The organism is Roseococcus pinisoli, assembly GCF_018413645.1.
GTDB lineage: Bacteria > Pseudomonadota > Alphaproteobacteria > Acetobacterales > Acetobacteraceae > Roseococcus > Roseococcus pinisoli.
The window spans coordinates 1-55,906 of record NZ_JAHCDA010000001.1 but is presented as its reverse complement, the minus strand read 5'-3'; the positions used below and the strand labels follow the sequence as shown (position 1 = coordinate 55,906).

Annotated in this window: 50 protein-coding genes and 1 tRNA gene (1 of these 51 cut by a window edge); 27 read left to right on the top strand and 24 right to left on the bottom strand. The window is 70.1% G+C overall.

Translation table 11 applies throughout. The features are described from left to right. Positions 1 to 1,245, bottom strand: partial view of an AmpG family muropeptide MFS transporter gene (locus KHU32_RS00255; protein WP_213668056.1) — the 5' portion only. It extends 36 nt beyond the left edge of the window; 1,245 of the gene's 1,281 nt are visible here — the first part of the coding sequence; the start codon lies at positions 1,243 to 1,245; the stop codon falls past the left edge of the window. Between the two features lie 48 nt (positions 1,246 to 1,293). Here KHU32_RS00255 and KHU32_RS00250 point away from each other — a divergent pair, with 48 nt between their 5' ends. From KHU32_RS00250 to KHU32_RS00230, 5 genes are all read left to right on the top strand, one after another. Beyond that, positions 1,294 to 1,929, top strand: a complete 636-nt coding sequence (locus tag KHU32_RS00250; protein ID WP_213668055.1) for a histidine phosphatase family protein — start codon at positions 1,294 to 1,296, stop codon at positions 1,927 to 1,929. A gap of 106 nt (positions 1,930 to 2,035) precedes the next feature. Continuing rightward, the gene (locus tag KHU32_RS00245) at positions 2,036 to 2,851 is read left to right on the top strand and encodes a lipid-binding SYLF domain-containing protein (RefSeq protein WP_213668054.1); all 816 of its coding nucleotides are present in this window, start codon (positions 2,036 to 2,038) and stop codon (positions 2,849 to 2,851) included. 37 nt (positions 2,852 to 2,888) lie between these two features. Beyond that, entirely contained in the window at positions 2,889 to 3,389 is a 501-nt protein-coding gene (locus KHU32_RS00240; RefSeq protein WP_213669594.1) for a YcgN family cysteine cluster protein, read from the top strand. Further along, entirely contained in the window at positions 3,386 to 4,327 is a 942-nt protein-coding gene (locus KHU32_RS00235; RefSeq protein WP_213668053.1) for a dihydrodipicolinate synthase family protein, read from the top strand. Before KHU32_RS00240 ends, KHU32_RS00235 begins: the two co-directional genes overlap by 4 nt. Positions 4,328 to 4,332: 5 nt before the next feature. Continuing rightward, positions 4,333 to 4,647: a cupin domain-containing protein gene (locus tag KHU32_RS00230; protein WP_213668052.1), complete on the top strand. Its 315-nt coding sequence runs from the start codon at positions 4,333 to 4,335 to the stop codon at positions 4,645 to 4,647. Between the two features lie 60 nt (positions 4,648 to 4,707). On the opposite strand, the gene KHU32_RS00225 is transcribed toward KHU32_RS00230, so the two are convergent. From KHU32_RS00225 to KHU32_RS00210, 4 genes are all read right to left on the bottom strand, one after another. Continuing rightward, a complete protein-coding gene (locus tag KHU32_RS00225) occupies positions 4,708 to 6,795 on the bottom strand; it encodes a M48 family metallopeptidase (RefSeq protein ID WP_213668051.1) in 2,088 nt (695 codons plus the stop codon). 194 nt (positions 6,796 to 6,989) lie between these two features. Further along, positions 6,990 to 7,271 (bottom strand): hypothetical protein, encoded by a 282-nt coding sequence (locus KHU32_RS00220; protein ID WP_213668050.1) that lies wholly within the window; start codon positions 7,269 to 7,271, stop codon positions 6,990 to 6,992. 64 nt (positions 7,272 to 7,335) lie between these two features. Then, positions 7,336 to 9,579, bottom strand: a complete 2,244-nt coding sequence (locus tag KHU32_RS00215; RefSeq protein WP_249680444.1) for a YjbH domain-containing protein — start codon at positions 9,577 to 9,579, stop codon at positions 7,336 to 7,338. A gap of 20 nt (positions 9,580 to 9,599) precedes the next feature. Continuing rightward, complete coding sequence (locus KHU32_RS00210; protein WP_249680442.1) at positions 9,600 to 12,353, bottom strand: SLBB domain-containing protein; 2,754 nt, start codon at positions 12,351 to 12,353, stop codon at positions 9,600 to 9,602. Positions 12,354 to 12,567: 214 nt separating this feature from the next. On the opposite strand from KHU32_RS00210, the gene KHU32_RS00205 reads away from it, so the two are divergent. From KHU32_RS00205 to KHU32_RS00190, 4 genes are read left to right on the top strand one after another with little or no spacing between them, the layout of a single operon-like run. Continuing rightward, complete coding sequence (locus KHU32_RS00205; protein WP_249680441.1) at positions 12,568 to 14,103, top strand: heparinase II/III domain-containing protein; 1,536 nt, start codon at positions 12,568 to 12,570, stop codon at positions 14,101 to 14,103. Further along, positions 14,100 to 14,951 carry a hypothetical protein gene (locus KHU32_RS00200; RefSeq protein WP_213668048.1) on the top strand — a complete coding sequence of 284 codons (852 nt, stop codon included), beginning with the start codon at positions 14,100 to 14,102 and terminating at the stop codon, positions 14,949 to 14,951. The genes KHU32_RS00205 and KHU32_RS00200 overlap by 4 nt, the downstream gene beginning before the upstream one ends. Continuing rightward, complete coding sequence (locus KHU32_RS00195) at positions 14,945 to 16,153, top strand: O-antigen ligase family protein (RefSeq protein WP_213668047.1); 1,209 nt, start codon at positions 14,945 to 14,947, stop codon at positions 16,151 to 16,153. The genes KHU32_RS00200 and KHU32_RS00195 overlap by 7 nt, the downstream gene beginning before the upstream one ends. Beyond that, positions 16,146 to 16,733 carry a sugar transferase gene (locus KHU32_RS00190; RefSeq protein WP_213668046.1) on the top strand — a complete coding sequence of 196 codons (588 nt, stop codon included), beginning with the start codon at positions 16,146 to 16,148 and terminating at the stop codon, positions 16,731 to 16,733. The genes KHU32_RS00195 and KHU32_RS00190 overlap by 8 nt, the downstream gene beginning before the upstream one ends. 24 nt (positions 16,734 to 16,757) lie before the next feature. Here the strand turns inward: KHU32_RS00190 and KHU32_RS00185 are convergent, their stop codons facing one another. From KHU32_RS00185 to KHU32_RS00160, 6 genes are read right to left on the bottom strand one after another with little or no spacing between them, the layout of a single operon-like run. Next, entirely contained in the window at positions 16,758 to 17,159 is a 402-nt protein-coding gene (locus KHU32_RS00185) for a RidA family protein (RefSeq protein WP_213668045.1), read from the bottom strand. A 54-nt stretch (positions 17,160 to 17,213) separates the two neighbouring features. After that, a complete protein-coding gene (dnaQ, locus tag KHU32_RS00180; RefSeq protein WP_213668044.1) occupies positions 17,214 to 17,891 on the bottom strand; it encodes a DNA polymerase III subunit epsilon in 678 nt (225 codons plus the stop codon). Continuing rightward, the gene (gene coaE, locus KHU32_RS00175; protein WP_213668043.1) at positions 17,884 to 18,477 is read right to left on the bottom strand and encodes a dephospho-CoA kinase; all 594 of its coding nucleotides are present in this window, start codon (positions 18,475 to 18,477) and stop codon (positions 17,884 to 17,886) included. Before coaE ends, dnaQ begins: the two co-directional genes overlap by 8 nt. Further along, entirely contained in the window at positions 18,474 to 19,298 is an 825-nt protein-coding gene (locus tag KHU32_RS00170) for a shikimate dehydrogenase (protein WP_213668042.1), read from the bottom strand. Before KHU32_RS00170 ends, coaE begins: the two co-directional genes overlap by 4 nt. After that, the gene (locus KHU32_RS00165; protein ID WP_213668041.1) at positions 19,295 to 19,723 is read right to left on the bottom strand and encodes a PaaI family thioesterase; all 429 of its coding nucleotides are present in this window, start codon (positions 19,721 to 19,723) and stop codon (positions 19,295 to 19,297) included. The genes KHU32_RS00170 and KHU32_RS00165 overlap by 4 nt, the downstream gene beginning before the upstream one ends. 1 nt (position 19,724) lies before the next feature. Next, positions 19,725 to 20,474, bottom strand: a complete 750-nt coding sequence (locus tag KHU32_RS00160) for a class I SAM-dependent methyltransferase (RefSeq protein ID WP_213668040.1) — start codon at positions 20,472 to 20,474, stop codon at positions 19,725 to 19,727. 76 nt (positions 20,475 to 20,550) lie between these two features. Between KHU32_RS00160 and mutM the strand changes: the two genes are divergently transcribed. From mutM to KHU32_RS00115, 9 genes are all read left to right on the top strand, one after another. Further along, positions 20,551 to 21,447, top strand: a complete 897-nt coding sequence (gene mutM, locus KHU32_RS00155; protein ID WP_213669591.1) for a bifunctional DNA-formamidopyrimidine glycosylase/DNA-(apurinic or apyrimidinic site) lyase — start codon at positions 20,551 to 20,553, stop codon at positions 21,445 to 21,447. A 43-nt stretch (positions 21,448 to 21,490) separates the two neighbouring features. Beyond that, the gene (locus KHU32_RS00150; RefSeq protein WP_213668039.1) at positions 21,491 to 22,264 is read left to right on the top strand and encodes an enoyl-CoA hydratase; all 774 of its coding nucleotides are present in this window, start codon (positions 21,491 to 21,493) and stop codon (positions 22,262 to 22,264) included. A gap of 121 nt (positions 22,265 to 22,385) precedes the next feature. Further along, entirely contained in the window at positions 22,386 to 22,652 is a 267-nt protein-coding gene (gene rpsT, locus KHU32_RS00145; RefSeq protein ID WP_213668038.1) for a 30S ribosomal protein S20, read from the top strand. 324 nt (positions 22,653 to 22,976) lie between these two features. Then, on the top strand, positions 22,977 to 24,425 hold the full coding sequence (dnaA, locus tag KHU32_RS00140) for a chromosomal replication initiator protein DnaA (protein ID WP_213668037.1): 1,449 nt from the start codon (positions 22,977 to 22,979) through the stop codon (positions 24,423 to 24,425). 191 nt (positions 24,426 to 24,616) lie between these two features. Further along, positions 24,617 to 25,744, top strand: a complete 1,128-nt coding sequence (gene dnaN, locus KHU32_RS00135) for a DNA polymerase III subunit beta (RefSeq protein ID WP_213668036.1) — start codon at positions 24,617 to 24,619, stop codon at positions 25,742 to 25,744. A 94-nt stretch (positions 25,745 to 25,838) separates the two neighbouring features. Beyond that, a complete protein-coding gene (gene recF, locus KHU32_RS00130) occupies positions 25,839 to 26,975 on the top strand; it encodes a DNA replication/repair protein RecF (protein ID WP_213668035.1) in 1,137 nt (378 codons plus the stop codon). A gap of 54 nt (positions 26,976 to 27,029) precedes the next feature. Then, positions 27,030 to 29,477: a DNA topoisomerase (ATP-hydrolyzing) subunit B gene (gyrB, locus tag KHU32_RS00125; RefSeq protein WP_213668034.1), complete on the top strand. Its 2,448-nt coding sequence runs from the start codon at positions 27,030 to 27,032 to the stop codon at positions 29,475 to 29,477. 181 nt (positions 29,478 to 29,658) lie between these two features. Further along, complete coding sequence (locus tag KHU32_RS00120; protein WP_213668033.1) at positions 29,659 to 31,245, top strand: ABC transporter substrate-binding protein; 1,587 nt, start codon at positions 29,659 to 29,661, stop codon at positions 31,243 to 31,245. Between the two features lie 173 nt (positions 31,246 to 31,418). After that, positions 31,419 to 32,459 carry an amino acid ABC transporter substrate-binding protein gene (locus KHU32_RS00115; RefSeq protein WP_249680439.1) on the top strand — a complete coding sequence of 347 codons (1,041 nt, stop codon included), beginning with the start codon at positions 31,419 to 31,421 and terminating at the stop codon, positions 32,457 to 32,459. 61 nt (positions 32,460 to 32,520) lie between these two features. Here the strand turns inward: KHU32_RS00115 and KHU32_RS00110 are convergent, their stop codons facing one another. Next, on the bottom strand, positions 32,521 to 34,683 hold the full coding sequence (locus tag KHU32_RS00110; protein ID WP_213668032.1) for a TonB-dependent siderophore receptor: 2,163 nt from the start codon (positions 34,681 to 34,683) through the stop codon (positions 32,521 to 32,523). A 113-nt stretch (positions 34,684 to 34,796) separates the two neighbouring features. On the opposite strand from KHU32_RS00110, the gene KHU32_RS00105 reads away from it, so the two are divergent. Further along, positions 34,797 to 35,612, top strand: a complete 816-nt coding sequence (locus KHU32_RS00105; protein WP_213668031.1) for a helix-turn-helix domain-containing protein — start codon at positions 34,797 to 34,799, stop codon at positions 35,610 to 35,612. Between the two features lie 15 nt (positions 35,613 to 35,627). On the opposite strand, the gene eda is transcribed toward KHU32_RS00105, so the two are convergent. Beyond that, complete coding sequence (eda, locus tag KHU32_RS00100) at positions 35,628 to 36,299, bottom strand: bifunctional 4-hydroxy-2-oxoglutarate aldolase/2-dehydro-3-deoxy-phosphogluconate aldolase (RefSeq protein ID WP_213668030.1); 672 nt, start codon at positions 36,297 to 36,299, stop codon at positions 35,628 to 35,630. A 300-nt stretch (positions 36,300 to 36,599) separates the two neighbouring features. Here eda and KHU32_RS00095 point away from each other — a divergent pair, with 300 nt between their 5' ends. From KHU32_RS00095 to KHU32_RS00085, 3 genes are all read left to right on the top strand, one after another. Further along, a complete protein-coding gene (locus KHU32_RS00095) occupies positions 36,600 to 37,487 on the top strand; it encodes a class I SAM-dependent methyltransferase (protein ID WP_213668029.1) in 888 nt (295 codons plus the stop codon). 58 nt (positions 37,488 to 37,545) lie between these two features. Next, complete coding sequence (locus tag KHU32_RS00090) at positions 37,546 to 38,874, top strand: SAM-dependent methyltransferase (RefSeq protein ID WP_213668028.1); 1,329 nt, start codon at positions 37,546 to 37,548, stop codon at positions 38,872 to 38,874. A gap of 33 nt (positions 38,875 to 38,907) precedes the next feature. Then, positions 38,908 to 38,984: transfer RNA gene (locus tag KHU32_RS00085), tRNA-Pro, on the top strand. Positions 38,985 to 39,168: 184 nt separating this feature from the next. Here the strand turns inward: KHU32_RS00085 and KHU32_RS00080 are convergent. From KHU32_RS00080 to KHU32_RS00070, 3 genes are all read right to left on the bottom strand, one after another. Then, positions 39,169 to 39,744: a hypothetical protein gene (locus KHU32_RS00080; RefSeq protein ID WP_213668027.1), complete on the bottom strand. Its 576-nt coding sequence runs from the start codon at positions 39,742 to 39,744 to the stop codon at positions 39,169 to 39,171. Between the two features lie 44 nt (positions 39,745 to 39,788). Further along, a complete protein-coding gene (locus tag KHU32_RS00075) occupies positions 39,789 to 40,142 on the bottom strand; it encodes a hypothetical protein (protein ID WP_213668026.1) in 354 nt (117 codons plus the stop codon). Between the two features lie 229 nt (positions 40,143 to 40,371). Then, positions 40,372 to 40,605, bottom strand: coding sequence for a hypothetical protein (locus tag KHU32_RS00070; RefSeq protein ID WP_213668025.1), 234 nt, complete (start codon positions 40,603 to 40,605; stop codon positions 40,372 to 40,374). A 212-nt stretch (positions 40,606 to 40,817) separates the two neighbouring features. Between KHU32_RS00070 and KHU32_RS00065 the strand changes: the two genes are divergently transcribed. Beyond that, a complete protein-coding gene (locus KHU32_RS00065) occupies positions 40,818 to 41,660 on the top strand; it encodes an FkbM family methyltransferase (RefSeq protein ID WP_213668024.1) in 843 nt (280 codons plus the stop codon). A 4-nt stretch (positions 41,661 to 41,664) separates the two neighbouring features. On the opposite strand, the gene KHU32_RS00060 is transcribed toward KHU32_RS00065, so the two are convergent. Further along, positions 41,665 to 43,248 carry an ABC transporter substrate-binding protein gene (locus tag KHU32_RS00060; protein WP_213668023.1) on the bottom strand — a complete coding sequence of 528 codons (1,584 nt, stop codon included), beginning with the start codon at positions 43,246 to 43,248 and terminating at the stop codon, positions 41,665 to 41,667. Between the two features lie 175 nt (positions 43,249 to 43,423). Here KHU32_RS00060 and KHU32_RS00055 point away from each other — a divergent pair, with 175 nt between their 5' ends. Further along, complete coding sequence (locus tag KHU32_RS00055; RefSeq protein WP_213668022.1) at positions 43,424 to 43,795, top strand: cupin domain-containing protein; 372 nt, start codon at positions 43,424 to 43,426, stop codon at positions 43,793 to 43,795. Positions 43,796 to 43,845: 50 nt separating this feature from the next. On the opposite strand, the gene KHU32_RS00050 is transcribed toward KHU32_RS00055, so the two are convergent. The 6 genes from KHU32_RS00050 to KHU32_RS00025 form a co-directional block, all read right to left on the bottom strand. Then, a complete protein-coding gene (locus tag KHU32_RS00050) occupies positions 43,846 to 44,832 on the bottom strand; it encodes a branched-chain amino acid ABC transporter permease (RefSeq protein ID WP_213668021.1) in 987 nt (328 codons plus the stop codon). A 3-nt stretch (positions 44,833 to 44,835) separates the two neighbouring features. Beyond that, entirely contained in the window at positions 44,836 to 45,720 is an 885-nt protein-coding gene (locus KHU32_RS00045) for a branched-chain amino acid ABC transporter permease (protein WP_213668020.1), read from the bottom strand. A 225-nt stretch (positions 45,721 to 45,945) separates the two neighbouring features. Further along, a complete protein-coding gene (locus tag KHU32_RS00040; RefSeq protein WP_213668019.1) occupies positions 45,946 to 47,184 on the bottom strand; it encodes an ABC transporter substrate-binding protein in 1,239 nt (412 codons plus the stop codon). Positions 47,185 to 47,323: 139 nt separating this feature from the next. Then, positions 47,324 to 48,553 carry an ABC transporter substrate-binding protein gene (locus KHU32_RS00035; RefSeq protein ID WP_213668018.1) on the bottom strand — a complete coding sequence of 410 codons (1,230 nt, stop codon included), beginning with the start codon at positions 48,551 to 48,553 and terminating at the stop codon, positions 47,324 to 47,326. Between the two features lie 35 nt (positions 48,554 to 48,588). After that, entirely contained in the window at positions 48,589 to 49,293 is a 705-nt protein-coding gene (locus KHU32_RS00030) for an ABC transporter ATP-binding protein (RefSeq protein WP_213668017.1), read from the bottom strand. Further along, entirely contained in the window at positions 49,286 to 50,071 is a 786-nt protein-coding gene (locus KHU32_RS00025; protein WP_213668016.1) for an ABC transporter ATP-binding protein, read from the bottom strand. Before KHU32_RS00025 ends, KHU32_RS00030 begins: the two co-directional genes overlap by 8 nt. Before the next feature lie 267 nt (positions 50,072 to 50,338). Between KHU32_RS00025 and KHU32_RS00020 the strand changes: the two genes are divergently transcribed. Together KHU32_RS00020 and KHU32_RS00015 are read left to right on the top strand one after the other, a co-directional pair. Continuing rightward, positions 50,339 to 51,229 carry a UPF0280 family protein gene (locus tag KHU32_RS00020; RefSeq protein WP_213668015.1) on the top strand — a complete coding sequence of 297 codons (891 nt, stop codon included), beginning with the start codon at positions 50,339 to 50,341 and terminating at the stop codon, positions 51,227 to 51,229. Between the two features lie 293 nt (positions 51,230 to 51,522). Further along, complete coding sequence (locus KHU32_RS00015) at positions 51,523 to 52,083, top strand: hypothetical protein (RefSeq protein WP_213668014.1); 561 nt, start codon at positions 51,523 to 51,525, stop codon at positions 52,081 to 52,083. A gap of 30 nt (positions 52,084 to 52,113) precedes the next feature. On the opposite strand, the gene KHU32_RS00010 is transcribed toward KHU32_RS00015, so the two are convergent. Then, positions 52,114 to 52,875, bottom strand: a complete 762-nt coding sequence (locus KHU32_RS00010) for an MOSC domain-containing protein (RefSeq protein WP_213668013.1) — start codon at positions 52,873 to 52,875, stop codon at positions 52,114 to 52,116. Positions 52,876 to 52,991: 116 nt separating this feature from the next. On the opposite strand from KHU32_RS00010, the gene clpB reads away from it, so the two are divergent. Beyond that, positions 52,992 to 55,580: an ATP-dependent chaperone ClpB gene (gene clpB / locus KHU32_RS00005; protein WP_213668012.1), complete on the top strand. Its 2,589-nt coding sequence runs from the start codon at positions 52,992 to 52,994 to the stop codon at positions 55,578 to 55,580. The last annotated feature ends 326 nt before the right edge of the window (positions 55,581 to 55,906 follow it).

Here is a 55,906-nt window from a genome sequence, read left to right as displayed (position 1 = left end):
CTTCCGCGGCGGGGGCGGAAGCCGCTTCAGCAGCCAGAGCATGATGCACAGCGCCGGCAGCGCGGCCAACGTCGTCAGCAGGAAGAAGTTGCGCCAACCCATCGCCTCGGCCAGCTGGCCGGACCAGCCGCCCAGGAAGCGCAGCGGGACCGCGGCGAGCGAGGAGAGCAGCGCATATTGCGTGGCGCTGAAGGCCCGGTTGGTGAGCGCGGTGAGGTAGGTGACGAAGGCCGCGTCCGCGAGGCCGTCGGTGAAGTTCTCCACGCCCACCTGGGCGTAGAGCATCGCCATGTCCCGCCCGGTCGAATACAGCGCCAGGTACATGAGGTTGGACAGCATCTGCAGCAGCCCGGTGATGACCAGCGCCCGCCCGGTGCCGATGCGCGAGACGAACCAGCCGCCCGCCAGAACGCCGAAGAGCGTCATCACCAGCCCGAAGACGCTGCCCACCGCCGCGACCTCGCCCCGGGTGAAGCCAAGCTCGCGGTAGAAGGGGGCGGTCATGATGCCGGCCAGTGCCTCGCCCAGCTTGAACAACCCGACGAAGAGCAGGATGGCCAGCCAGTAGCGGCGCTTCATGAAGTCCGAGAAGGGGTCGATCACCGCCGTGCGGATGCGGCGGCTCCAGCCCATCGGCTCGGACGGGGCGGCGGCCGGCTCGGGCGCGCAGAGCGTCGCGATGAAGCCGATGCCGACCAGCGCCGCGCAATAGGCGAAGGCGCCGGACCAGCCGATCACGCTCACCAGCGCCAGGCCGCCGCCGCTCGCCGCCAGCAGCGCGAAGCGATAGCCCCAGACGTAGCAGGCGAAGCCGTAGCCCTGGGATTCCTCCTCCAGGATCTCGATGCGATAGGCATCGACCACGATGTCCTGGCTGGCCGAGAGGAAGGCGACGGCCACCGCCACCGCCGCCGTCACCGCGGCGGACTGGGTCGGGTCCGTCAGGCCGAGGGCGAGGATCGAGAGGATCAGCAGCGGCTGGATGCTGGCGAGCCATCCCCGCCGGCGCCCGAGCCGCGCCAGGATCGGCGGCCGCGCATGGTCGATCACCGGCGCCCAGAGGAATTTCAGCGAGTAGGACAGGCCGATCAGCGCCGTGAAGCCGATCGCGGCCAGGGAGATCCCCGTCTCGGAGAACCACTGCCGCAGCACGAAGCCCGTGAGCGGCAGCGGCACGCCGGCCGAGAAGCCCAGCGCCAGCATGACGATGAATCGGCGGTCCTGAAGCAGTTTCGCGATCTGCATGGCCGAATGGCTATCAGCCCCCGCGCCGCGCGGCTACACGCTTGGGGCATGGAACCCGCCCGCTTCTTCCTGATCCGCCATGCGCTCGTGGAGGCGACCGCGCGCGCCACGCTCTACGGCAATATGGACGTGCCGCTCTGCGACCTTTCCCTGAAGGGGGAGGCCGCGCTCTACCGCTGGCTCGCCGCCCGCCTGCCGCGCCCCGCCCATTGGGTGGCGAGCTCGCTGGTGCGCACGCAGGCGACGGCGGCCGCCATCTTCGCCGCGGGCTATCCGGACCGGGAGCTCGCCATCGAGCCCGACCTCGCGGAGCAGTCGCTGGGCGAATGGCAGGGCATCAGCCACGAGGCGCTGGTCGAGCGGCTGCGCCACCCCGCGCATCCCTTCTGGCCGCACGGCGCAGAGGAGCGCCCGCCCGGCGGCGAGAGCTTCGAGGACATGCGCGCCCGCGTCCGCCCCGTCATGGAGCGGCTGGCCCGGGACCATGCCGGCCAGGACGTGGTGATCGTGGCCCATGGCGGCAGCATCCGCGCGGCGCTGGCCCACGCACTAGGCATCACCGCGCACCAGGCGCTGACCTTCTCCATCAAGAACCTCTCCCTCACGCGCATCGAGAAGCATGGCGCCGACTGGCGCGTGGTCGCGGTGAACGAGGAGCCCTGGATCCTCCCCGACGTGGATTGAGGGCCTCGGCGGGAGCTCCCGCCGAGGCCCTCACGGCTTTTCCCTTCCGGTGCGGCGCATCCTCGGTTAGAATCCCGCGATTGCTTGGGGTTATCGGGGGAAGCTCATGCGCATTATCATCCTGGCCGCGCTGGCGGCCCTATCTGCCTGCGCGGGTGCGCCCACGGGGAACGCGCCGCAGGCGTTGGTCGATCGCTCCGCCCTCACGGTCCAGGAGATCCTGACCGAAGAGAATGACCGCCTGAACGCCACCGCCATCCTGCGCCGGGCGAAGGGCGCGCTCGTCTGCCCGCGCACCTTCAGCGCGGCCTTCTTCGCCGGCGGTGAGGGCGGCGACTGCGTGCTGGTCGGCCGCGACGCCGCGGGTTCCTGGTCCTCGCCGGCCTTCTTCGCGGTGGGCTCGGGCAGCTTCGGCCTGCAGGCCGGCATCCGCGACAGCCAGACCCTGCTGTTCCTGATGAACGAGCGCGCCATGGCCGCCGTGATCCGCAGCCAGTTCCGCTTCGGCGCCGATGCCTCGCTCGCCGTCGCGCATATCGGCGGCTCCGTGGAGGCGGCGACGACCGCCAATCTGGGCGCCGATATCCTGGCCTTCTCCCGCTCGCGCGGCCTCTTCGCCGGCCTCTCGCTGGAGGGGACCGTGATGGACCCGCGCCCCGACTGGAACGCCGCCTATTACGGGCGCCCGGTGGAGCCGCAGGACATCGTGATCAACATGACGGTGCACAATCCGGGCGCCGACCCGCTGCGGGCCGCCCTCATGCGCTTCGGCGGCACGCCGGCCGCCGCCGCCGCGCCGGCCCCGGCCGCCGTCGGGGAGCCACCGCCGGTGGCCTCGCCGTACCGCCCCTCCGCGCGCAGCAACGGTGGCGTCGGCCGCTCGACGCTTCCCCCGCCCCCGCCGTCGCCCACGTATCGCTGAGATTTCCCCGGCACGCGAGTTGCGCTATGACGACCGCGTGCCGGATGACCCGCCATTCTGGAAGACCAAAACCCTCGACGCGATGACCGCCGCCGAGTGGGAGAGTCTTTGCGACGGCTGCGGGCGGTGCTGCCTCCATAAGCTCCGCGAGGACGAGACGGACCGGCTGCACCACACCGAGGTCGCCTGCCGGCTGCTCGATTCCGGGACCGCCCGCTGCACCGATTACGCCAACCGCAAGCGCCGCGTGCCCGACTGCATCCGCCTGACGGCCAAGCGGCTGCGCGACATCGACTGGCTGCCGCCCACCTGCGCCTATCGCCTCCTCGCCGAGGGACGGGACCTGCCTTTCTGGCACCCCCTGATCTCCGGCGATCCCGACAGCGTCGTCCGTGCCGGCGTCTCCGTGCGCGGCCGCGTGGTCAATGAGCGCGAGGCGGGCGCCACCGAGGATCACATCGTCACCTGGCCAGGAAGTTGGCCCCGCCGGGCGGGCACGCGCCCCGCCGTCGGATCACTGCAAGGAAGCAAGCCATGAAGAATGCCCTGTTCGGCGGCGTGAACGCTGCCGTCCTCACCGCCATGACGCCGGACCTCGCGCCCGACCTCGACCGCATGGCGAAGCATGCGAAGTGGCTGCTGGCCAATGGCTGCAACGGCCTCGGCGTCCTCGGCACCACCGGCGAGGCGAACAGCTTCGGCCTGCACGAGCGCAAGCAGATCCTCGAGGGCCTCATCGCCCGCGGCGTGCCGGCCAGCGTGATGATGCCGGGCACGGGCTGCGCCAGCCTGGCCGACACCGTCGAGCTCACGATCCATGCGAAGGAGAAGGGCTGCCGCGGCGTGCTCCTCCTGCCGCCCTTCTACTACAAGGCCCCGTCCGATGACGGCCTCTTCGCCTACTTCTCCGAAGTGGCGAAGCGCGTCGGCCCCGGCATCGCGCTGTACCTGTACAACTTCCCGCAGCAGTCGGCCGTGCCCTTCAGCCTCGACCTGATCGGCCGCCTGCTCGCCGCCTTCCCGGGCGTGTTCCGCGGCGTGAAGGACAGCTCGGGCGACTACGCGAACATGAAGGCGATGATCGACGCCTTCGCCTCGCAGGGCTTCGAGGTCTACACGGGCTCGGACGAGTACCTGCAGAAGATCCTGGCCGAGGGCGGCGCGGGCTGCATCACGGCGGCGAGCAACGCCAACAGCCATTGGGGCGCCATCGTCTACGCGAAGCGCACCGGCCCCGAGGCCGATGCCGCCCAGGCGATGCTGGCCGCGACCCGCAAGGCCGCGACCTCCTTCCCGCTGATCCCGAACCTGCGCGAAGTGATCGCGCGCAGCACGGGTGACGACGGCTACCGCAACATCCGCCCGCCGCACCTGCCGCTCTCCAAGGAGCAGGCCGACAAGTGCTGGGCCGCCTGGGAAGCGACCGGCGCGATCCCGCTGCCCGGCCTCGCCCCTGCGGCGCAGGCGGCGGAGTAACCGGCATGTCGGACTCCCTGCGCTGCCGCGCCCCCGCCGTTCCGGTCCAGCTGATCGATGACGACAAGGTGCGCGTCATCCGCTGGGAGTTCGAGCCCGGCGCGGAGACCGGCTTTCATCGCCACGGCTGGCTCTATGTCGTGGTGCCGATGATGGATGGCACGCTGCTGATCGAATACCCGGACGGCACGACCAGCACGTCCGAGCTGAAGGCCGGCGTGGCCTATCACCGCATCGCGGGCGCCGAGCATAATGTGATCAATTCGGGGACCGCCCCGCTTCACTTCGTCGAGACGGAAGTGAAGGCCTTCCCGGGCTGACCGGGCCGGGGGCGCTGCCCCCGGACCTTGTTCCCTTCCGCCGCCCGGCGGCGGAAGGGCTCAGCCCTGCGGGCCGCCGCCGAAATAGGGGCTGATCTTCCGGGTTTCGTCCGTTTCGTCGACGCCCCACGGGGAGCCGCCCTTCGGCGGCACCGACGCCAGCAGGCGGCGCGCCTCATAGGCCTGCCGGTACCGGCCGATGAGCTCCGCAAAACCCACCGCCTTCAGGTCGCGCGGCGGCACGGCCGTGAGCGTCACGCTGTAATGGCCCGCATCCACCTTCACGCGCCGCGCGCGGGGCAGCCGGGCGGGCAGGGCGGCGTCGCGCCGCAGCAGCAGGCGGGCCACCACGCCGCCGCGGCCCAGCGTCATCTCGACATGCAGCACATGCTCCCAGGCGATCGGACGATCGAGGCCGACGATGGAGATGTCGTCGGGGCGGAGGGTCAGGAAGGGCTTCCTGCCCCGCAGCAGATACGGCACGCCCGCCCCGGCGAAGACGAGCCCCAGGATAAGGGCGCTGCCCGCGATCCACCGGACCTCCGTCGCCGTGGTCCCCGGCACGCCGAGGACCAGCAGCGTCAGGGCGATGGCGATCAGGATGCCGCCGAAGACGAAAAGGAAAATGGCGCCCGGGCGGGTGTTCTCGCGCAGCACGACCGGCTCGTGGCTCACCTCCGCCACGGCGGCCTCGAGCGCCTGGCGGTGTGCCGAGGCATCGTCGCGCGCGACCCGGAGGTAATCCGCCGTCGCGGCCCGGCAGATCGCCTCCGGCGCCGCGAAATAGGCGCCGAGGCGCGAGAGCGCATCCCGTGGCGGCGGCGCGGCGGCGGCGGCGAGCAGGCCGGGCTCCGCCTTCTGGCCGAGTGCCTCGATGCGCTGGCGCGTCGGGGGATGGGTGTCGGTGGGGTGGGGCTGCGCTTCCTCCAGATGCGGCGAGGGGTCGTCCAGGCCGTGCTCGAAACTGTCGCGGACGATGGCGGCCACGAGGTCCGGCGGCGCGGCGTCGGGACGCCCGAAGGCCTCGCCCAGCGCGGCGTCGATGCGCGGTGCCGCCGCCGAGCTCCGCACGAGGGCGCTCGCGGCGGCGGCGTTGGAGACGACCTGCGCGCCGGCGGCATCGGCCGCGAATTCCCGCAGGCGGCTCCAGTGCCGGACGGCCAGGTGGAAGCGGTCCATCGCGAAGGCGCCGAGGCGCAGGGAGGGGCGCATCAGGGGCGAGATGCGCCCGTCCGCGCCGAGGCCGGCCAATGCCACCGCTTCCAGGGAGCGGCCGACGCCCGCATAGATGGGCAGGAAGCGCAGGCTGTACTCCGTGTCGCCGCCGGCGAAATGCGCCAGCTCATGGCCGATGATGGCGCTGACCTCGTCCTGGCGCAGCAGCGCCAGGTAGGGAAGCGGCAGATAAAGGGTGCGCCCGCCCAGGCTGCCGCCGCCCGGCTGCAGCAACTTCGGGCCGGAGCTCACGAAGAAGCCGGCATCCAGGCCGATCACGACATTGTCCGGCTTCAGCGCGCCCAGCCGCTTCGCCAGATCGTCCACGATGTGCCACAGGCCCGGCGCTTCCTCCGGCGAGATCGGCCGGCCGAGGATATCGAGCGGATCCGGCGTGAAGAGACCCATCGTCCGGCGAAGCTGGAGCACTGCACTGGCGGCGCCCCAGAGGCTGAGGCCGACCATCACCACCACGAGGCCCAGCACCTTGGCGCCGCCGGAGGAGAGGGCCTCACCCGCCAGGAGGGCGGAGGATTCGAAGAGCAGGACCGCGACGAAGCCGACCGCGACCAGCACCACCTGCGCGCCCATGGTCGGCGGCAGGATGTGCCGGACGAAGGAGAAGCCGCGCACCAGCGTGTCGCGCGACCGGCGGCCCAGCCAGCCAAGCAGCGCGGTGGTCACGAGCACGAAGGCCGAAAGCCCGGCCGTGAGGCTGGCGCAGAGGATGACGACCGGCGGCAGCACGGCGCGCCAGCGCATCAGCGAGGCGGTCGATTCCACATCCTCGAGCTCCTTGCGCGCCTGGGCAATCGCGATCGGACCCACATAGTTGTGGCCGTTGCGACGGAACTGCGTGCCGCTGTCGAACCTGCCATCGCCGGAGGGCGGCCGCGCTTCCAGGGTGAAGACGGCCTTGGTCGCCCCCACCACCAGCATCTCCCAATGCGCCAGGTCGTCCTGGCTGCGCCGCTGCTCCCACAGCCCCAGCCCGAGGACGGCGAGCGGCAGCAGGACGGTCAGCGCGATGAGCCCGAGCGCGGCGCGCAGGGGACGAGGTTCAGTGGAAATGATGCATCTCCATCCGGAGGTCGTGGACTGAAGGAAGGCGGGCGCTGCGCGCGGGCCTATTCCACACGAGGGTCGTAGGCCTGGAGGCGGGCGCGGATGGCGGGGTCGCGGGCATGGCGGCGTTTGAGGCGAGCCAGCTCGGCATCCGTGCCACGGCAATTCGCGACCAGCGCCCGCCTGATGTCCGCCGCCCGGGCCGGGTCGACGGAATCCTCGCCGCGAAAATGATCGCATCGGTCGCGGCGCGCGAGGAAATCGGCGACGTCCCGCGGCAACTCACCGCCCGTCGCCGACCCGGCCATCAGGAAAGCAAGCAGGAGAGGCGGCAGGATTCGCATGACGCAGAATGGTCCTGGTCGGGTGGGGGCGGTCAATCCGTCCCAGGCCGCAAAGGCATCGGTTCTACCTTGCAAACCACTCGTAGCCGCGCCGCAGGGCGTCGTCGCGCCCGTCGCGCGACACCTCCCACAACGGATTGTCGACCGCGAGCCGCTGGCCGCCGTCGCGCTGCACCGGCCGGAAGCTGGCGGAGGCGCGGTTGCGCGTGCCGATGCCGAAGAAGTCGAAGGGGATGCGGATATAGATGCCCTTGTCGAAGCTTCCCTCGCCGAAGTCGCGGCTGCGGACATTGGTGAAGCTCGCGAAGCCGCCGACCTCGATCCCGCTGTCGAAGCGCCGGCCGACCTCGATCGTCCCGCCCCAGTCGCCGGCCAGGTAACGCCCCGCGCGCAGCACCGTGTAGAGGTTCCAGACCGGCAGGTCGGCATAGAGCGAGGCATGCCCCGTCGCGACCGAATAGCCCAGCGCGCCGAAGCGCTGCTTGTAGTCGCGCTGGGCCACGTAGTTCACATCGAGCCCGATCGCCCAGGAGCGGTTGTACGGCCGCCACAGCAACTCGGCCGAGGCGCCGCCGAACATGGGCTCGAGCAGGCCGGCCGTGACGCGGGCGAAGAGGTCGGGCACCGGGTTCCAGATCCGCTCCAGATACAGCGCCGGGATTGTGGGCTGGGTTGTCCGGGCATAGCGGGCGAAGTCGCTGCGGACATGCGGCAGCCGGCTGTCGCTCGGCAGGCCGCCGTCGAGATTGCCGGCGATCCTCTGCCCGACGCTGCCCGCCAGGGCGGTGTTCCAGCCGAACTCCAGCCGCCCGCCGGCGGCGACGCCCGCCTGCCAGCGCAGCGAGGTCTGCGCATCGCCGACCTGGAGGTTCAGCGTCGGCGCGATACCCCAGGAGAGGCGGGGCGGCACGGTCCGGATCGCCGTGCCGCTCGCCTCCGGAAAGGCGGGCAGGAGCTGCGTCGCCTGCAGGATCTCCTCCGCGCTGCCGTGATGGCGGGCCTGGTTCTCGAAGGCCTCGCGCAGCGTGACGAGCCGCGCCACCACCACGCCGTCGCGCTTCCAGGTGAGGTGCAAGCGCTCCACTTCCGGGGGCAGAAGGGGCTGGGCCGCGCGCACCACGCGCCCGGTCACCTGGGCGAGCGTGCGGTAGCGCCCGCCGGAGACGGTGACATGCGCCTCGGCGCCGCGCAGGTCGAAGGCGATGGGCAGGAAGCCCGCCGCGCGCAGCGCGGGGAACAGGTGTCGGGCGAGGGCGGCGTTGCGGCCGGCCCGGCCCTCCCGATCGTCGGTGCCGGGGCGCAGCGTGCCTTCGTAGCCGAAGGCGGCCTGCATCACGCGTTCGCGCAGGGTGGGGCGCGGCGAGGGCGGGGGATCCAGGGTCTCCGCCACGGGATTGGGCCGCGGGTACATCGGCGGCGGCGGCTGGCGCGGCAGCTCCGGCGGCGCGTCGGGATGCAGCCGCAGCGAGGCGCGGAGCAGCAGGTCCGTCCCGTGCACGAAGGAGAGGCCGACATCGACATGCCGGTTGGGCTGCCAGTTCAGGCCGAGATTCACCCGGCTCGCGGCCTCGCCGCGCAGGCCCGCGATCCGGGCCGGGTAGCCGCCGCGCTCGTCGCGGAGACGGTCGGCCGAATACTCGATCTTGGCGCGCAGCCCCTCGATCTCGCCGAGCGGCGTGGGAATGGGCGGGACGGACCATTCGAGCCCGGCGAAGATGCCGGCGCTTCGCCCGCGGAACAGGCTGTTCAGCGCGACGGTGCCGCCCTGGCCGACCTCGCGCGGGCGGGAGCGGAAGTAGGAATTGCCGTAGCTCAGCGGATTGCGGAGATCGTTGCCGGTGGCCAGCCGCCCCCAGCCGAGGCCGAGCGTCGCATCCACCGACCAGAAGCGCTTTGAGGCGACGAGGTATTCGCCCTGGTAGAGGCCCGTGCCGATGACGTCCTGCAGGCCCACGGCCAGCGCCGGGCGCCAGGCATTCTCCTCCCAGAGACGCAGCTTCAGGTCGAAGGCGCGGTCGGTGGTGGTGCCCCGGCCGGTGGTGCCGTTGAGCCGGTCGGTGATGCGGAAGGTGGTCTCCAGGAAGGGGAGGGCCTGGAAGTTCACGAACCAGAAGTTGCGCTGCCGCCGCAGGGCGAGGCCGGCCTCGATCGTGCCGTCCGGCCGGAAGCGGGCATTGGGCATCTCGATCAGCCCGACGCGGCCGAAATTGGAGCCGGTGGCCGGAACCTCGTCGAAGGCCCAGGCCGGCGCGGCGGCCAGCGCCGACGCCAGGAAGAAGGGCATCGCCAGGCGGTCGAGGGGCGGCATCGCGGGCGCGGAAGGCCTCTTCAGTTCCCGCTCCCGCGGGCGATGACGGCCAGCGCCGCGGCCGAGATCGCGACCTGGCTGGCCAGCTGCGTCATGTCGCGCAGGAAGCCCCAGCGCTCGAAGGGCGAGGGATCGTTCGGCACGATCACGAGGCTGCCCGGCGGCACGGGTGGCCCGCCCTGCTGCCAGGCGCCGAGCCCCGCCGGCGCGGAGGTCCCGTTGGGCAGGACGATGAAGGCTCGCCCCTGGTCGGCGAAGCGCTGCGCCCCGCCCGAGGCCTGGACGTAGTGCCCGGCGCGCCAGCCCGTCGTGAATTGCAGGCTGCCGGGGTTCTGGACGGATCCCACCACCGTCACCTCGTTCGGGCGCTTGGGCATGAGGATGAGGTCGCCCGGCTCCAGCAGGACATCGAGCTCCGGGCGCCCGGCCAGGATCACGGGATTGGCCTCCACCACCATGCGTCCGGCGGCGCGGGCCTCGCGCAGCGCGGCCGCCATCTCGCGCCCGGCCGCGACGGCGCCCGAGATATCCGTGCCGCCTCGCGTGCCGACCACCGCCTGCCCGGCCGCGACCTGCATCAGCCCCTGCTCCATCTCGCGCGCGGTGCGCTGGAAGCCCTCCTGCTGGCGGTTGCGCACGCTCTCCCGCGTGAAGACGGCCCCATAGGGATAGGCCTGGGGCGTGAGGCCGCCGGCACGGGCGATGATCTCCGACAGGCGCTCGCCGCGGCGGATGTCGTAGCTGCCCGGCCGCTGGAACTCGCCGAGCAACGAGACGGCGCCCGTATCGCGGTCGCGGAAGCCGCGCGGGATACGGATGCCGTCGCGCGGCGAGAGGCGCACGGCGGCGAAGTTGCGGCTGCGCAGGTCAAGCAGGCTGCGGCTGAGGGGGATGGCGGCCGCCTGCTCCGTAGGCTCGCGCGAAAGCTCGACGGAGGAGAGGTCGGCCGTGTCGGTGACGCCGCCGGCGACCGCCAGCACGGCGTCGAGCCCGGTATCGTCGATGATCGGGTAGAGGCCGGGCAGCCGCGCCTCGCCGATCAGCATCACGGCATGGTCGAGCAGGAAGGCAAGCAGCGTCGGATAGTCGAGGAAGACCTGCGGGCAGGGCGTGGCGCCGAGATCGGCGAAGCCGGCGATGCGCGCATGGCCGAAGCGCTGCGGCGAGGAGCGCGCGGCGGTCGCGAGCTGCGTCAGGGCCGGGCAGTCGAGCCCCGCCGAGGGACCGGCGCCGCTCGCGGCGGGCGGGCCCGCAAAGCCCTGGGGCGGCGCGATCGGTGCTGCGCCGCGCGGCTGCGGTAGCGCGACGGGGAGCGCGGCCTGCAACGCGGCGCCCTCCGTCTCGCCCCGCAGGGCGCGCTGCACGGTCGGTCCGGAAAGCCAGTGGATATCGGCGAGGGCCAGGACGATGACGTCGTCCCCCTCGGCGAGCGGCAGGTTGGCGCGGCCCTGGAGCATGGCCGCGAGGTCGAAGGGCTGGAAGCTGCGTCCCCGGCTGCGCGCCTCGACCCGCAGCACCACGCCCATCCGGGGATAGGGATCGGGGCGGACCAGGCGCGAATCCGCCAGCAGCCCGCGCAGCGTGGAGCCGCGGCCGCCGGCCGCGCGGGTCGTCGGCTGCACCACATGCCCGGAGAGGCGGAGCTGCTGGGACTGCACGTCGGAGCCCGGCTGGACCAGAAGCGCGTCGCCCCGGCGCAGCGGCGTGGTGAGCGAGATCTCGCGGAAGGCGCGGCGGCCTTCGGCATCGGTGCTTTCCAGCAGGTAGCGGTTGCCGCTGGGTCGCAGCGCATCGCCGGCCAGGCGCAGCAGGGTGCCGAGCGGCGCCGGCGCGCCCCCGGCCGGGAGCTCGTAGATCGCGGGGCGGGACACCTCGCCCCCCAGCGCGACGACGCCGCCGATCGGTGGCACCAGGATGCGCTCACCTTCGCGTAGGGTGAGATCGGGGGCCGTGCCCTCGCCCGCGATGACGGGATAGAGGTCCACGCTGCGGCGGCCGTTCGGGCCCTCGACGCGGACGGCGCGCAAGGTTCCCGACTTGCGCACGCCGCTCGCAGCCACCAGCGCGTCCAGCACATTGGCCAGCGGCGAGAGGGTGACGACGCCAGGGCGCGTCACCTCGCCTCCCACGAAGACGGTGACCTGCCGCATCTGGCCCAGCGAGACAAAGACCTCGGAGCCGGCGAGCTCCCGTTGGGCCCGCTGCTCCAGCTCCGCGCGCAGGTCGCGCAGGGTACGGCCGGCGGCGGCGATGGGCGGAAGGTCGGGCAGGAGGAGCAGGCCCTCCCGCGTCACGCGCAGGGTGAGGTTCTGCCGCGCGCGGCCGCGGAGCGCGATCACCAGCTCGTCGTCGCGGCCGATCATGTAGTCCTCGGGCACGCTGCCGAAGGCATTGCCGACCGGGCCGCTGCCGGGGCCGGAGCGGAAGGTCTCGTACCCGAACTGGCGGAGGGGCTGTGTCAGGCGATTGGCGAAGAAGCGCTCGACCGGCGAGAGCGGCTCCTCGATCGACGGCGCGGGCAGGGCAGGGGCCTGCAATGGCAAAGGCGCCTGGGCGGCAGGGGGTAATGGCCAGCTCGTGCCGGGCGATCCACCGAGCGGCCGGCCAGCGCCGGCATCCAGGAGCCGCTGCAGGATCTCCTGCTGGGCGCTGGGCGGGAGGGTCGGAATGGCGCCGCCGCCCGGGAGGATCGAAGGCAGGGTCGGGGGAGCCAGCAGGGTGGTGGAGGGAGGCTGGGCCAGGGCGGAGGTTGGAAGGCCAAGCAATGGGGCCAAAAGGCAGGCAACATGAAAATAAATCGAGGGAATATTATTATATCTCACTAATATTCTCCCTCGTTATTTTATTTATGTGAACTTAACGGGCGAATAGTTTCAATATGGATCGATGATTACTCGCGTGCATTCGTGCAAAGCGAAGTCCTGGCTGGATGTGGCGCGGCGGCTGGGGGCCAGGGCCGTCGTGCTATCGCTGATCGGGCGCGGACCCTTGGCCCGCCTCCGGACGGGCCTTCGGCTGCGGGACCGGCCGCTCCCCCCGACGCTTCCTGTGCCGCGGATCGCGGCGCCGCCGGCCGAGGGCTTCGATCCTCACCTGCCCGCGGCGCGCCTCCGGCCGATGGGCGGGCCCGACATCCGCCCGGTCTGGGAAGCCAACCGCTGGGCAGAGTTGCCGCGGCTCGCCTTGGCCGAGGAGGGCGCGCGCCTCCCGGAATTCCTCGCCGACTGGTTCGCGGCAAATCCGCCCTATCGTGGCCCGAACTGGGCCTGCGGCCAGGAGGCGGCGTTGCGCGCGCTGCACCTCGCCTTGGCCGCGGCCTTGGGCGGCGGCAGGCCGGACGTGGCGGTCATGCGGCTGCTGGCCCGGCGCATCGCGGCCAACCCCGCCTATGCGCTGGCGCAGGACAACAACCATCCCGTCTCCGAGGCCGCGGGACTGCTGGTCTGCGGCCTGGCGCTGGGTGAGACGCGAATGACGCGGCGGGGCGCGCGGCGGCTGGACACGGCGATCGCCCGGCTCGTGGCGCCCGACGGCAGCTTCGCCCAGCCGAGTCCCGCCTATCACCGCCTGTTGCTGGACGTCGTCGCCACCGCCGAATGGCTGCGCCGGCGCTGGTCCGGCCCCTCTGCCGCGCCGCTTACCTTGGCACTGATGGCGGCGGCGACGCGCTGGCTGCATCGCCTGGCCTGCGCCGAGACCGGCGCCTTGCCGCGCCTCGGCCATCAGGACGGCTCGTGCTTCGCCGACCTCTCGGGCGCCGGGCCCGACGACGCCCGCGCCAGCCTGGAAAGGGCGGCGCGGCTCTTTTGCGGGGCTTCGGCCGGCTGGCCTGCCGATCCCGGCTGCGCGGCGATGGGTCTTGGGGGGCCGGTTGAACTTCTGGTGGAAGCCGGGGACTGGACCAGCCTCGGCTTCCTCGGCCGCCGTTATGGCCGGGCCCGCGCCATTCTCCGCACGGGGCCGCTGCGCTTCCGGCCCGCCCATGCCGACCTGCTCCATCTCGACCTCTGGGACGGTCCGGAGAACCTGCTGCGCGACGGCGGCACCGGCGCCTACAACCCCGCCGACCCAGCCTGGCTCCTCTATTTTCAGGGCGCAAAGGCGCACAACACCATCGGCTTCGACGGCGAGGACCAGATGCCGCGCCTGGGCCCCTTCCTGTTCGCGCATTGGCCGGAGACCGGTGTCCTGCCCAACGGCGGCTGGGTCCGGGACCGGCGCGGCCGCTTCCATGCGCGCGAATTGCAGGCCACACCGAGGGGCTTCCGCGTCGAGGACCGCATCGCTGGCCCCTTTTCCGAGGCCGTGCTGCGCTGGCGCCTCGCACCCGGCGCCTGGCGGCTGAAGGCCGAAGGCGTGGAGGGGCGGATGCGCCTCGCGGTCGAGGCCGACGCTCCCTTCCGCCTCAACCTCGTCGAAGGGATGGAAAGCCTCGCCTATGGCCAGGCGAGCCCTCTGCCCGTGCTTGAGGTCGCGGTCGGCGCGGAGGCCCGCCGCCTCGTCACGCGGCTGGATCTGCGATGAGCCTCGGGGAGCTTCTCCGGGGCCTCCGGCGACAGGCCGGCCGTCTCGGCCTCGCGATCCTGCTGCTCTATGCCGTCGCGGCGGCCTTGGTCTGGAACTGGCCGCGCAGCTACGTCGCCTCGGCCATCGTGGCACCCGCCGAGACCACGGGGATCGCGACCTCGGCGCTGCTCACCCCGGCGCCCTTCCTGCAGCCCTCGCTGCTCGACCAGCGGCCGGGCGGGAATTTCGCCGTCTATCTCGCCGCGCTCCGTGCCCCCGAGGCGGCGGCCGCGCTGGTGCGGGAGACGCGCCTTGCTGCCGAGCTCGAGGCCCGCCGCGCTGCGGCCCCGCTCGGCCCCTTACGCCGCCTCTTCGGCCTGCGCATGGCGGCCGATGCCGACGACGTGCTGGCTTTTCTGGAGCGGAACTTCGCCGCCACGCCCTCGCTGAGCTCGGTCACCTGGACGCTGGCGCTGGTCCATCGCGACCGCGCCACGGCGCTGGAGGTCCTGGAGCGCCTGCACGCCCTTGCCGAAAGCCGCGTGCGGCAGACGCTGGCCGAGCTCGCCGAGCGGCGCATCCTGGCGCTGGAGGCGCGGCTGCGTGCCGAGCCCGACGTCTTCCTGCGCAACACCCTCTACGAGCTGCTGGCGCAGCAGCAGCGCGCGGCGCTCGTCGTCGCGGCGGACGAGGCGGCGGCGGCGCGGCTCGTCTCCGTTCCCGTGGTGGAACTGCGCCCCTCCGTGCCGAACCGGCCGCTGCTGCTGATCCTGCTGGCCTGCGCCATCCCTGCGGCCGTGGTGCTTCTGGCCGCCTGCCGGCTGCTGCTCGCCGCGGCGCCGCCGCGCGACGAGGGCGCATGCTGAGGGCGCCACCGGCCGCCTTGGGTGCGCTGGCCGGCATCTCGGCCATGGCGATGCACTTCGCCGGCGCGCTGAAATCCACGCCGATACTGGCCGCGCTGCCCTTCGACGTGACGCTGCTCGCTGCCCTCGGCGTCTTCGCGCCGCTGCCCGTTCTGCTCGTCGGCCGGGATTGGTGGCTGGCGCCCGGGCTGGGCCTGCCGCTGGCAGCCTGCGGGCTGGTCTGGAGCTGGTGGGCATTGGCGGCGCTGGGGAGCCCCTGGAGCCTGGGCGTGGCGGATCGCCTGCCGGAAATCGTGCTCGCCGGGCCGCTGATGCTGGCGGCGGGTCTGGTCATCGGCGCCGACCCGGCCGCGCGACGCGTCCTTCCGACGGCCGTCCTTTGGCTGGGAATCTTCGTCGCCGGCTCGGTGGCCTGGGGTCTTGCGACCGATGCGGTGGTGCTGGGCGGCCGCGTCGGCGCGGACTCGACGCGGGTGCGGGTGCAGTACCAGGTCGCCGGCCTCGCGATCGCCTGCGCGGCAGGCATCGCGGCGCTGCGGGCGACGGCGGGGGCGGGATGGCGGCGCCTCGCCTGGGCCGGCGCGCTCGCCTCGCTGTCGGTGGCGGTACTGCTGCCGGGCGGTCGCGCCGCCTTCCTGGCGCTGGGCCTGACGGTCGCCGTGGCGCCGGCCGTGCGCTGGTTCCTGCAGGGACGCGCTGGGGCGGGGCTGGCCTGGATGCTGGCCGTGCCGCTTTGCGCCGCGGCCGGGCTCGGCCTGCTGCTGCTCGATCCGGAGCGCGCGGGCGCCCTGGCGACGCTGGAGCGCCTGATGGGCGATGCCGGCGGGCTGGATTCCGCGCGGGAAATCCTCTGGTCCGAGGCCTGGCGCTGGAGTGGCCTCGCGGGCCTCGGGCCGGGCGGCTTTCCGGTGGCGGCGGGTGTCGGGCAGGTCCGGGGCCTGCATCCGCACAACCATGCGATCGAGGCCCTGGTCGAGGGTGGCGCGGTGGGGCTGGTGCTCTGGCTGGCGGCCTTCGGCGGCGCGGCGCTCCTCATGCTGGCACGGCTGCCGCGGGTGGGTCCCGAGCGTGCGGCGGTCATCCTGGCGCTGACGCTGCCGATGGCGCTGACGGCCATGGTCTCGACGGATCTGGGCAACCGCATGGTGTGGTTCGCGCTCGGCCTCGGGCTCTCGCTGGGGGTGGAGGCGCGGCGTGTATAGGCGCTGGGGCAAGCGGTGCTTCGACGTGGCCGGTGCAGTCGGGCTGCTGATGCTGGCGTCACCGGCCTTGGTGCTGGTCGCGCTGCTGGTGCGCGTGCGGCTGGGCCCGCCGGTGCTGTTCCGGCAGGCCCGCGCCGGAAGGGAGGGCGAGGTCTTCCTGATCCACAAGTTCCGAACGATGCGCGCGGGCCCTGGCGAGGATGCGGAGCGCCTCACGCCTCTCGGCCGACGTCTGCGGGCGACGGCGCTGGACGAGCTGCCGCAGCTCTGGAACGTGCTGCGGGGCGAGATGAGCCTCGTCGGCCCCCGCCCGCTGCTGCCGGAATACGCGGCGCATTACACGCCGCGCCAAGCGCGCCGGCTCGCGGTCCGGCCGGGACTTTGCGGGCTGGCGCAGTCCAGGGGGCGCAACCTCGTGCCGTGGGGGGAACGGCTGGAATGGGATGCGCGCTATGTGGAGCGCATCACCCTGGCCGGCGACCTCCGCATCCTCCTGCGCTGCGCGCGCCTGCTGCTGAGGGGCAGGGGGGCGAGCATGCCGGGCCACGCCACCATGGCCCGCTTCGACGATGGCGGTTAGAGCGAGGAGGCTCGCGCAAAACCTCTAATCGACGACGGCGATGGCCTCGATCTCCACCAGCCATTCCGGCATGGCCAGCGCCGAGACGCCGACCAGCGTGCTGGCCGGCGGCGTCCGGCCGGCGAAGAACTTCGCCCGCGCCTGTCCGATGACGACCCGGTGCTCCGGCTTGTAGTCCACGACATAGGTGGTGATCTTCACGACATCGGCGAAGCTCGCACCACCGGCGGCCAGCGCCTTGCCGAGGTTTTCCATCACCCGCGTCGTCTGGGCCGCGAGGTCGTTGCCGCCGACCAGCGCGCCGTTCTCGTCGATGGCGACCTGGCCGGCCGTGTAGATCGTCCGCGTGCCCGAGGCGACGGCGGCATGCGAGTAGGACGGGCTCTTCATCAGCCCGGGGGCGGGCGGATATTCGGTGGCGCTCATGGCTCGTTCTCCCTGTTCTTCGTCGGGATCATCACACCGGGAGCGCGACGCCGTCTACGGCTCCAGCTTCTTCCAGAGCGGATCCTTGACCTTCGCCAGGAAGGCGTCGAAGCGCGCAAGCTGCTCGTCCGTCACGCGCATGGGGCGCGGCGTGCGCGGCGCGCTCTCCTCGCGCAGGATGGCCTGCACCACGGGCGCCGAGCCCAGCACCAGCCCCGGCTGCCGCCCGCCGCGCAGCTCCAGATAGACCTCGGCCAGCAGCTTCACGTCGAGCAGCGCGTTGTGCGTCGTCCGCTGGGAGAGGTCGACGCCGAAGCGGCGGCACAGGGCGTCGAGGCTGTTCTGCGCGCCGGGATAGGCCGTCCGCGCCAGCGCCAGCGTGTCCACCATCCGCTTGATGTCGAGCTTCGGATGGCCGCAGCGCAAGAACTCCGCGTCGAGCTGCTTGAAGTCGAAGGGCGCGTTGTGCGCGACGATGGGAGAGTCGCCCAGGAACTCCAGCAGCCCCGGCGCGATGGCGGCGAAGAGCGGCTTGCCCTCCAGGTCCGCGCGGGTGAAGCCGTGCACGCGCGCGGCCTCGGGCGGCACGTCGCGCTCGGGATCGATGAGCGTGTGGAAGACCTTGCCCGTGGGCATGAGGTTCACGATCTCGATCGCCGCGACTTCCAGGACGCGATGGCCCTCGCTCGGCTCGAAGCCCGTGGTCTCGGTATCGAGGACGATCTCACGCATCGCGCAGCCTCCGGACGAGCCGGCGCACGGCGGCCTCGGCATAACGGCGGGAGAGGCCGGTGCGAATGATCACGTCCGCCCGGCGCCGCTTCTCGGCATCCGGCATCTGCCGGGCGAGGATGGCGGTGAGGCGCTCCGCGGTCATGCCCCGGCGGGCCAGCACGCGCTTGCGCTGCACGGCAGCGGGCGCGGAGACGACGACGATCAGGTCGAACTCCGAGAGGTCCCGCCGCGTCTCGAAGAGCAGGGGGATGTCGAGCACGACCAGCCGCGTGCCGCGGCCGCGCTCGCGCCCCAGGAAGCGCTTCTGCTCGTCGCGCACCAGGGGATGCATGATGGCCTCGAGGCGCTTCAGCGCGGCCGGGTCGCCCAGCACCGCCTGGCGCAGCCTCTCGCGGATCACGATGCCTTCGCCCGTGGTGCCGGGGAAGGCGCGCTCGATGGGACGAACGGCGCGGCCGCCGCGGGACTGCAGGGCATGCACCGCCGCATCCGCGTCGAAGATCGGCACGCCGAGGCGCCGGAAGGCGCCCGCGGCGGTGGACTTGCCCATGCCGATGCTGCCGGTGAGGCCCCAGATCTTCATCCGGGTGGAATATCGGCCGCCACGATCCGCCGCAGGGCCTCGTCGACCTCCGGCATCACGCCGAACCAGGCCTCGAAGCCCGGGCGCGCCTGGTGCAGCAGCATGCCGAGACCATCCGAGCCGCGCAGGCCGCGCGCACGGGCGGCGGCGAGCAGCCGCGTCTCCAGCGGCACGTAGACGGCATCCGCCACCACGGCATGGGCCGGCAGCGGCGCGAGGTCGATCTGCAGCGGCGGCTGGCCCGCCATGCCGAGGCTGGTGGTGTTCACGAGCAGGGCCGCGCCCTCCAGCGGCGCGGTGTCCCGCACCTCGATGGGGCCGCCGAGCGCCCTGGCCAACGCCTCGGCCCGCTCGGGCGTGCGGTTGACCAGGATGAGGCGCGGGCAGCCGGCATCCAGCAGCGCCGCCACGATGGCGCGCGCGGCGCCGCCCGCGCCCAGCACCACGGCGGGGCCGGAAGCGGGATCGTAGCCGCCCAGCGAGGCCAGGAAGCCGAAGCCGTCCGTGCAGTCGCCCTCGATGCGGCCGTCCCGGAAAATCAGCGTGTTCACCGCGCCGGCCCGCAGCGCGCGGGGCGAGACCTCGTCGCAGACGCCGAAGGCCGCCTCCTTGTGCGGGATGGTGACGTTGACGCCGCGGAAGCCGCTTTTCGCCAGGCCGCGGATGGCGGCCGGGAAATCGTCGGGATGGATGGGCAGCGGCACATAGGCCGCGTCCAGCCCGTGCCGTGCGATCCAGGTGCCGTGCAGGAGCGGCGAGCGGGAATGGCTGACGGGCCAGCCGGTCACGCCCGCGAGCATGGCCTTGCCGGAGAGCGTCATTGCGTCAGCGAGGGGACCAGGGTGGCCTGCATGGCGGCGCAGAGCGTCTCGGCGCCGTCCTCCATGCGCATCCAGACCTCGGCGCGCGCCACGGTCAGCGTGCGGCCGGGCTTCAGCACCTCGGCCCGCGCGATGGCGAGGACGCCGCGCGCGGGGCGGAGGAAATTCACCTTGAGCTCGGCGGTCAGGACTTCCTGCCCGGGCGGCAGCAGGCTGAGCGCGGCATAGCCGCAGGCATTGTCGGCCAGCGTGGTCAGCACGCCGGCATGCAGGTAGCCGTGCTGCTGCGTGAGCGTCTTGCGGAAGGGCGCCTCGATGACGCAGCGGCCCGGCTCGACCTCGGTGATCCGCGCCTCGATGACGCGCATGAGGCCCTGGAGGGCGAAGCTCGCCTCGATCCGCTGCTGCAGCCCGGGGGACGCCATCTCAGAATCTCCAGCCGGTATGGATGGCGACGATGCCGCCTGAGAGGTTGCGGTGCGACACGCGCTCCATGCCGGCGGCGCGCATCATGCCGGCCAGCGTCGCCTGGTCGGGGAACATGCGGATGCTCTCGGCGAGGTAGCGGTAGCTCTCGGCGTCCTGCGCGACGCGGCCGCCGATGGCCGGCAGCGCCTTGAAGGACCAGGCCTCGTAGAGCGGCGCCAGCGCCGCGATCTCGAGACGGGAGAATTCGAGGCAGTGGAAGCGCCCGCCCGGCTTCAGCACGCGCCGCACCTCGCGCAGCACGGCGTCCTTGTCGGTGCAGTTGCGCAGGCCGAAGGCCATGCTCACCTTTTCGACCGAGGCATCGGGCAGGGGGATGTGCTCGGCGTCGGTGCAGAGGAAGGACAGGCCGCGCGCCAGCCCGCGATCCAGGGCGCGGGACTGGCCCACATGCAGCATCTCGGCATTGATGTCCGAGCAGATGACACGGCCGGCGCCGCGCTCCAGGGCCAGGAACGAGATGTCGCCGGTGCCGCCGGCGAGGTCGAGCAGCGTGTCGGAAGGCCGGGGCGAGATGACGTTGAGGAAGATGCGCTTCCAGACCCGGTGCAGGCCGAGCGACATCAGGTCGTTCATCAGGTCGTAACGGGGCGCCACGCTGTCGAAGACTTCGCGGACCATGCTCGCCTTCTGCTCGGCGGCCACGGTTCGGAAGCCGAAATCGGCGGTACGGTCGGCGCTTTCCTTCATCCGCCGAACTATAGCCCGGCGCCCGGGAATCTGCCATGCGGGCGGGCGAAGGAATTCAGCGAGGAAGGAGCGCGCCATCCCCGAGCTTCCGGAAGTCGAGACGGTCATGCGCGGCCTGGCCAAGGTGCTGGACGGCGAGGTGATCCGCCATGCCGAGATCCGGCGCGAGGGGCTGCGCTGGCCCTTCCCGGCCGGGCTGGTGCGCGCGCTGACCGGCACGCGGGTGGACGGGTTCCGCCGCCGCGGCAAGTACATGCTCATGCGGCTGGCCGACCGGCCGAGCGTGCTCCTCCACCTGGGTATGTCCGGCCGGATGGTGGCGCGGCACCGCGATGCGCCCTTCGTCCCGCGTCTCGGCCCCCAGGGCGCTGCCAGCGATGCGCGCGGCCACAACCAGCCGCCCGAGCTGCACGAGCATCTGGTGATGGAGACCGAGGGCGGCTGGCGCGTGGGCTTCGTCGATCCCCGGCGCTTCGGCGCGGTCGACCTGGTGGCGCGCGACGCCGAGGATTCGCACCGGCTTCTCGCGGGTCTTGGGCCCGAGCCGCTGGAGGAAGGGTTCTCCGTCGCGGTGCTGGAACGCGCGCTGGTGGGGCGCCGCATGCCGATCAAGGCGGCGCTGCTGGACCAGAAGGTCGTGGCGGGGCTCGGCAATATCTATGTCTGCGAGGTGCTGTTCCGCGCCGGCATCTCGCCCCTGCGGCTGGCCGGGACGCTGCCGGGCGCGCGGGCCGCGCGGCTGGTGCCGGCCATCAAGACCGTGCTCTCGGAGGCGATCGAGGCCGGCGGGTCGAGCCTGCGCGACTATGTCCGCGCCGATGGCGAGATCGGCGGCTTCCAGGACCGCTTCGACGTCTACGACCGCGAGGGCGAGCGCTGCCGGGCCTGCTCGGGCCCGAAGGGCTGCCCCGGGATCCTGCGTCTTGTGCAGTCGGGCCGATCCACCTTCTATTGCCCGAGAACGCAGCGGTAGCGGCGTCCGATCCGCCGCCGCGCCAGATTTTCGGGAAAATGCCATGTCCTACGAGATGATCCTCACCGAGACGCAGGGCCGGGCCGCCATCATCCGGCTCAACCGGCCGCAGGCGCTCAACGCCCTCTGCGACGAGCTGATGGCCGAGCTGCACCAGGCGCTGACCGGCTTCGACGCCGACCCGGCCATCGCCGGCATCATCATCACCGGCAGCGAGAAGGCCTTCGCGGCCGGCGCCGACATCAAGCAGATGCAGGCGCGCTCCTACCCTGGCGTCTATTTCGAGGACTTCATCGCGAACTGGGAATCCGTCACGCGCATCCGCAAGCCGGTCATCGCCGCGGTCGCGGGCTTCGCGCTGGGCGGCGGCTGCGAGCTCGCGATGATGTGCGACATGATCATCGCGGCCGAGAACGCGAAGTTCGGCCAGCCGGAGATCAACCTCGGCATCATCCCGGGCGCCGGCGGCACGCAGCGCCTGACGCGGGCGATCGGCAAGGCCAAGGCGATGGACCTCATCCTGACCGCGCGCTTCATGGATGCGGCCGAGGCCGAGCGCAGCGGCCTTGTCGCGCGCGTGGTGGCGCCGGACCAGCTGCTGGCGGAGGCCCTGAAGGTCGTGGAGAAGATCGGCAGCCTTTCGGCGCCCTCGGTCGCCATCGCCAAGGAGGCGGTGAATGTCGCCTTCGAGACGACGCTGACGGAAGGCGTACGTTTCGAGCGGCGGGTCTTCTATTCGCTCTTCGCGACGGAGGACCAGAAGGAGGGGATGTCGGCCTTCGCCGAGAAGCGGAAGCCGGCCTTCACCAACCGCTAACCGGCCGAATGACTCGCATTCCCCATCTGCCGACTTGACGATGATGGGGTGTGCGGCCTAGACCCTTGCCTCCTGTGGCGGGCCATCCGCCCGTTCCTATAGAGATCGCATACAAGAAGCCATGGCCAACAACGCGTCGGCGCGTAAGCGCATCCGTCAGACCGAGAAGCGCACCGAGCGGAACCGCATGCGGCGTTCGCGCGTGCGCACCTTCCTCCGCAAGGTCGAACTGGCCATCGCGGGTGGCGACAAGAGCCAGGCCGCCGAGGCCTTCAAGGGCGCGCAGCCCGAGATGCAGCGCGCCGTCACCAAGGGCGTGCTCCACCGCAACACGGTGGCTCGCAAGCTGTCGCGCCTCTCCGCGCGCATCAAGGCGCTGAGCGCCTAAGTAAAAAACACCTACCGGTAAAATGGCGCGCGGCCCGGCCGGGAGTACTCATGTACTCTCGCCGTCGCCGCGCGTTTTATATTTGTGGGTGCTGATCGCGGCTTGTCGGTCACATGGAGTCGGAGTTTTCGGATTGGGGCATCAGGCCGCTTTATTTCAGAGTGTTGCTCCCGCTACACTCGCCTGACGGCCGGCCCATACCGGGTTTTCGAACCGACAAGCTGCTGATTTCTCTCAAAGACATAGAGTTGGGGCGCCTCTGCCCTCCCAAGTGGCACACCAGGGCGTCTTCGTGTCGAAGGCGTTGAGAGACTGAGGACAGGGATGGATCAGGATTCCGGCGAAACTCTTCCGCCAAATGCCGGAAAAACCGCCGCCAGCTGGGCTCGTGCGCGCGCCCGCCTCCGCCAGGAGGTTGGCGACGTGGAGTACCGGAACTGGTTGCGCCAGATGAGTCTGGCCGGCGTCGAGGGCGAGACGGTTCTCGTCAATCTGCCGACCCGCTTCCTCCGCGACTGGGTGCGTGACCATTACGGCGACCGCCTGCGGGTGGCCTGCCAGGCCGAGATGCCGGGCATGCGCCAGGTGACGCTGCGTGTGCAGGCCGCGGCCGCCAAGGCGGCGGTCGAGGATGAGGTCGAGGAGCCGCCGGCCCTGGCCGAGAGCGTGACCGTGGCGCCGCAGGTGGCGGTCACTGGCACGGCCGTGCCGGTCACGCCCGCCCAGGAAGGCCTGCTGCGCAACGACTGGCTCGTGCCGCTCGATCAGCGCTTCACCTTCGACACCTTCGTGGTGGGCAAGCCGAACGAATTCGCCCATGCCTGCGCCCGCCGTGTGGCCGAAAGCCCCGCGCAGGCCGGCTTCAACCCGCTCTTCCTCTATGGCGGGGTCGGGCTGGGCAAGACGCATCTGATGCATTCCATCGCCTGGGCCCTGCGCGAGCGCTCCCCGGATTTCTCCGTCGCCTATATGTCGGCCGAGAAGTTCATGTACCGCTTCATCGCGGCGCTGCGCTCGCACAACACGATGGAATTCAAGACGCAGCTCCGCTCCGTCCAGGTGCTGATGGTCGATGACCTGCAGTTCCTGATCGGCAAGGACAACACGCAGGAAGAATTCTTCCATACCTTCAATGCCCTGATCGACGCGGGGAAGCAGATCATCCTCTCGGCCGACAAGGCGCCGACCGATCTCTCGGGCATCGAGGACCGGCTGCGGACGCGCCTTTCGGCGGGCATCGTGGCCGACCTGCATGCCACGACCTACGAGCTGCGCCTCTCGATCCTTCAGGCCAAGGCCAATTCGGCGGGTGTGGACGTGCCGTCCCGCGTACAGGAGCTGCTGGCCCGTAAGATCGCGTCGAACGTGCGCGATCTCGAGGGCGCGCTGAACCGGCTGGTGGCCCATGCCAAGCTCTTCGGCCGGCCCATCACGCTGGACACGGTGCCGGAGGTCCTCTCCGACATCCTGCGCGCGCACGACAAGCGCCTCTCGATCGACGACATCCAGCGCAAGGTGGCTGAGCACTACAACATCCGCCTGACGGAGATGGCCTCGGCCCGGCGCTCGCGCGCGGTGGCGCGGCCGCGGCAGGTGGCGATGTACCTGGCCAAGCAGCTCACCTCGCGCTCGCTGCCCGAGATCGGCCGCCGCTTCGGCAACCGCGACCACACCACGGTCCTGCACGCGGTGAACAAGATCACCGAGCTGATGGGCGAGGATCCCGCCTTCGCCGAGGACGTGACGCTGCTCCGGAAGATGCTGGAGATGTGAGGCGAGGGGAGGCCCGCCGGCGGGCCTCCCTCCCTCTCTCCGGCGCCGGGAGCGCGGCCGGAACCCCACAGGGCGTCGCGATGGGCGCCAAGTTCCGCCTGTCCTTTGCCGGGGCCGGGCGGGATGCTAGAGCTTCGGCGGTATTGCGCGGCGAATCGTGGCAGCGCCTTCGGATAGCAAGGGACCGGGAGATGAAGTTCAGCGTCGAGCGCGCCATTCTGCTCAAGGCTCTCGGGCACACGCAGTCCGTGGTCGAGCGCCGGAACACCATCCCCATTCTCGCGAATATCCTGCTGGACGCGAAGGACGGCGTGCTGCGCCTGACCGCGACCGACATGGAGATCGCCATCGTCGAGGAGGTCCCGGGCGTCCAGGTGGCGCGGCCGGGCCGCACCACGGCGCCGGCCAACACGCTCTACGAGATCGTGCGCAAGCTGCCGGAAGGCGCGATGGTCGAGCTCGACCACAAGGGCGGCGACGCCCCGCTGGCGCTCCGCGCCGGCCGCTTCAGCACCAGCCTGCCCGTTTTGCCGGTCGAGGATTTCCCCTCGATGACCGAGGGCTCCATGCCGCACCAGTTCAAGCTGGAAGCGCCCAAGCTGCGCGGCATGATCTCGCGCACGCGCTTCGCCATCAGCACGGAGGAGACGCGCTACTACCTCAACGGCATCTACCTCCACACGGCCGAGGTCGATGGCCGCAAGGTGCTGCGCGCCGCCGCGACGGACGGCCACCGCCTGGCGCGCGTGGAAGAGGACCTGCCCGAGGGCGCCGGCGGCATGCCGGGCGTGATCATCCCGCGCAAGACGGTGAACGAGGTGAACAAGCTCGCCGAGGAGACGCGCGACGAGATCGAGTTCCGCCTCTCCGAAACGAAGATCAGCTTCAGCATCGGCACGGTGACGCTGACCAGCAAGCTCATCGACGGCACCTTCCCCGACTACGAGCGGGTGATCCCGCGCGGCAACGACAAGGTGCTGACGGTCTCGAAGAAGGAATTCGCCGAGGCGGTGGGCCGCGTGGCCGCCATCTCCAGCGAGCGCTCGCGCCCGGTGAAGCTGTCGATCGACCGCAACCACCTGCTGCTGACCGCCTCCAGCGCCGAGCAGGGCCAGGCCCAGGAAGAGCTGGACGAGGGGTCGGTGACCTATGCCTCCTCGCCCATCGAGATCGGCTTCCAGGCGCGCTACCTGAACGACATCACGGATCAGGTCGGCGAGGAGCTGGAGTTCCGGTTCTCGGACGGCAGCGCCCCCACGGTCGTCGCCGATTCCAAGGATCCGGGCGCACTCTACGTCCTGATGCCGATGCGGGTCTGACGGCGGGCTCCTTGTTTTCGAAGGCGCGGGAAGCCCTGCTTCCCGCCGGGGCCTCCCATCGGCGGGCCGGGGCGCAGAGCGCCCCGATGGTTTCATGCTCCGACTGACCCGCCTGCGCCTCGCGCGCTATCGCTCCTATCTCGAAGCCGATCTGCGCTTTTCCGCGCCGCTCGTCGTATTTGCCGGCCCCAACGGGGCGGGCAAGACGAACCTGCTGGAGGCGATCAGCCTGCTCGTGCCCGGCCGTGGCCTGCGCGGCGCGCGCCTTTCCGAGGTGGCGACCGGCGGCGAGCCGCCCTGGGCCGTCTCCGGCCATTTCGACGACGGCCTGGGCGGCTTCGAGGTCGGCACCGGCACGGCGCCGGAGGGCGGGCCGGACCGCCGTACCTTCCGCCTGGATGGCGAGCGCCTCCGCGTCCAGTCCGACCTGGCCGAGCGCGTCGCCGCCGTCTGGATCACCCCGCAGATGGACCGGCTCTTCCAGGAGAGCGCGGGGGGGCGCCGACGCTTCCTCGACCGGCTTGCGATGGCGCTGGAGCCCCATCTCGCCCGCGAGGTCTCGGCCTATGAGACGGCGATGGCCAGCCGCAACCGCCTGCTGGCGCAGGGAAGGGAAGGCCGGCGCGTGGAGCCGGCCTGGATCGCGGGGCTCGAGGATGCGATGGCCCGGCACGGCATTGCCGTCGCGGCCTCGCGCCGGGCCCTGGTGGCGCGGCTCAATGCGTCACTGGAGGCGGGCGCCGCCGGCGAGTTCCCCCGCGCCGGGCTGGCCCTGCAGGATCCCGCGGCGGACCTGCTGGACGGCATGCCCGCCTTGGCCGCCGAGGAGGCCCTGCGCGCCGGCTGGGCAGCGAGCCGCCCCCGCGACGCTGCGGCCGGCGCCACCCTGACCGGGCCGCACCGCGCCGACCTGCTCTTCACCCATGCCGAGAAGGGTATCGCCGCCGGCCTCTGCTCCACGGGCGAGCAGAAGGCGCTGCTGGTCTCGACCGTCCTGGCCCATGCGGGGCTGATCGCCGCCGCCCGGGGCTTCGCGCCCTTGCTGCTCCTGGACGAGGTGGCGGCGCATCTGGATGCCCGGCGCCGGGCCGCGCTCTTCGCCGCCCTGACCGCCCTGCCGGCCCAGAGCTTCCTGACGGGCACCGATTCCGAGGTATTCGCCCCCCTGGGCGGGGCGGCGGAGCATTGGTCGGTCTCGCCAGGGCTGGCCTGTCGAATCCCCCTGCCGTAACGGCAGGAAAAATGCCATATATGCGTGGTCTTTCCTGAGGTTTTTCATTTACCGATGAGCAGCGATTCCCCGACTGGCGGCGACCTCCCGAACCAGGTCTCCGACGCGGACTACACCGGCGCCTCCATCACCGTCCTCCGCGGCCTCGATGCCGTCCGGAAACGGCCGGGCATGTACATCGGCGACACCGACGACGGCTCGGGCCTGCACCACATGGCCTTTGAGATCATCGACAACGCGGTGGACGAAGCGCAGGCCGGCTATGCCTCGCGCGTCGATGTCGTGCTGAACGGCGATGGCAGCGTGACCGTGACCGATGACGGGCGCGGCATCCCGGTGGACATCCACGCGGAGGAAGGCGTCTCCGCGGCCGAGGTGGTGCTGACGCGCCTGCATGCGGGCGGGAAGTTCAACCAGAATTCCTACAAGGTATCGGGCGGCCTGCACGGCGTGGGCGCGGCCGTGGTGAACGCGCTCAGCGAGTGGATGGAAGTCCGCATCTGGCGCGGCGGCACGGAGCACTTCATCCGCTTCGAGCATGGCGATGCGGTGCAGCCGCTGAAGATCGTGGGGCCGGCCGCGCATACCCAGGGCACCGAGGTCAGCTTCAAGCCGTCCTCCGGCACCTTCACGCAGGTCGAATACGACTTCGCGGTGCTGGAGCGCCGGCTGCGCGAGCTGGCCTTCCTGAATTCGGGCCTCGCCATCACGCTGCGCGACGACCGGCACGTGCCGGCGCAGACCGCGGAGTTCAAGTTCGACGGCGGGCTCACCGCTTTCGTGGAATGGCTCGACAAGGGCAAGGAGCCGCTGTTCAAGCCGCCCATCGCCGTCATGGCCAAGGAGAGCGAGGGCATCCGCGTCGAGCTCGCCATGTGGTGGACCAGCTCGCCGCGCGAAGTGATGCTCTGTTTCACCAACAACATCCCGCAGCGCGACGGCGGCACGCACCAGGCCGGCTTCCGGCAGGCGCTGACGCGCGTGGTGATGAAATACGCCGAGGATCTCGCCAAGAGGGAGAAGGTCGAGCTCGTCGGTGACGACATGCGCGAGGGCCTGACCTGCGTGCTCTCCGTGAAGGTGCCCGACCCGAAGTTCAGCTCGCAGACCAAGGACAAGCTGGTCTCCTCCGAGGTGCAGCCGGTCGTGCAGATGGCTGTGGCGGATGCGCTCTCGCATTGGTTCGAGACGCACCCGAAGGAGACGCGCCAGGTCCTCGACCAGGTCGTGCTGAGCGCGGTGGCGCGCAAGGCCGCGCAGTTCGCGCGCGAGAAGGTGGGGCGCAAGAACGCGCTCGAATTCTCGACGCTGCCCGGCAAGCTGGCGGATTGCCAGGAAAAGGACCCGACCAAGAGCGAACTCTTCATCGTCGAGGGCGACAGCGCAGGCGGCTCCGCGAAGCAGGGGCGCAACCGCGCGAACCAGGCGATCCTGCCGCTCAAGGGCAAGATCCTGAACGTGGAGCGCGCGCGCATCGACAAGATGCTGGCGAGTGCCGAGATCGGTACGCTCATCACCGCGCTCGGCACGGGCATCGGCACGGGCGAGCCGGCCAAGGGCGGCTTCAGCGCCGACAAGCTGCGCTACCACAAGATCATCATCATGACGGACGCCGACGTCGACGGCTCCCACATCCGCACGCTGCTGCTGACCTTCTTCTTCCGGCAGATGCCGGAGCTCATCGAGCGCGGCTACCTCTACATCGCGCAGCCGCCGCTCTACCGCGCCAAGCGCGGCCAGGAGGAGCGCTACCTGAAGGACGATCGCGCGCTCGAGGACTATCTGATCGAGAAGGCGACGCATAATGCGCGCATCCTCCTCGCCACCGGCAGCGAGGCGACGGGCGACGAGCTGATGGCGATCGTGGAATCGCTGCGCCAGACGACCTCTCGGATCCGGCGCCTCGCCGTGAACATCCCCGTCGAGATCGTCGAGCAGGCCGCGATGGCGGGCATCCTGACGCCCGATCTCCAGCGCGGCATGGAGGCGGCGACCTCCTTCGCCGCGCGCCTCGATGCGCTGGCGCCCCCGGCCGAGCGCGGCTGGAAGGTGCTGGTCGACGAGCAGGGCGTGCACATGCACCGCATGGTCCGTGGCGTGGCGGAACGCTACACGCTGAGCGCCGCCGCGCTGCGCAGCGCCGAGGCCCGCTGGCTGGACGAGCGCCGCGAGTTCCTGCAGCGCGACTTCGCCGACGGCGCGAAGGTGATCTTCGAGAGCAGCGAGGCCGGTGTCCGCGGCCCGCTCGCCGCCTATGACCGCATTCTCGGCCAGGGCCGGCGCGGGCTCTCCATCCAGCGCTTCAAGGGGCTGGGCGAGATGAACCCCGATCAGCTCTGGAAGACCACGCTGGATCCGGCCGTGCGGACTCTGCTGCAGGTGCGCGTGGACGATGCGGAGGATGCCGAGGGCGTGTTCTCGACGCTGATGGGCGACGTGGTGGAGCCGCGCCGCGAATTCATCGTCGGCAACGCCCTCAAGGTCGCGAACCTGGACGTCTAGGTTCCAACTACCGGCGGCCGTCCGGGCCGCCGGAAAAGCTGCGGACCGGGATATGGGCCGCGGCACCGTCTTCTCCCAGGCCATCGATGTCATGCGCGCGGGTTTCCGCGGCCAGAGGCTTTGACCGCTGCCGGCGAAAGCTGTCAGCCTGCGCCCCAACGACAAGATGACCGAGGGCTCCATGAAACGTCGAACGCTCCTTCAAGCCACAGCGGCTGGCGGCCTGGCCACGGCCGCGCCCGCCGTCGCGCAGCCGGCCCGCACCGCCACGCTCCGATTCGTGCCGCAGGCGAATCTCACCGCCCTCGATCCCATCTGGACGAGCGCGATCGTGACGCAGATGCACGCCTATCACGTCTACGACACGCTCTTCGCCGTGAACGGCCAGCAGCGGCCGATGCCGCAGATGGCGGAGGGGCACACGGTCAGCGACGATGGGCGCGTCTGGCGCATCCGCCTGCGCGACGGGCTGCGCTTCCATGATGGCGAGCCGGTGCGCTCCGTCGACTGCATCACCAGCCTGGAGCGCTGGTCGAAGCGGGATGCCTTCGGGCAGATCCTCGCGGCGGTGGTGGACCGCTGGGTGGCCGCGGACGACCGGACGATCGAGATCCGGCTGAAGCGGCCTTTCCCGCAGCTGCTCGAGGCGCTGGCCAAGCCCGATGCCAACGTGCCCGTCATCATGCCGGCGCGCCTGGCGCGCACCGATGCCAGCGTGCAGGTCTCGGAGATGGTGGGCTCCGGCCCCTATCGCTTCCTGGCGGACGAATTCGTCTCGGGCAGCCGCGTCGCCTATGCGAAGAACGAGGCCTATGTGCCGCGGCAGGAGGCCTCCGACTGGGCGTCCGGCGGCAAGGTGGCGCATTTCCCGCGCATCGACTGGCACATCCTGCCCGACCCCGCCACCGCGGCGGCCGCCCTGCAGAGCGGCGAGGTGGACTGGCTGGAGCAGCCGCTCTCCGACCTGATCCCAACGCTGCAGCGGAACCGGCAGATCGCGCTGGAGATCCTCAACCCCGTCGGCATCATGTCGCTCATGCGTCTGAACCACCTGCAGGCGCCCTTCAACGACGTCCGGACGCGGCAGGCCGTGGCGCTCGCCGTCGACCAGAGCGAGTACATGCGCTCCACCCTGGGCGACGACACCTCCGTCTGGCGCGAATGCCGCAGCCTCTTCCCCTGCGGGACGCCGCTCGGCATCGAGGACCTGTCGCCGCTGAACGCCGCCCCGCGCAATCTGGATCGCGCCCGCGCGGCGCTGCAGGCCTCGGGCTACAAGGGTGAGAAGGTCGTCATCATCAACCCGACGGACTTCCCGCTGATCGGCCCGCACGGCCAGATCACGGCGGACCGCCTGCGCCGCATCGGCATGAACGTCGAGCTGGTGGAGACCGACTGGGGCACGGTGGTGCAGCGCCGCGTCCGGCGCGAGCCGGTGGAGCAGGGCGGGTGGAGCATCTTCCACACCTTCGGCTCCTCGCTGGCCTATCTCAACCCGGGCGTCTCCTCGCTGGTGAAGGGCCCGGGCGCGAATGGCTGGTTCGGCTGGTACGAGAGCGCGCGCGCGCAGGAACTCGTCCAGTCCTGGCTCGACGAGGTGGACCCGGCCCGGCAGCAGAGCCTGGCGAACGAGCTCAACAGGCTCGCGCAGGACGATGTGGCGACCATCCCGCTCGGCCAGTTCGTCGTGCGCACGGCCTATCGCCGCCGCATCACCGGCCTGGCCAAGGGCAGCATGCCCTATCCCTGGGGCGTGCGCCCGGCCTGAGCGGCGGCATCCGCCCAGAGAGAATGAGGCGCGCCCCCATCCTGCGGGGCGTGCCGATGAGATCGCCTGCCGCGAGGAGCGGCAGGCGTTGAGGATCCCAGGCCCGGCAACTCCCGGAACAAGGCGAGGGCCGGCCTGGATGAGGAACGACCGGAATTGGAGCGATATTCGTGATGACGTGGAAGATGTTGAGGGGCGGCCTTGGTGCCCTGCTGGCGGCGAGCTGTTTCGCCGCACCCCTCGCGACGGCGCAGCCGGCGGCGGGACCGACGCTGGCGGGCGTCCGCGCGCGCGGCGTCGTCACCTGCGGGGCGAGCGGCATGGCGCCGGGCTTCGGGCTCGCGGATTCCCGCGGCGAGCTGCGGGGCATGGACGTGGATATCTGCCGCGTGGTGGCGGCCGCCGTCTTCGGCGACCCGACCCGCGTGCGCTACGTCGTGCAGACGGCGCCGCAGCGCATCGTCAGCCTGCAATCCGGCGCGGTGGACCTCGTGGCGCAATCCATGACCTGGACGCAGACGCGCGAGGCCAATAACGGCCTCGAATTCACCGGGACCCATTTCTACGACGGGCAGGGCTTCCTGGTGCGGCGCGCCCTCGGCCTGAACGACGCCACGGGCCTGTCGGGCGCCACCATCTGCCTGCCGCAGGGCGGCCGGGCGGAGATCAACGCCGCCGAATGGGGCCGTGCCCACAGGGTGCAGTTCACCTCGCTGATCTTCGAGCGCACGGACGAGATCATCTCCGCCTACGAGGCCGGCCGCTGCGACGCCATCAGCAACGACGCCACGCTGCTCATGGGCATCCGCTCGCGCCTGCGCGTGCCGAACGACCATGTCCTTCTCGCCGACCGCATCAGCAAGGAGCCGCTTGGGACCTATGTCCGCAAGGGCGACGAGCAGTGGCTCGATATCGTCAAATGGACGCTGCATGCGCTGATCAATGCGGAGGAGCTGGGCGTCACGCAGGCCAATGTGGAGCAGATGCTCACCAGCCAGAATCCGCTGGTGCAGCGCCTTCTCGGCGTGACGGGCGACCATGGGCGCTTCATGGGCCTGGACAACCGCTGGGCGTTCAACGTCATCCGCACCATGGGCAATTACGGCGAGATCTTCGAACGGCATTTCGGCGAAGCCAGCGCGACGCCCACGCCGCGCGGCCTGAACCGCCTCTGGACCCAGGGCGGGCTGATGTACGGGGCGCCCATTCAGTGATTGCGGCGGGCGATGGCGGTTCGCGCCATCGCCCCTGCTGCCGGCCGTGGCGAACGGCCGGTCAGAACCGGTAGTCGAGCGTGGCCAGGACGGTGCGCCCGAGGCCGAGGTAACAGCCCAGCGCGCCGCAGGTGGAGGCGTAGCGCTTGTCGGTGATGTTGTAGCCGTTCACGGCGATCGTCGCGCCCGCCATCCGCTCCGACACGGCGCCGAGGTCGTAGCTCACCAGTGCGTCGCCCGTCGTGTAGGACGGGATGGTCTGCGAGTTGGTCGCCGTGGCATAGGCCGAGCCGACGTAGCGCACGCCGCCGCCGATCGTCAGGCCGCGCAGCATGCCGCCCTGGATCGTATAGGCCGCCCAGGCCGCCACGATGTCCTGCGGCGTGTTGGTCGGCCGGCGGCCGACGGTGCCGGGCGTGTTGCTCCGCGTGACCTCGGTGTCGAGATGCGTCACGGCGCCGCGCAGATTCAGGCCGGGCAGCGGACTCGCCACCACCGAGAATTCCACGCCGCGCGAGCGCACCTGGCCGGTCTGCACGCTGAAGCGCACATCGGCCGGATCGGGCGTCAGCACGTTGTTCTGGTGGAGGTCGAAGGCGGCCAGCGTGAAGAGCGCGTTGAAGCCCGCGGGCCGGTAGCGGATGCCGACCTCGACCTGCTCGCCGGTGGTGGGCGTGAAGCTCGATCCGGTGCGCGAGGTGCCGCTCACGGGTTGGAACGAGGTCGCGTAGCTCACATAGGGCGCGATGCCGTTCTGGAAGACGTAGTTGAGGCCGATATGGCCGGAGAAGTGCCGCGCCGATTCATCCGTGGTCACGCCCGTCATGCGGTTGAGCGTGCGGCTCTCGTACCAGTCCTGCCGCCCGGCCAGCAGCAGCGTCCAGCCGCCCCAGCGGATCTGGTCCTGTGCGTAGACGCCCAGCTGGTTGCGCACCTGGCGCGCATTCTGGAAGAGCGGCGGCGGCAGATAGGCGCCGAGTGCGGCCTGGCTCGGCACCGGGTTCAGGATGTCGAGCGACGGCGCATTGCCGTAGCGCGTGAAGTTCCGCCAATGGCTGTGCTGGTAGTCGAGGCCGAGCAGCAACGTGTGGCTGAGCGGGCCGGTCGTGAAACGGGCCTCGGCCCGGTTGTCGATGGCCAGCGTGTTGAGGTTCTCGCGCGAGGAATAGGCGTTGCGGGCCAGCGTCCGCTGGTCGGCGCCCAGCACGGAGCCCTGGACCTCCTGGTAGTCGGTGTTGATCTGGGTGTAGCGAAGGTTCTGCCGCACCGACCAGACGTCGTTGAAGCGGTGCGCGAACTGGTAGCCCAGCATCACCTGTTCGCGCGTGAAATGCTCGTACTGGTTGTCGCCCACGAAGAAGCTGCGCGGGATGGGGCCGTAGCGGTTGGGCAGCAGCGTGCCCTGCAGGGGCAGCTGATTCCAGAAGCCGGCATTGGGATCGTAGAGGTAGCTGCCCAGGAAGGTGAGGCTCGTATCCGCATCGGGGCGCCAGGTCACCGAGGGGGCGATGGCGATGCGCCGCTCGTGCTGGTGGTCCACCTGGGTGTCGTTTGTATAGGCGGTGCCGGTCACGCGACCGAAGAGCGTGCCCTTCTCGTTCAGCGGCCGGTTGAAGTCGAAGCTGGCGCGGCCGAAGTTGTTGGACCCACCCTGCAGCTGGATCTGATTGCTGATCCCCGGGCCGGCGATGCGGCTCTCCATGTTCAGCAGGCCGCCCGGCGAGCCCTGGCCGTAGAGGACCGAGGCGGGGCCGAGCAGCAGCTGCGCGCGGTCGAGCATGAAGGGCTCGACCTTGGGCACCGCCCAGGTGCCGCCCATCAACCGCAGCCCGTCGAGATACTGGTCCGGCGCAAAGCCGCGGGCCTGGAAGCCGTCCAGCCGGTTGTTCGCGTCGTTGCTGAAGTTCACGCCCGGCAGGAAGCGCAGCAGCGAGCGCACGGTCTGCGGGTTCTGCTGGTCCATCTCCTCGCGCGAGACGACGTGCAGGGATTGCGGCGTCTCCAGGAGCGAGGTGCCGGTGCGGGTCGCGGTGTCGTCATTGACGGCGACGTAGCCCTGGACGTCCGGCGCCTGGGGCGAGGGACGCAGGCCGGCGCCCTGGCCCTGCACGTCGAGCTGGGGAAGCTCCACCGAGCCTGGTGTCTGGGCGCCGGCGGGTAAGGCTAAGGCAAGGGGAGTGATGACGGCCAGGAGGCGGACGGCGCGACGAGAGTGACGACTCATTCTGGTTCCCTTTGCCCCAACCCCGGTGGTCGGGCTATCAAGATAAGAACGATTATCATTGACACCTCGTGGCTCGCTCCCTTGGTTGAGACGCCGATTGTCGAGGAGAGGCCATGGCGCGACCGATCAACCTGCCCGAGGATATCGATGCCTCGGACCAGCCCACGGTGGCCGCCTTCCACCGGGGCACGCGGAAAGCCGCCAGGATTCGGTCGCACAGCCATGAGCGCGGGCAGCTCCTGATCGTTTCGAGCGGCCTGGCCGTGACGAAGACGTCCGCAGGAAGCTGGGTGGCCACCACGGGCTCGGCCTCCTGGATCCCCTCGGGGCTGGAGCATTCGATCAACGTCCATGCGGGGACGGATGGCTGGTTCGCCTATGTGCGTGCCGATGCCTGCCAGGGCCTGCCCCAGGTGATCAGCGTGGCCCGCGCCAGCAGCCTGCTGCGGGAAGCCGTGGCCCGCTGCGCCCAGCGCGCCGGCGAGGCCACCGACCATGCGGCGGAGGAGCGGCTTTCCGCCGTCATCCTCGACGAGATCAAGGCCCTGACCTTCGGCGCGGCCTACCTGCCCATGCCGGCCCATGACCAGACGCGGCAGATCGCCGATGCCATCATGCGCGACCCGGCGGATAACCGGCCCCTGGCCGAGCTGGCCGATGCGGTCGGCCTCTCGCGCCGTACCGCCACGCGGCACTTCGCCGACGAGACGGGGCTCAGCTTCTCGGGGTGGCGGCAGCGCATGCGGCTGCTGCGCGCCATGGAATGGCTGGGCGAGGGCGTCACCGTGACGGAGACGGCGCTGAGCCTCGGCTATGACAGCCCGAGCGCCTTCACGGCCATGTTCCGTCGCAGCTTCGGCGTGCCGCCGGCGGAATATGCGGGGCGCCGGAAGGCCAGCGCCCTGCGGGAGGAAGCGCCCCGGGAGTAGGGCGCCTCCGTCCGGTCAGGCGGCCGCGGCCAGCTTCAGCGCCGTGGTGGCGAGGCCGCGGATGCCGGCCCAGTCGCGGTCCAGCACGCTCTGGCGCGGCGCCATGAAGACGCCGCCGGCGGCGAAGACGTTCGGAAGCTGCAGGAAGTCCCGCGAATTGGCCGCGGTGACGCCGCCGGTCGGGCAGAAGACGACATCCGGGAAGAGCGGCTCCATGTGCTTCAGCCAGGCCGGGCCGCCATGCAACTCGGCCGGGAAGAACTTCAGCTCGTGGAAGCCATGCTCGCGCGCCGCGAGGATCTCGCTCGGCGAGACGGCGCCGGGGATGAAGGGCAGGCCGGTCTGGTAGGCGGCCTCGGCCAGGGCGGGCGAGAAGCCCGGCCCCACCAGGAAGCGGGCGCCGGCATCGCGCGACTGGGCGAAATGCGCCGGGAGGGTCAGCGTGCCGGCGCCGATGACGGCCTGGCGGGCATGCTTGGCCATGGTCTCGATGACGGCCAGGGCCTGCGGCGTGCGGAGCGTGACTTCGATGGCGGGGACGCCCGATTCCTCCAGCGCTTCCAGCAGCGGCAGCGCGTCCTCGACCCGGTCCACCTGGAGGATGGCGATGAGCGGGGTGCGGCCCGCCAGCAGGGGGCGGACGGTGGGCAGCGCCGCCGAGGCGGCGGGCTTGGCCATGTAGGTCATTGAACTTCCTGTGTTGAACGCGAAAGCGAGGTGAAGCGCGACGGCGATCTTGTCCAGATGGCGGGGCGGCGAAGGGTGGCGAGTAGCGCTCTGGCGGCGCCAGTTCCCGGGCAGCTGCGGCCCCCTGGGCCAAGGCCATTCGGGAGCTTTTGATCGCAGGGAACAATAATATCCATAAAATAAATATATTTACTTGATATGATGGCGATTGTTTTTGCTTGTCATCTGAATCGATATGTAATGACAAAACTAATTCATTGTTGATATTCCAGATATCTCCAGAGGTGTGGGATCGCCCGGATGAGGAATGTCGATCTGGCTCGAAGCCTGCTCAAGGCATCGATCCCCTTCGCCGATACCGCGCGCCGCATGAAGCGCCGCCTGAAACCCTACGTCCCTAACCCCATCCATACCGGCTTCAGCTTCGATGACGGCATCGGCCTTCTGCACGCCCTCCGGCAGATCGGCGCAGATCTGAGCGGCGATGTCCTGGAGGTCGGCAGCGGCTGGACCCCTGTTGTCCCGTTGCTCTTCCATCTCGCCGGGGCGCGCAGCGTCACGCTGACCGACCTGGAGCGGCTCTTCGACGAGACATCGGTGCCCACGGCCATGGCCTTCGTGCACCCCCGGCTGGGAGGCGTGGCCCAGGTGCTCGGGATGGAGGTGGACCAGCTCGCCGCGCGCCTTCCGCACTTCCGGCCGGCCTATGTCTGCCCCTGGCGGGCCGACCGACACCCGGCGGCCAGCGTCGACATCGCGATCTCCCGCGCGGTCATGGAGCATGTCCCCGCGCGGGAGGTGCCGGAGCTTTTCCGCGAGTTGCGGCGCATCGTCCGGCCTGGGGGGCTGATGTGCCATTCCATCGACAATACGGATCACTGGCAGCACGGCGACGGCAAGGGCAGTCTCGTGGACTTCCTCCGCTACCCGACCGACAGCCTGCGCTGGCGCCTCTCCCAGGTGAATACGCAGGGGCGCATGAACCGCTTCCGGCATTCCGACTACCTGGCCCTCGCCCGCGAAGCCGGCTGGGAGATCGTGAGCGAGTCGGGGCGTGTTCCGCCCGATATCCTGCGCGACGTGCTGCGGATGAAGGAGGCCGGCGAGTTGGCGCCGGAATTCGCGGATCGCGATCCGCATGACCTCGCGACGACGGCGACGCTGCTGATCGCCCGCCGCGGGGACTGAGGGGCAGCAGGCAAAAGGGGCGTGGAGACGCGCCTCGGCCTGTGCCAAGCTTCCAAACATGTCATCCGATCCTCGACTGGCGCGCCTGAAGGCGCTCGTCGCCGGCGTCGCGCCGAAGCTCGACCTCGACATCGCCCTTCGCTTCTGGGACGGCGAGGCGGTGCCGCTCGGCCCCCATTGGAGCGGCGATCTGGCCCTCGCCCTGCGCGATCCGCGGGCCATCACGCGCCTCCTCCGCCGCCCGCGCCTGCCGACGCTGATCGACCTCCTCGCGGAGGGGGTGGTCGATATCGAGGGCGGCACCTTGCTCGACCTCGCGGCCCGGCGTGGCGAGCGGGGGACGCGCGGCTTGGCGCGCGGCGTGAACAAGCTGGCTGCCGCGCGTGCTGTGCTGCCCTTCCTCTTTGGCCCCGGCGCTTCGGCCGGCGCCCATGCCTATGCCGGCGACCAGAAGCCGCGGGCCGCGGCGGGGCGCGACGACAAGGCCCAGGTCCAGTTCCACTACGACCTCTCCAACGAATTCTACTCGCTCTTCCTCGACCCCGAGATGGTCTATTCCTGCGCCTACTTCCCGGATTGGGAGGCGGATCTCGCCACCGCGCAGAAGGCGAAGCTCGAGATAATCTGCCGCAAGCTGCGGCTGGCTCCCGGCGAGCGCTTCCTGGATATCGGCTGCGGCTGGGGCGGCCTCGTCTGCCACGCGGCGCAGCACCATGGCGTGCAGGCGCATGGCGTGACGCTCAGCCAGGCGCAGTTCGATTTCGCCACCGCCAAGGTGAAGCGGCTGGGCCTGGAGGACCGCGTGACGATCGAGCTCCGGGACTTCCGCAGCCTGGCGGGGCTGGAGTTCGACAAGGTCGCCTCCATCGGCATGTTCGAGCATGTCGGCCTCGACAACCGGGACGGCTATTTCCGTCACATCAGATCGCTGCTGCGGCCGCGGGGCCTCTACCTGCACCACGCCATCGCCCGGTCGATGAAGCGCAACGAGCGCGAGTTCCGGAAGAAGCGGCCCGAATTCGCCGCGCTGGTGAACTACATCTTCCCCGGCGGCGAGCTGGATCACATCGGCGGCACGACCGACGCGATGGAGCGCAACGGCTTCGAGATCCATGATACCGAAGGCTGGCGCGAGCATTACGGCCGCACCTGCCGCCTCTGGACCGAGGCGCTCCAGGCCAATCGCGCCGCCGCCGAGGCCGAGGTGGGCGCTGCCAAGACGCGGATCTGGCTGATCTACCTGGCCGGCTGCGCCCTGGCCTTCGAGCGCGGCAGCGTGGGCATCTTCCAGACGGTGGCGACGAAGAAGGCCAGGGGGGCTTCGGGCCTGCCGCCGACGAGGGACGACCTCTACGCATCGCCCATCCTGCGCGACACCCCCCTTTGACATCAGCGCCGCGGATGCTAAGGCAGCGGCCATCGGAGTGTAGCGCAGCCTGGTAGCGCACTTGTCTGGGGGACAAGGGGTCGTGGGTTCGAATCCCGCCACTCCGACCATTTCTCGGCCCAGCGCCGGGAGCGAGGCCGCCCCGGGCCTTTCCCATCTTATTCTCGACGCCTTCACCGTTGCCGCTTACGGTTTTTTCCGCGCGCACGGCAAACGGCGCCCCCTCTTCGAAAGGGACGCCGCCGGAAAAGCGATCAGAGAGGCGCGGTCCCACGGGACCGCACCCCTTTCTCGTCAGCGGCCGATGGGCCGTTCGGCCTTATCGACGTAGCCGCCCCAGCCGCCGGACCGGTAATCGGCCTCGCGCGCCGCGAGATCCACGGGCGTGTGGCGGTCGAGGATGGTGCGGGCTTCCAGCTCGCGGCTGTCGTCCACGCGCAGGGTGACCAGGCTGCCACCGCGACGCATGCCCTCGGCATAGACATGGGCGTCCTTCTCGCTGACGCCGAGCCCCGTGAGGCTACCGACAAGGCCGCCGGCCACCGCACCGGCACCCACGCCGGTCAGCGTCGCCGCGAGCACGCCGGCCGCGACAATCGGGCCGAATCCGGGGATCGCCAGCGCACCCAGCGCCGCGGCAAGGCCCGCGCCGCCACCGACGAGCGAGCCCACGGCGGCGCCTGTGCCGGCGCCGGACTTCGCGTGATCCTCGTTCACGACCGGCGAGGCGGTCGTGTCGATCGTATTATCCGCATTGGCGGAAGCGATCCCGATATCGGCCGGCGAGAAGCCGGCGCCTTCGAGGTCCCTGACGGCGGCCAGGGCGTGCTCTCGGGTGTCGAACAGGCGGGAAATCGTCTTGGTAGCCATGATGGTGTTTCCTTATCGTTGAGGGGCTGCGCTCGGTGCCGCGATCAGCGCGCCGGCGCCGGCGCCGTGCCCAGGACGACGGTCCCCTGATAATCGACGCCCACCTGCGTGGTGGCGCCGTTCCGGTCCGCCCGGCCGCGCCAGACGCCCTGGTCGTCCTTCTGCAGCTCCGACACGTTCGTGAAGCCGGCGGCTTCGATCCGCGAGCGGGCCTGGGCTTCGGTGAAGCTGTTGGCGCCCGAGGCGGGAACCGTGCCGATGGCCGGGGGCGAGCTCGAGGTCGAAGGCGCCATCGGCGTGGTCGCGCCGGGGGCCGGCGCGGCGGGAGCCTGGGCATGGGCGACAGACACGGCACCAAAAGCCGAGGCGATGAGCAAGGCAGAGAAAGCGTTTCGCATGGTATCTTCTCCGAAATGGCTTGCGAGGCTTAAGCTTCCTCGTGCCGGTTAAACGCCCGACGTGGCCTCTCGTTTTTCCATGATGCCGAATAATGCGATAAAATATTTGTCTAAGAGGTTACTTCACTTGGAAGCTACTTCATTTTATTGGCGAATCAGTTGCGGTCGGCACGATTTTCGCCGCGCCGATTTCGACGGCTGGCGTGTCACGGCGGGTGCCGATCGGCGGTCAACCCACTGCGGCCAGGGGGGCAGGGCCCTTCTTCGGGCGTCGGCCTAGGCTCCAATTGGCCTGCATGCGGACCTCGGGGTTGGGAACGGTCCAGCAGGCACCGTCGGCATCCATGAACACGACCCACATGAGGTGGCTCTCCACGCCGTAGTCGATCATGAAATGGGCCCATCCTGGCCCATGAGGCGTCGTCATCGGGAGCGGCGGGTTCAGCTGGATCATGCGCGTCATGCCTTGGCTCGGTGGGGGCGGCCCGCGATGCCGGCGGTTGCCGCACGGGCCATGAAACGCGGCATGATCCTGAGTGGTTGCTCCCGGCGAGCGGGCTTGAGCACGTTAACCCTCGCCCTTGGCGGCAAGGTCAATCATTCTTGAGAATGCGTTCACGCCCATTCGGGCATCGTCGACCCGCGACGATCCATGCCTTTCGCGCAGGAGCCGCCATGCCCAGGACCACGATGGAGATTTGGCGTCCGAACGCCTTGCGCCGCTTCCTGTCCGGCCTCGCCTATCCGCTGGTCTGGGCGCTGAACCGGCCGGGTGCGGCGCCCCTCAACCGCGCTCTCTATGACCTGGCGCTGAGACTGAATGGCATGGCGATCAACTACCCCGGGCGGCATCACCTGGGTCGGGCCGAGGAGCGGTTGCTCGAGGCCCTGGCGCCGGAGCTCGCGGGGCAGGTCGTGCTCGATGTAGGCGCGAATGCCGGGCATTACGCCCGCTGTGTCCGCCATTTCGCCCCGACCGCGCGGATCTGGGCCTTCGAGCCGCATCCCGTGACCTATCGCGCGCTGGAGGAGAGCGCCCGGCCCCTCGGCATCGAGACTCAGCAGCTCGCCCTGGGCGACAGGGCCGGCGGGATGCAACTCCATGATTTCGCCGATGGCGATGGATCAACCCAGGCGAGCCTGAGCGCCGAGAGCGTGGGCCTCTACAGCGGCCGTGTCGTGACCCATGACGTGGAGGTGAGCACGGTGGACGAATGGCTCGCCGCCCAGGGCCTCGAGGAGATCGCGCTGCTCAAGATCGACACTGAAGGCTACGACCTGAACGTGCTGAAGGGCGCGAGCCGGGCGCTGCAGGAACGGCGCATCCATCGGATCCAGTTCGAATTCATCCCGGCCAATATCGGCACCCGCGTCGCGATGCGGGACTTCTACGAGGTGCTGCAGGGCTACCGCATCAGCCGCCTCTGCCTGAATGGCGGGCTGATGCCGCTCGGTGCCTATGACGTGAAGCGGTGCGAGATCTACGTCACCCAGATCCTCGTGGCCGAGCGGGAATAAGCCGTCAGCCGCGCCTGATTCCCCAGGGGAAGGGCGCGCAGCCCTCGACCAGACCGGTCAGGCCGCTGCGATAGGCGGTGGGGATGCGGAAGACGCCCAAGGGTACGGAAGGCGCATCGACGGCGGAGATGCCCTGGATCTCGCCGGCCAGGCGCACGCGCTCCTCCTCCGTCTCGGCGGAGAGCCAGCGCCGCGTCGCCGCCTCCACCTCCTCGCTGCCGTACCAGCCGAACCATCCGGACGCGCCCTGGCCGCGGATATGGCCGGCGGTGGCGGGGCTGGTGATGCCGATGGCCTGCCACTGCGTGTGGAAGATGCTCCAGCCGCCCTGCTCCACCGGCTGGCGATTGGACCGGCGCTGCAGGACCGTGCCCCAATCCGTCTCCGCGAGCTCCACGTTCAGGCCGATCTGTCGCAGCAGCTCGGCCGTGATCTGCCCCATGGGCCGGATGGTGGGGAAGTTGGCGGGGTTGATGATGACGACCTTCTCGCCCCGGTAGCCGCTGGCCGCGACCTGCGCCCGCGCGGCCTCGATCGATGGGGAGTCGGAGAAGTGATGCCTCGCCGGCGCGCGCCCATAGGGCGTGCCGCAGGGGAGGAAGGAATTGCACAGCGTGTAGGAGGCGGGATCGTTGTTCGTGATCGCCGACATGTAGTCGACCTGGCGCACCGCGCTCAGCACGGCCAGCCGCAGCTTCGCGTTGTCGAAGGGCGGCTGCAGGCTGTTGAAGCGGATGAGCCCGAGATAGCCGTTCGGGTCGCCCTGGCCCACGGAGATGCCGCGCGACTGCCGCAGGGCCGGCACCAGATCGGCCAGCGCCTGCTCCCACCAGTCGACCTCGCCATTGCGCAGCGCCGCGAAGGCGGTGGCGCCGTCGGGGATGGTCTGCCACTCGAAGCGATCGAAATGCGCGACCTTGCCGCCCGAGGTGCGCTCGGGCGGCTCCTGCCGGGGGAGGTAGTCGGCGAAGCGGGCATAGGCCGCGCGCTGGCCTGGCATGAACTCGTCGGCCAGGAAGCGGAACGGGCCGGAGCCCACCATCTCGGTGAGCTGGCGGTTGGGGTCGGTGCCGGCCAGGCGCTCGGGCATGATGAAGGGCACGCTGGTGGCCGGCTTGGCCAGCGCCTGCAGCATCAAGGGAAAGCGCTCCTTCAGCCGGATCGCGAAGGTGCGGTCGTCCTTGGCCTGCCATTCGTTCACGGCGGCGAGCAGGAGCTGGCCCAGCGCGTCGCGCGCGCCCCAGCGCTTCAGGCTGGCGATGCAGTCCACCCCGCGCACCGGGCTGCCGTCATGGAACTTCAGGCCCTCGCGAAGCGTGATCTCCCAGGTCAGCCCGTCCTGGGAGACGTTGTGGCCGGCCGCCATCTGCGGCAGCGGCTCGAAGGCCGCATTCAGCCCGTAGAGCGTATCGAAGATGGCGTAGCCGTGGTTCTGCGTGCCGGCGTCGGTCGTGAAGATCGGGTCGAGCGTCGAGAGGGTGGATTGCGGCACCAGCCTCAGCGTCCGTGCCCGGGCCGGCTGGGCCAGGGCGGGGGCCGGCAGGAGCGCGGCGGAGGACAGGGTCAGCAGGGTGCGGCGCTGGATCATGGAGGCCTCTCCGACGGACATCGACCAGGGCGCGGCCGATGGCTCTACGTTTCGGCCGGCCGCTCCAGAAGCAAATATCGCAGAGCAACAGGGGTGACAGGCAGCCTGGCGCCGAAGATGATCCCGGTTCTCGGGCTTGCAGTTACTCTGAGGACGGGGAGGAGGAACGGTCAAGATGGAACAGAAATTGTTGACGGTATTCCCGCGACAGGAGCAGGGCCCGGTCCTGCATCCCCATCCCCGCGGCTTCACCGTCATTGCCGGCCAGCCTGTGACGCGGACCTGGCGGTACTTCGCGAAGGAGGAGGAGGGCGCGCTGCTGGCTTCCGGCCTCTGGGAATGCACCGAGGGCACCTTCGCCTTCCGCTTCCAGCATTGGGAGTTCTTCCATCTCCTCAGCGGCGTGCTGCGGCTGACGCCCGAGGGCGGCGAGCCCCTGCTTCTCGGGCCCGGGGACGCGGCGACGATGGAGGTGGGCTTCAGCGGCACCTGGGAGGTGGTGGAGACCATCCGCAAGCATTTCGTGACGCGCTACGTGGCCGGCTGAGCGCGCGAAGGGCGCGCGGCCCTCCGCACGCCCTTTTCATCCTATCAGCCCTACAGGCGCACGCGCAGCCAGTTGCCGATCTCGCCGACCAGCCCGCGGCGGAAGGCGAGCACGCAGAGCACGAAGATGACGCCCTGGATCACCGTCACCCAGGCGCCGAACTCCGCCAGGTAGTTCTGCATGGTGATGATGACGGCGGCGCCGACGAAGGGCCCGAAGATGGTGCCGAGCCCACCCACCAGCGACATCAGCACGACCTCGCCCGACATGGTCCAGAAGACGTCGGTGAGCGTGGCGATACCGAAGACGAGGGATTTGAGCCCGCCGGCCACGCCCGCCAGCCCGGCCGAGAGCACGAAGGCCATCAGCTTGTAGTCGTCCGTCCGGTAGCCGAGCGAAGTGGCGCGCGGCTCGTTCTCGCGGATCGACTTCAGCACCATGCCGAAGGGCGAATGGACGATGCGGTGGATGAGCAGGAAGCCCACGACGAACACCCCCGCCGTCAGCCAGTACATGTTCATGTCGCGGCTGAGGTCGACGATGCCGAGGAAGTGGCCGCGCGGGATGGACTGGATGCCGTCCTCGCCACCCGTGAAGCGCGCCTGCACGCAGAAGAAATAGACCATCTGCGCGAAGGCCAGGGTGATCATGGCGAAGTAGATGCCCTGCCGGCGGATCGCGATCCAGCCGATGACGAGGCCCAGCGCCGCGCCGACCGCGCCGCCGAGCAGGATCGAGAGTTCCGGCGGCAGGCCCCACATCTTCGCGGTGTAGCCGGTGATGTAGCCGCCCATGCCGAAATAGGCGGCATGGCCGAAGCTCAGCAGGCCGACATAGCCGATCAGCAGGTTGAAGGCGCAGGCGAAGAGCGCGAAGCAGAGCAGCTTCATCAGGAAGACGGGGTAGAGGAAGAAGGGGCCGATCGCGAGCAGGGCGATCAGCAGGACGAAGGCGATCACCTGCGCCTGCGTGAAGCCGAGGAAATAGGCTTCCTCGTTGCGGAAATCGGTGCCGCTGAAGCCGCCGGGGGCCGCCATGGCTCAGGCCCTCCCGAAGAGACCGGCGGGGCGCGCCAGCAGCACGATGGCCATGACCACGAAGATCACGGTGGAGGAGGCTTCCGGATAGAACACCTTGGTGAGCCCTTCGATGATGCCGAGCCCGAAGCCCGTGATGACGGAGCCGAGGATGGATCCCATGCCGCCGATGACGACGACGGCGAAGACGATGATGATGAGGTTCGATCCCATCTGCGGGTTCACCGAATAGATCGGCGCAGCCAGCACGCCGGCGAAGGCGGCCAGCGCCACGCCCGCGCCGTAGGTGAGCGTCATGAGGCGCGGCACGTTGATGCCGAAGGCCTGCACCAGCGCCGCATTCTCGGTCGAGGCGCGGAGGTAGCTGCCGATCTTGGTCTTCTCGATGACGAGCCAGGTGGCCAGGCACATCACCGCCGCGACGGCGACGACCCAGCCGCGATAGACCGGCATGAACATGAAGCCGAGGTCCCAGGCGCCCGAAAGCTGCGGCGGGATGCGGTAGGGCAGTCCCGAGCTGCCATACTGGTTGCGGAATACGCCCTCGATGATCAGGCCGAGGCCGAAGGTCAGCAGCAGGCCGTAGAGGTGATCGAGCTTGTACAATCGCGCGATCATCGTGCGTTCGAGAATCACGCCGAAGGCGCCGACCAGCAGCGGGGCCAGCAGCAGCGCCCACCAGTAGTTCAGCCCGGCATATTCCAGCAGCATCCAGGCGGCGAAGGCGCCCATCATGAACTGGGCGCCATGCGCGAAGTTGATGACGTTCAGCATGCCGAAGATGACGGCGAGGCCGAGCGACAGCAAGGCATAGAAGGCGCCGTTGATCAGCCCCAGCAGCAGCTGGCCGAACAGCAACGGCGCGGGAATGCCGAAAATCTCATCCATGCCGGGTAGATCCTTCGACGAAGGGGCTTCGGGCGAAGGGGCGGTCGCCGCGCTGCCCCGGCCGGGAAGCACTTCCGGCCGGGAGGGCCACCGCCCTCGCATCGGGCCCGCCACGGGCGGCGGGCGACGGGGGGCGGGACAGGTTCATGTGCGAGCTCCTGAAATGTCGTGAGTCGGCGGAAGGTCGGGCGGCGAGGAGCTCCAAGGTCGCGTTCGCCGGCCGGATCAGCTGCGGATCAGCGGGCAGTTGCCCTCGGAGAGGGGACGCCAGGCCTCGTCCGCGGGCGTCGTCTGCAGCAGCTTGAGATAGTCCCAGGGACCGCGGGATTCCGCCGGGGTCTTCACCTCGAAGAGGTAGGAGGGAATGAGCATCCGCCCGTCCTCCCGCAGCGTGCCGCGCCCGAAGGCCTCGTCCTCGACCGGCAGGCGCTTCATGCGGTTCATCGTCTCGATGCCCGAGGCCTTGGAGGCCGCGACGCCCATATCGGCCACCGCCTTGAGGTAGTGCAGCGTCCCCGAGTAATTGCCGGCCGTCACCATATTGGGCATGGCGCGGTTGTTCAGGCGCGGCTGGACGCGGCGGCTGAAGGCGCGGGTACGGTCGTCCAGGTCCCAGTAGAAGCTCTCGGTCATCACCAGGCCCTGGGCGCTCTCGAGGCCGAGCGCATGGACGTCGGCGATGAACATCAGCAGCGCCGCAAGCTTGGTGCCGCGTCGCGTGATGCCGAATTCCGCCGCCTGCTTGATGCAGTTGATGGTGTCGGCGCCGGCATTGGCGAAGCCGATCACCTTGGCGCGGCTCGCCTGCGCCTGCACCAGGAAGGCCGAGAAGTCTGAGGTGGCGGGGAAGGGGTAGCGCACGCTGCCCATCACGCGGCCGCCATTGGACCGCACGAAGGTGGAGGTGTCGCGCTCCAGCGCATGGCCGAAGGCGTAGTCGGCCGTGATGAAGAACCAGCTGTCGCCGCCCGCACGCACCATGGCGCCGCCGGTGGACTTGGCCAACATGTAGGTGTCGTAGACCCAATGCGCCGTGTTCGGGCTGCATTGCGGCCCGGTGAGGTCGGCCGTCGCGGCGCCGACATTGATGTAGACCTTGTTCTTCTCGCGCGCGACGGAGTTGACCGCGAGGCCCACCGAGGAGGTCGGCACGTCGAGGATCATGTCCACGCCCTGGTCGTACCATTGGCGGGCGATATTGGCGCCGACATCCGGCCGGTTCTGGTGGTCGGCCGAGACGACCTCGACGTTGAAGCCGCGGTTGTTGCCGAATTCCTGCGCGGCGATCTGCGCGAGGATGACGCCGTTCGGCCCGCCGATGTCGCGGTAGGGGCCGGACTGGTCGTTCATCACGCCGATCTTGATGGTGTTCGCCTGGGCCCGCGCGCGGCGGGCGGGCGCCGCGCCGAAGGTCGCGGCACCAGCCGCCGCGGCGAGCACGGCACGACGTTGAATCCTGCTCATTCGTCGAATCTCCCTGTTGGTGGGGCGGGCGGTCTTCGCCACCTCGCTCCCGATTGCAGTCCGGCTCCCGATCCGCGGACGGAAAGGCATCGGCGCCGGGAGAACCCGGCCCGATCGCGCCTTCCGCCCTTAGCGACGCTTAACGCACGAGCGAGCAGCCACCCTGCGCGAGCGGCCGGAAGGCCTGGTCGGCGGGGGTGGTGCTGACGAGCTTGTAGTAGTCCCATGGGTTGCTGCTCTCGCCGGGCTTCTTCACCTCGAACAGGAAGGACGGGTGGATCTTGCGGCCGTCGGCGCGGATGCTGCCGGTGCCGAAGGCGTCGTCCTCGGTCGGCATGGCCTTCATCTTGTTGACGGTCTCGGTGCCGCTGGCCTTGGCCGCCGCGACGCCCATATCGGCCACCGCCTTGAGGTAATGCAGCGCGGCCGAGTAGCAGCCGGCCTGGACCATGGTGGGCTTGGCGCCGCCCGGCAGCGCCATGCGCGTGGAGACGCCGCGCGTCTTGTCGTTGAGGTCCCAGTAATAGGTCTCGGTGAGCACCAGGCCCTGCGCCGTCTGCAGCCCGAGCGAGTGGATGTCGCTGATGAAGACCAGCAGCCCCGCGAGCTTGGTGCCGCCGCGGGTGATGCCGAACTCGGCCGCCTGCTTGATGGTGTTGATGGTGTCCGCGCCGGCATTGGCGAGGCCGATCACCTTGGCGCGGCTGGCCTGGGCCTGCAGCAGGAAGGAGGAGAAGTCCGTCGTGCCCGGGAAGGGTGTGCGGACCGAGCCCAGCACCCGGCCGCCGGCGCCGCGCACGAATTCCGACGTGTCGCGCTCGAGCGCATGGCCGAAGGCGTAGTCGGCCGTGATGAAGAACCAGCTGTCGCCGCCCGAGCGCACCATGGCGCCGCCGGTGGAATTGGCAAGCATCCAGGTGTCGTAGGGCCAGTGGATGGTGTTGGGCGAGCAGGCACTGCCCGTCAGATCCGCGCTGCCCGCGCCGGAATTGAGGTAGACCTTGTTCTTCTCGCGCACGATGCCGTTGACGGCGAGCGCGACCGAGGAGGTCGGCACGTCGACGATGACGTCCACGCCGTCGCGGTCGAACCACTGCCGGGCGATGGTGGAGCCCACGTCGGGGCGGTTCTGATGGTCGGCCGAGACGATCTCGACCGTCACGCCACGCTGGCCGATGCCGCTTTCCTGCACCGCCATCTGCACGGCCTTCAGCGAGCCGGGGCCCGCGAGGTCGCGATAGGGGCCGGACATGTCGGTCAGCACGCCGATCTTGATGGTGTTCGCCTGGGCGCGCGCCTTGTGCGAGAGCGCGCCCGCCAGGGGGGCTGCCGCGGCGGCGGAAAGAAGGGTCCGGCGTTGAAGGGTCATGGGCTTCGTTTGCTCCGTTGTCGCGTCCGTGGGGGTCAGACGCTCAGATATTCGTTGAGGCGGTCCAGCGAGGCGCCGAGCTCGGCATTCGGCACCATGTCCATCACCCGCCCATGCTCCATGACGTAGTGCCGGTCGGCCACGGTCTGGGCGAAGCGGAAGTTCTGCTCGACGAGCAGGACGGTGAAGCCGCGCGTCTTCAGCTCGCGGATGGTGCGGCCGATCTGCTGCACGATGACCGGCGCCAGCCCCTCCGAGGGCTCGTCCAGCAGGAGGAGCTTCGCGCCGGTGCGCAGGATGCGGCCGATGGCCAGCATCTGCTGCTCGCCGCCCGAGAGCTTGGTGCCCGGGCTGCGCGCGCGTTCCTTGAGGTTCGGGAAGAGCGTGTGGATCTCGGCGATCGAGAGGCCGCCCGGCCGCAGCGTTGGCGGCAGCATCAGGTTCTCGGTCACGTCCAGCGAGGCGAAGATGCCGCGCTCCTCCGGGCAGTAGCCGATGCCGGTGCGGGCGATCAGGTCGGGGCGCAGGTCGATCAGCTCCGTGCCCTCGAAGCGGATGGAGCCGGTGCGCCGGCCGATGAGGCCCATGATAGCCCGCAGCGTCGAGGTCTTGCCCGCGCCGTTGCGGCCGAGCAGGGTCACGACCTCGCCCTCGGCGATCTCTATGTCCACGCCGTGCAGCACGTGGCTCTCGCCGTACCAGGCCTCCAGGCCCTTCACCTTGAGCATGGGCTCAGACATTAAGCGCGCTTTCCGGAACGCCGACGCTGGCGGGGTCGGTGCCGAGATAGGCGGCCTGTACGTCCGGGTTCCGGCTGACGGAGGCGTAGTCGCCCTCGGCCAGGACCTCGCCGCGGGCGAGGACGGTGATGCGGTCGCAAAGACCCTCGACCACCTTGAGGTTGTGCTCCACCAGCAGGACGGTCCGGCCGACCGAGACGCGCTTGATGAGCGTCACGATGCGGTCGACGTCGTCGCTGGTCATGCCGGCGGTCGGTTCGTCGAGCAGCATCATCACGGGCTCGAGCGCCAGCGTCGTCGCGATCTCCAGCGCGCGCTTGCGGCCGTAGGGGAGCTGGCCCGCCTGCAGGGCGGCGTATTCGGTGAGGCCGACATCCTCCAGCAGCTCGCGGGCGCGGGCGTCGTACTGCTTCAGCGTCGAATCCGAGCGCCAGAAGTCGAAGCTGGCCCCCCGCGCGCGCTGCAGCGCGAGGCGCACATTCTCGAGGACCGAGAGATGGGGGAAGACGGCGGAGATCTGGAAGGAACGGACCAGGCCGAGCCGCGCGACCTCGGCCGGCTTCGTGTTCGTGATGTCCCGCCCGTCATAGATGATGGTGCCGCGGGTGGGCTGGAGGAATTTGGTCAGCAGGTTGAAGCAGGTCGTCTTGCCCGCGCCATTGGGCCCGATCAGCCCATGGATGCTGCCCCGGCGAATGGAAAGGTTGACGTTCTGAACGGCAAGGAAGCCCAAGAACTCCTTGGTCAGTCCCCGCGTCTCCAGGATGGTGTCGCTCACTCAGCCCGATTCCCTTGGAAGTTCCCTGTTGGCCGGTTTTGACCCGGCCTTGCCCAACTGTATGACGAGCGCCGGAGGGGCATGCAAGCATTCCCTGCTCCCTGTCGCCGGCGCTTGAATGGGGAGCGCGAACCGGGCCGGATCAGGAGGATAGGTGACCTTGGGCGGCTTGCTCTGTTATCCCTTCCGGACAGGAGGGATCACCATCATGGTGGATGAGCTCGCCATCGCGGCAGGAACCGGCACGCCCCGATTCGGTGCGGCGGCATGAGTGGCGGCCTTGGCTGGGAGCCTCCCCGGCGCGCCTTGCTGCCGGATGGGCGGCTGCATCTTCAGGACGGGCCGATCGATCTCGTCATCGGCCTCGAGGGCACCCGCCGCGCCATCATGGAAGCGCGCGAGGCTGCCTGGCGCGCGTTGCACGGCGTGCTTCCCGCCCTTTCGCTGGAGATGACGGCGTTGCGGGCGCCCCTGTTCGGCCGCCAGCCCGATCTCCGCCATCCGGTGGCGCGCCGCATGGCCGAGGCCGCCTGGCCGCACCGCGCGCAATTCGTGACGCCGATGGTGGCAATGTCGGGGGCCTGTGCCGAGCATGTCATGCAGGCCCTCGCCACCATCGAGGACCTCACCCTGGCGCATGTGAGCCAGGGCGGCGACGTGGCCCTGCATCTCCCGGCCTCCGGCACGCTGCGGGTCGGGTTGGAAGCGGGGCAGGGCGCGGCAGGGACAGGGCGCATGGCCGTGATCCGCGGGCGGGACGGCGTCAGGGGCCTCGCGACAGCGGGCTGGCGGAGCGGGGGATTCTCGTTGGGCATCGCCGATGCCGTCACGGTGCTGGCGGAGCGCGCGCCGGAGGCGGCGGCCGCGGCCAGCATGATCGCCAATGCGGTGGATGCCGAGCACGGCGCCGTGATCCGCCGGCCGGCGGAGAGCCTCGACCCCGCCACGGACCTCGGCGAACTGCCGGTCACCGTCGCGGTCGGCGAGCTCCCGCCCGAGGTGGTGGAGGCAGCGCTGGCCTCCGGCCTGGCCTGCGCGGAACGGCTGCTGGCGCGCGGGCTGATCCTGGGGGCCTGCCTCGGCCTGCAGGGGAGGGTGGAGCTGGCGGGGTTGGACGGCTTCCTGGCAGGCCAGGATCAGGTCGTCCCTTCCGCCTAGGCCCGCTCGCCACGCAGCATACCCGGCTGATCTACGGCATGCCGTTGCTGTATCGATCCGTTTTTCCGGGGGTATCTCAACATAGGCGTGGGAACGAATGTTCTGCCATGCCAAGGTGAACTCATGCCCGAAGTGCGAGCAGGCGGCCGGGACCGGTTCGCCGGCTTTTGACCGACGGCACGGGTCTGTTGCGCGGAAGCTAAGGGCGGTGAAGGAAGCGTTGGATGGTCCGGCGGCGATGGTGTGATCCTCGCCCGGCCCTCGCAGCGACGGCACCGATGAGGAGAAGATAGATGACGTTCGATCCGAGGCTTCGCCGCCGGCTGCTGGTGCTGAACCTGGCTGCCCTGGGGGGCGCCGCCACCACGGGCGCCGCCTCTGCGCAGGGAACCAAGATCGGACCTCCGCAGGCGCCCTCCCGCCCCGGCGTCAGCGACAACGACCCCAATGATCCGCCCGGGCGCGGCCGTGGCGGGGCGGGCGGCGGCCTGGGCGATTCCGATCCCACCGATCCTCCCGGCCGCGGCGGCTCCACGGGCCAGAGCGATGCCGATCCCAATGATCCGCCTGGGCGCGGCCGTGGTGGCCAGCGTGGCGCCACCGACAACGACCCGAACGACCCTCCTGGACAGGGCCGGGGTGGCCAACGTTCTCAGGGGCCGACGGACAACGACCCGGACGACCCTCCCGGACAGGGACGCGGCGGCCAACGCCCCCAGGGCCCGACGGACAATGATCCGAACGACCCTCCCGGACGGGGCCGCGGCAGCCAGCGGCCTCAGGGCCCGACCGACAATGATCCGAATGACCCGCCCGGGCAGGGGCGTGGCCCGCAGCGAGGCGGCAAGACCTAACCCGCGCAGCGGAGGGGCGGCGGCATTCCCTCAGGCGGGGGCCAGCCGCTCCAGCGCGTCGCCAAGGCAGACGCGGCCGCCTTCCAGCACTTCGGCCTGGACGCCCAGGTCGGCATGGCCGAAATGCTGGCGGAGCACCCGGGGCGGATGGCTGTCGCGCTCGGCGGTCTCCAGATTCACCTCGGTCGCGGGGCAGCGCACGATGCGCTTCCAGACCCGGAGCCGGGCCTGGCCCAGCTGGATCTCCTGGCCCATCAGGTCGAAGTCGCCCCATTCGGGCCCGCCGGACACATATATATTGGCGCGGAAGCGCAACGGATGCAGGCGCATCCCCGCCGCCCGCTCGAGCGCGGCCAGGCTCGCGAGCGAGATGATCGAGACGGATTTCTGCGGAATATCGGTGAAGTTGTGCCCGGGCGCTTCGACGAAGCGCAGCCGGCCGCGCGCCTCCTCGCCCAGGAACGCCGTCAGCCGATCCTCGACCTCCGCGCGGCCCTCGGGCGTCGAGATATTGGCGACCAGCGGCTCGCCCTCCGGCAGGCGGATCACCAACTGGCCGGTCTTCGCGTCATAGGCCGTGGTGAGCCGGACGAGGCGGGCATTGGCGGCCACGCAGGCGAAATTCGTCTTGCGCAGCCAGGCCGGCGCGGCGGGGTCGAAGGGAGAGTCCCCTTGGGCCAGGGCGAAGCGGCGGTCGTGCGGCAGGCACTCGCCCTCCTTCAGCTGGACCTCCTCCATCGCCTCGGCGGAGAGGCCCTTCACCGGATACCGATAGATGTGCTCGACGCGCATGTTAGCTCCCGACTCATCTTGAATTCGCGCATTCCCCGTTACCACAATGAGGAGCGATGCGTTGCCTGAAAGGGATGCATCGCCCCCCGTCGCCTCCAGCAGGGACAGAACGACCTATGGATCTGGAAAAATTCACTGAACGCGCCCGCGGTTTCATTCAGGCGGCGCAAACCATCGCCATTCGCGAATATCACCAGCGCCTCACGCCCGAGCATCTGCTCAAGGCCCTGCTGGACGATGAGCAAGGCGCGGCCTCCGGCCTGATCGCGGCCGCCGGCGGCGACGTGAACGCCGTGCGCGGCGCGGTCGAGGCCGAGCTGCGCAAGCTCCCCGCCGTCCAGGGCGGCAATGCCGGCCAGGCGCCGCAGCTCACGCCCGAGCTGGTCCGTGCGCTCGACGCCGCGCAGCAGGCTGCCACCAAGGGCGGCGACACCTATGTGGCCCAGGACCGCATGCTCCTCGGCCTCGCCATCGCCGCCAGCCCGGCGCAGCAGGCGCTGAAGGCCGGCCGCGCCACGCCCGAGGCTCTCTCCGAAGCGATCGACCGCCTGCGCAAGGGCCGAAAGGTCGATGCCCCCGCGGCCGAGGACAGCTTCGACGCCCTGAACAAATACGCCCGCGACATCACGGAGGCGGCCCGCAACGGCAAGCTCGACCCGGTCATCGGCCGCGACGAGGAGATCCGGCGCGCCATCCAGGTGCTCGCCCGCCGCACGAAGAACAACCCGGTCCTGATCGGCGAGCCCGGCGTGGGCAAGACCGCGATCGTGGAAGGGTTGGCGCTGCGCATCGCGAAGGGCGACGTGCCGGAGGCGCTGAAGAACAAGCGGGTCATGTCGCTCGATCTCGGCGCCATGGTGGCCGGCGCCAAGTATCGCGGCGAATTCGAGGAGCGCCTGAAGGGCGTGCTGAAGGAAGTCGAGGAGGCGGCCGGCCAGGTCATCCTCTTCATCGACGAGCTGCACACGCTGATCGGCGCGGGCAAGGCGGATGGCGCCATGGACGCCTCCAACCTGCTGAAGCCGGCCCTGGCTCGCGGCGAGCTGCATTGCATCGGCGCGACCACGCTCGACGAGTACCGCAAGCACATCGAGAAGGACGCGGCCCTGGCGCGGCGCTTCCAACCCGTCTTCGTGGGCGAGCCGAGCGTGGAGGACACCATCTCCATCCTGCGCGGCATCCGCGAGAAGTATGAGCTGCACCATGGCGTCCGGATCACCGACGGCGCGCTGGTGGCGGCCGCGACGCTGAGCAACCGCTACATCACCGACCGCTTCCTGCCCGACAAGGCGATCGACCTCGTGGACGAGGCCTCCAGCCGGCTCCGCATGCAGGTGGACAGCAAGCCCGAGGAGCTGGACGAGCTCGACCGGCGGGTGCTGCAGCTCAAGATCGAGCGCGAGGCCCTGAAGCGCGAGGAGGACGAGGCCTCCAAGGATCGGCTGCACAAGCTGGAGGCCGAGCTCTCCGAGCTCGAGGAGAAGTCCTCGGCGCTGACGGCGAGCTGGGAGGCCGAGAAGAGCCAGGTGGTTGAGAGCCAGAAGCTCAAGGAGCAGCTGGACCAGGCTCGCACCGAACAGGATCTCGCGGAGCGGCGGGGCGACCTGAACAAGGCGGCGGAGCTGCGCTACGGCACCATTCCGGGGCTGGAAAAGCAGATCGCCGAGGCCGGCCAGGGTGGCGCCAAGCTGGTCAACGAGGCGGTGACCGAGGAGGGCATCGCCGCGGTGGTGAGCCGCTGGACCGGGGTGCCCGTCGACAAGATGCTCGAGGGCGAGCGGGCCAAGCTCCTGCGCATGGAGGATGACCTGCGACGCCGTGTCGTGGGCCAGGAGGAAGCGCTGGAGGCCGTGGCCAAGGCTGTGCGGCGTGCCCGTGCCGGCCTGCAGGATCCCAATCGGCCGATCGGCAGCTTCCTGTTCCTGGGGCCGACCGGTGTCGGGAAGACTGAGCTCGTAAAGGCCGTTGCTTCGTTTCTATTTGACGACGACCGCGCCATGACCCGTATCGACATGAGCGAATTCATGGAGAAGCACGCCGTGGCCCGCCTGATCGGCGCGCCTCCGGGCTATGTCGGCTACGAGGAGGGGGGCACGCTGACCGAGGCGGTGCGCCGGCGCCCCTACCAGGTCATCCTCTTCGACGAGGTCGAGAAGGCGCATGAGGACGTGTTCAACATCCTCCTCCAGGTGCTGGACGACGGGCGGCTGACGGACGGGCAGGGGCGGACGGTCGATTTCCGCAACTGCATCATCGTCCTGACCAGCAACCTGGGCTCCCAGGCGATCTCGGAGCTGCCGGACGACGCCGATGTCGAGATGGCGCGCCCCGCGGTCATGCGGGCGGTGCGGGACCGGTTCCGGCCGGAATTCCTGAACCGGCTGGACGAGGTCGTGCTGTTCCGCCGCCTGGCGCGGGAGGACATGGGCCAGATCGTCGATATGCAGCTTCAGCGGCTTCGCGGCCTGCTGGAGGAGCGGAAGATCGACCTGCACCTGGACGCCGCGGCCCGGAATTGGCTGGCGGAGGCCGGCTACGATCCGATCTACGGCGCACGGCCGCTGAAGCGCGTGATCCAGAGGAGCCTGCAGGACCGCCTGGCGAGCCAGTTGCTCGAGGGGACGGTGCGCAGTGGCGACTCGATCTCGGTGGGCGCTTCCGAGGACGGTCTGGAGATCCAGGTCAAGCAGGATGCCAGCGCATAGCTGCTCATGGGTGTCATGTTACGAGCGCATGAAACTGGGGTTTACAGGGGGCGGCCATCCCCATAAAAGCCCCTTCACCGACGGGGTGCTGCTCCACGGTGAGGCGGACGGGTTGACGAGGCCGAGTTGATCGGCTAGAAAGCCCGCCTCGCTGAGAGGGTTGCCCTAGTGGTAATCTGGCCGGACGAAAGTCCGGCCATGTTGTTTCACAGTTAAATCTGTTGATGCAGAGAAATGTGCGCGTTTGGTTATACCATGTGAGTGGTGACTGACGGATATCTTTCTGGATTGGGATGCGTGGTTGGCGCTGCTGGGTTTAGGCCTGG

Bases quoted from the DNA above. Each gene is read 5' to 3' on its own strand.
- KHU32_RS00220 (WP_213668050.1), bottom strand. From the start codon at position 7,271: ATGCGAATCCTGCCGCCTCTCCTGCTTGCTTTCCTGATGGCCGGGTCG.
- KHU32_RS00095 (WP_213668029.1), top strand. From the start codon at position 36,600: ATGAGGAATGTCGATCTGGCTCGAAGCCTGCTCAAGGCATCGATCCCC.
- KHU32_RS00115 (WP_249680439.1), top strand. From the start codon at position 31,419: ATGACGTGGAAGATGTTGAGGGGCGGCCTTGGTGCCCTGCTGGCGGCG.
- KHU32_RS00045 (WP_213668020.1), bottom strand. From the start codon at position 45,720: ATGGATGAGATTTTCGGCATTCCCGCGCCGTTGCTGTTCGGCCAGCTG.
- KHU32_RS00170 (WP_213668042.1), bottom strand. From the start codon at position 19,298: ATGACGCTCTCCGGCAAGGCCATGCTCGCGGGCGTGACCGGCTGGCCC.
- KHU32_RS00030 (WP_213668017.1), bottom strand. From the start codon at position 49,293: ATGTCTGAGCCCATGCTCAAGGTGAAGGGCCTGGAGGCCTGGTACGGC.
- dnaQ (WP_213668044.1), bottom strand. From the start codon at position 17,891: ATGCGTGAGATCGTCCTCGATACCGAGACCACGGGCTTCGAGCCGAGC.
- gyrB (WP_213668034.1), top strand. From the start codon at position 27,030: ATGAGCAGCGATTCCCCGACTGGCGGCGACCTCCCGAACCAGGTCTCC.
- clpB (WP_213668012.1), top strand. From the start codon at position 52,992: ATGGATCTGGAAAAATTCACTGAACGCGCCCGCGGTTTCATTCAGGCG.
- KHU32_RS00120 (WP_213668033.1), top strand. From the start codon at position 29,659: ATGAAACGTCGAACGCTCCTTCAAGCCACAGCGGCTGGCGGCCTGGCC.
- KHU32_RS00060 (WP_213668023.1), bottom strand. From the start codon at position 43,248: ATGATCCAGCGCCGCACCCTGCTGACCCTGTCCTCCGCCGCGCTCCTG.
- KHU32_RS00040 (WP_213668019.1), bottom strand. From the start codon at position 47,184: ATGAGCAGGATTCAACGTCGTGCCGTGCTCGCCGCGGCGGCTGGTGCC.
- KHU32_RS00200 (WP_213668048.1), top strand. From the start codon at position 14,100: ATGAGCCTCGGGGAGCTTCTCCGGGGCCTCCGGCGACAGGCCGGCCGT.
- KHU32_RS00035 (WP_213668018.1), bottom strand. From the start codon at position 48,553: ATGACCCTTCAACGCCGGACCCTTCTTTCCGCCGCCGCGGCAGCCCCC.
- KHU32_RS00080 (WP_213668027.1), bottom strand. From the start codon at position 39,744: ATGGCTACCAAGACGATTTCCCGCCTGTTCGACACCCGAGAGCACGCC.
- dnaA (WP_213668037.1), top strand. From the start codon at position 22,977: ATGGATCAGGATTCCGGCGAAACTCTTCCGCCAAATGCCGGAAAAACC.
- rpsT (WP_213668038.1), top strand. From the start codon at position 22,386: ATGGCCAACAACGCGTCGGCGCGTAAGCGCATCCGTCAGACCGAGAAG.
- KHU32_RS00050 (WP_213668021.1), bottom strand. From the start codon at position 44,832: ATGGCGGCCCCCGGCGGCTTCAGCGGCACCGATTTCCGCAACGAGGAA.
- KHU32_RS00105 (WP_213668031.1), top strand. From the start codon at position 34,797: ATGGCGCGACCGATCAACCTGCCCGAGGATATCGATGCCTCGGACCAG.
- KHU32_RS00020 (WP_213668015.1), top strand. From the start codon at position 50,339: ATGAGTGGCGGCCTTGGCTGGGAGCCTCCCCGGCGCGCCTTGCTGCCG.
- KHU32_RS00075 (WP_213668026.1), bottom strand. From the start codon at position 40,142: ATGCGAAACGCTTTCTCTGCCTTGCTCATCGCCTCGGCTTTTGGTGCC.
- KHU32_RS00215 (WP_249680444.1), bottom strand. From the start codon at position 9,579: ATGCCGCCCCTCGACCGCCTGGCGATGCCCTTCTTCCTGGCGTCGGCG.
- KHU32_RS00065 (WP_213668024.1), top strand. From the start codon at position 40,818: ATGCCCAGGACCACGATGGAGATTTGGCGTCCGAACGCCTTGCGCCGC.
- dnaN (WP_213668036.1), top strand. From the start codon at position 24,617: ATGAAGTTCAGCGTCGAGCGCGCCATTCTGCTCAAGGCTCTCGGGCAC.
- coaE (WP_213668043.1), bottom strand. From the start codon at position 18,477: ATGAAGATCTGGGGCCTCACCGGCAGCATCGGCATGGGCAAGTCCACC.
- KHU32_RS00160 (WP_213668040.1), bottom strand. From the start codon at position 20,474: ATGAAGGAAAGCGCCGACCGTACCGCCGATTTCGGCTTCCGAACCGTG.
- KHU32_RS00235 (WP_213668053.1), top strand. From the start codon at position 3,386: ATGAAGAATGCCCTGTTCGGCGGCGTGAACGCTGCCGTCCTCACCGCC.
- KHU32_RS00230 (WP_213668052.1), top strand. From the start codon at position 4,333: ATGTCGGACTCCCTGCGCTGCCGCGCCCCCGCCGTTCCGGTCCAGCTG.
- KHU32_RS00070 (WP_213668025.1), bottom strand. From the start codon at position 40,605: ATGACGCGCATGATCCAGCTGAACCCGCCGCTCCCGATGACGACGCCT.
- KHU32_RS00185 (WP_213668045.1), bottom strand. From the start codon at position 17,159: ATGAGCGCCACCGAATATCCGCCCGCCCCCGGGCTGATGAAGAGCCCG.
- KHU32_RS00110 (WP_213668032.1), bottom strand. From the start codon at position 34,683: ATGAGTCGTCACTCTCGTCGCGCCGTCCGCCTCCTGGCCGTCATCACT.
- KHU32_RS00010 (WP_213668013.1), bottom strand. From the start codon at position 52,875: ATGCGCGTCGAGCACATCTATCGGTATCCGGTGAAGGGCCTCTCCGCC.
- KHU32_RS00195 (WP_213668047.1), top strand. From the start codon at position 14,945: ATGCTGAGGGCGCCACCGGCCGCCTTGGGTGCGCTGGCCGGCATCTCG.
- eda (WP_213668030.1), bottom strand. From the start codon at position 36,299: ATGACCTACATGGCCAAGCCCGCCGCCTCGGCGGCGCTGCCCACCGTC.
- KHU32_RS00150 (WP_213668039.1), top strand. From the start codon at position 21,491: ATGTCCTACGAGATGATCCTCACCGAGACGCAGGGCCGGGCCGCCATC.
- KHU32_RS00090 (WP_213668028.1), top strand. From the start codon at position 37,546: ATGTCATCCGATCCTCGACTGGCGCGCCTGAAGGCGCTCGTCGCCGGC.
- recF (WP_213668035.1), top strand. From the start codon at position 25,839: ATGCTCCGACTGACCCGCCTGCGCCTCGCGCGCTATCGCTCCTATCTC.
- KHU32_RS00250 (WP_213668055.1), top strand. From the start codon at position 1,294: ATGGAACCCGCCCGCTTCTTCCTGATCCGCCATGCGCTCGTGGAGGCG.
- KHU32_RS00165 (WP_213668041.1), bottom strand. From the start codon at position 19,723: ATGGCGTCCCCCGGGCTGCAGCAGCGGATCGAGGCGAGCTTCGCCCTC.
- KHU32_RS00245 (WP_213668054.1), top strand. From the start codon at position 2,036: ATGCGCATTATCATCCTGGCCGCGCTGGCGGCCCTATCTGCCTGCGCG.
- KHU32_RS00055 (WP_213668022.1), top strand. From the start codon at position 43,424: ATGGAACAGAAATTGTTGACGGTATTCCCGCGACAGGAGCAGGGCCCG.
- KHU32_RS00015 (WP_213668014.1), top strand. From the start codon at position 51,523: ATGACGTTCGATCCGAGGCTTCGCCGCCGGCTGCTGGTGCTGAACCTG.